Source organism: Streptomyces sp. NPDC033131 (assembly GCF_055578365.1).
The window spans coordinates 224925-282595 of the sequence record NZ_JBVIPA010000002.1 but is presented as its reverse complement, the minus strand read 5'-3'; the positions used below and the strand labels follow the sequence as shown (position 1 = coordinate 282595).

Here is a 57671-nt window from a genome sequence, read left to right as displayed (position 1 = left end):
GGCTCGACCGACAACACGGTCTGGGACCTGGTCATCGGCTACAACGGCTTCGGCCGGATCTTCGGGGCGAGCGCGTCGACGGGATCGCAGGGCAACGGGGCGAGCTTCGGCGGCGACGCCGGCGTCTACCGCATGTTCAACGAGATCATGGGCGGCCAGATCTCCTGGCTGATCCCCTTCGCGCTCGTCGCCCTGACCGGCGGCCTGGTGCTGCGCGGACGGGCCCCCCGGACCGACGCCAGGCGTGCGGCGCTGATGCTCTGGGGCGGCTGGTTCGTCCTGCACTACCTAACCTTCGCCCTCGCCGAGGGCACCTTCCACCCGTACTACGTCACCGCCATGGCCCCGGGAATCGCGGCCCTGGCCGGGATCGGCGCCGTGATGCTCCACCGGGCCTTCCGTGAGGGCTCGGCGGCGACGTGGGGCTGGGTGCTGCCGGCCGCGGTCGCGGGCAGCACGGTCTGGGCGGTCGTGCTGCTCCAGCGGGTCTCCGGCTCCGGGACGCTGTACACGGTCGCTCAGGTCGTGGCCGGGGTCGCGGGCGCGGCCGCGGTGATCGCCCTGCTGGTCGGCCGGTTCACCCAGCGGCAGCGGCTGACGGGGGTGCCGCCCTGGCCGCGGTGGTGGCCCTGCTCGCCGGTCCCGCCGCGTACTCGGTGTCGGCGGCCACCTCGAGCACCAACGGCACCAACCCGACGGCTGGTCCGAGCACCGGTGGCGGCATGGGCGGCGGCGGCAGCGCGGGCGGCGGTCAGCGGCCGAGCGGCAGTGCGCCCAGCGGGACCGGGACCGGGCAGTCGACGGGACAGGCGCCGTCCGGCAGCACCTCGTCCTCGGAGGCCGGCACCGGTCGGACCGGCGGAGGTGGCGGCATGGGCGGTGACACCCAGGTCTCGTCCGACATGATCGCGTACCTGAAGAAGAACCAGGACGGCGCCACCTGGCTGCTGGCGGTGGCCCCCGACCAGACCGCGTCCTCGGTCATCCTGGAGTCCGGTCAGCCGGTGATCTCCATGGGCGGCTGGTCCGGCAGCGACAACGCCATGACCCTCACCAAGCTCAAGAGCCTGGTGAAGTCCGGCCAGTTGCACTACATCGTCGTCAGCGACAGCGGGCAGGGCTCCTCGGACACCGAGGTCTCGACCTGGGTCGAGAAGAACGGCACGGCCGTGTCCGACTACACCCTGTACCGCCTGGACGCCTCCGACGTCGGCTGACCAGCTCCGTCGCCCGAAGGGGTGGGCCACTGGTTCTCACCGGGTGCCCACCCCCTGTGCTGTTGTCGGAACAGTCCCTCTCAGACCTGGCTGCGCCAGCTCGAAAGCCTCTATATTCCTAGAGGCTGAAGACTGGGGAGTGAGTATGGCTCAGGGAACAGTGAAGTTCTTCAACTCCGAGAAGGGCTTTGGTTTCATCACTCCGGACGATGGCAGTCCGGATGTTTTCGTGCACTTCAGTGCGATCAGAGTGAGCGGCTTTTTCAGCCTTGAGAAGAACCAGCGAGTGGAGTTCGAAATCTCTAAAGGCCGCAAGGGGCCGGAGGCGATGTACCTGACTCCCAATGCCCGTTCCTGGGACATCGTGTAGTCGCCGTCCTTGCTCAGGCTCGGAGTGCTCGCTCAATCCGGCTTTGGTGAGGGAAGGTTGCCTGTTCTGCTCGCGCGTCCGGGAGGGCCTCGAGGGGGACACCGAGGCTGGTCAGAAGCGCTTCAGCCCGTCGGAGGTCCCAGTGGTGGGTATGGCGGGGGCCATCTGCCCAGGCTCGTCGGCGCGCGAGGCGAGCGCTCTCGACCGCCTGCTCCTCGCTGCCGAGCAACGCAAGCGTCGCCCCCAGGAGGTAATGGGGCCGGTCGGCCTCGTGCAGGCGTGACATCGCCACGCGGCATTCCTCGATGGCGGCTTCCGCCTCTTGTCTCCGCCCAAGGTGGGCCAAGGCCAGTGCGTTCTCCGCGGGCACTACCTCCTGCCCACCGACTCTGCGCAGCCGGTCGATGTCATCGGCGATGTACTTGGCGCGGAGATGCTCACCTCGGTCCGTGAGCATCTCGAATTTCAGACCGGAAAGGCGCAATCTGTTGCGCCAGTTGGCAAACTCGCGTTCAGCCTCTTCGATCTCCGTGATCTCTACGCTCGCACCGAGCCGATGTTCGAGGACGAGTCGCCAAAAGCGGACGTCACTCCTGAACCACGGGTTGTTCGCGGAGCTTTGGTGGCTCGCGTCAAGAACGGCGAGCGTGTTCCGGGAAGCGACGGTGTCTCCGCTGACAGCCTCCAGAATTGCTTTGCGCAGACGCAGCGCGAACGCGTCGTCGTAGCGGTCCGCCTGATCGCCAGCTTCCAACAGAGTAAGCGCCTTCGCGTACATAGCCAACCGGCCCAAGGCCCGGTAGTGAGTTGCCGCGCGGCCTAGAGAAGTGCGTACCTCACGGATTTCACGAAGCTCAAGAAGGTCCTCAAGAAGGGCCAGCTCGACAGAGAGCCCGCGGCTGTGCCGACCGGCCAAGTGCAACGAGATGGACAGGTTGGCTCTCAGCTCGATCAGTCTGGTGGTCTCGTAGGGCTCCAGAAGTTCCGCAACCGTGGCATTCGCTCCCAGGTCGACCAGTAGGGGGCTCGCCAGTTGGCTGGTCCAGACGGATGAGGCCGCCACATGCTGCTCGGCTCCTGTGAGAGCCCGGAACAGTGCGATGGTCTGTTGCAGGTCCTCGACACTCGTCACTTTGTCGAGAACCTCTGGCGGATTGGCCTGGAAGTAGTCCCTAATGCGCTCGTTGGCGCCGATGCGTTCACTGTTGTCGAGCCGTTCATGGGCGTAGGCCCGCACCACGGGATGCATGTCGTAGGTGTTGGCTGTCCTGTTCCACCACAGCAGTCCGCGGTCTTCAAGGCTGCGCAGCGCCGTGGCCAAGAGCGCGTCGGCCCTTTCGGGCTGTCCTTCGACAAGCTCCCGGTACGGGTTGATGCCGCTGAGCAGGTCCCAGCCGACTGTCCCGGACAGTACGGACAGCCAGCCCAGCAGCCGGGACTCGGCGAGGTCGAGGCCGTCCAGAGCCGCAGCGAGGATGTGGTTCCGGCGGGCCGCGAGGTCCACCTTGTGAATCTCGAAGGGCTGATCCCTGCGCCACCTGCCGAAGTTCCCCGGTGCCTGTCGGTGATCCCGCACCAGCCCGGCCACTAGCGCGATGAGCAGAGGATGGTTGCCCAGCGGGCGGAAGAAGTCCCCGATGTCCTCCGCGGTTCCCATGACGCCGAGCCGGCCGAGGAGCTCTCGGACGTCGTAGTCACTCAGGCCGGGAAGCCTGGTGCGCCGGACGCCGGGCAGCAGTCCGCGGCCCGGTCCCTCCAGCGCGTCCGGGACCATCCTCGTACTGATGAGGATCTTCGACGGCGAAGCGTTGACGAGAAGGCGGACGAAGTTGAATCCGAGCCCCTCGATCATCGCGTGCTTGTGTGCCTGCCGGTCCGCGTCGACGTCGTCATCGGTCACCTTGGAGGGATCGGAACGGTGATAGGCCATGAGAAGCCGCTCGAACCCGTCGAGCACGACGAGGAACGGGCGCCGACTCAGCTCGTGGATGACAGAACTCGCGGCCTGGTCCCTCCGGACCCTGCTGGTGTCGAACGACGGTTTGATGTAGTCGAGGAGCTCATACATGAACCGCTTCATCGAAGCGGAACCGTCGTAGAAGCTCCACCAGAAGCTTCCCGCCAAGTCGTCCATCACGACGCCGGCCCGCTGCGTCGCCCACTCCCAGGCGAGAGCGCTCTTGCCGGTGCCGCCGATCGCGTCGACCACCATGACCGGGTCAGTGGAGCGGGCCCACGCGTCGAGGTCGTCGAGTTCTCGGGAGCGGCCGGTGAAGGGTGTGCCACCGACGTAGGCGGGAAGAGCGCACATGTCCGGCGGTGACGGCAATGTTCGGCGCCTCGCCCGCCATCGGTGGGAGTACTCCGGCTTCCGCCGACTCGGTCGAGGCGCCAAATGGCGGGCGATGGTCTGGAACAGCTCCAGCCGGAATTCCGCCGGTGCCGAGAACGTCCTGACCTCGTGCCGCGCCGCGAGTCGCTCCTTGAAAGCGGTGATGGCACGCAAGCCCGCCACGTACTGGCCCACATCGACCGAGTCCGAGGGCGGACCCGACCAAGGGAAGTCCGGGCCAGCCACGAAGGGGAGAACGACAATGCGGGCGTCGGCCGCCGCGACGTCGTATTCCAACTCGGTAACCGAACCCTCTTCGGGCGAACGTTCTACGTAATGGTCGGCGAGCAGCAACACGAACATCCGGCACTCGGCGATCCGCCGACCCCGCTCGCTCATCGTCGGCGCGGTCTCGGGCGAGAAGTCGCCCGAATACACGGGGACCAGCCCATGCCGTCGGCAGACCTCGGCCACCACCTCACGGTAGGGGTCGAGCAGGCCGGACGCGCACGAGATGTAGACCCTCGCCCCGGCTTGCAGACCGGCCGCGGCCGTGTTCGCCCCCGCGCGGCCAGGCTTGCAGACCCTGCTCCGGCGCACGGCCTCTTCGACCTCGGGGAACACCTCACGAAGGTCGCTGATGCGCCGGCAGATCACGGTGCCGCCGGTCGCGCCTTGGTCTCCTGCGGCCCGGGGGTACGCGGTGACGATGCCCACCACCCGTTCGACGTCGTCCGGAGACCGGCGCAACAAGGGGCCGCCCGACATGCCGTCAGGCCACTCCGCGAAGCGGGCGCCGAAAGCATGCACCGACACCCGGACCGCCGGTTTCTCCCCGATCAGCTGGTCAGCGGTCTGCACCTTTCCGACATACAGAGTCGCGTACTGTGCCGGGTTGCGCAGCGGGAATCCCCCGACCCGTACGGCATCGTGCGCGTGCACCTCCGACGCCAGAAGCAGGGCGATCCGTTCGAGGTGGGCCAGGAGGTCCGCGCCACCGTTGTCCGGAAGCCTGCTCTCGTCGACTGTCAGCAGCGCGGCGTCGAGTGCGGGGCTGTGGGCGTCGTATTTCACTGGAACGTCCATGAACTTCGCGGCGGAGCTCGGCGGCTGCAACCGGAGCCAGATACGTGCCGTCGTGCCTCCGAGGGTCCGGACACAGTGCCATGCGGTCAGCACGTGCCTTGTGCCGATCACGAAGGCAGTGCGCAGATCGCCATGCGGCCACGCGTCGCGTTCCGCCTCACTCAGCAGCCGCCCCACGGCGGCCTCGGTCGCCATCTCGATCAGGTCGTCGGTGCCACGGGCCGTTTCTGGAGCTTTAGGGTCACTTCGACCGTTGCCTCACCTGAGGCCGAGAGAAGGGCCTCCACGGCCTTGCCTGCTCCCAGCACGGCCTTGACCCCGAACTTCAGTTCCACGTCTCCGATTTCGAACGATCCCGCGTCGAGTGCGCCCATCCCTGAGTCGGCCGCGCGCGTGTCGATGCCCCCGACCACGCCCGCGACCACCAGCGCCACCTCGCGTCCGACGGCCTCGGCCGCGGCTCGCAAAACGTCCTCGCCCAACTCGACCATGCGAGTCCGAGTCCCGACGCCCTGCCGTCTCCGATGTCCCGCTGCGGGAGCATGCCCGGTGTCATCCAGTTCGTCCGTCGCGCCGTCGGAGTCGGGCACACCGCTCTCCTCCAGCAACACGCCCAGGGTGATGTCCACAAGGCCCCCACAGATCCTGAAAACGGCAGTGCATCACCTTAGGGCATCGGCGCCTCGCGCGCGGTTGAAACCTCGGGATTCACCGATGCCCCAATGCTCGGCAGCGCTGGCGTCCGCAGTACCCTCCGGCCCCTGTCCACCGCGAAGACCTCGCAGCCGGGGCGGGCGGCGGCCCACTCGACGCCCTCGGCGCCCATCGCGAAGGCCGCCGTGGCGACCGAGTCCGCCTCGGTGAGGGTCGGGGCGACGACGGTCAGGCTGAGCAGACCGGTCGCCGGGCGGCCGGTGCGGCCGTCGATGATGTGGTCGCCGCGCTCGTAGCGGGCGGAGGTGGCGACCGCGCCGTCGGTGACCTCCAGGACGGTGCACAGCTTGTCGGCGTGTTCGGGGTGCCGTACGCCCACGCGCCAGGGACCGCCGGCGGCGACCACGTCACCGCCGGCGTTGAGGCAGAAGCGCGTCGCCCCGGCCGCCGTCAGCAGTTCCGCCGCCCGCTGCACCGACCAGCCCTTGACCACAGCGCAGGGGTCGAGGCCGCGGCCGGGCAGCCGTACGTCGAAGGCGCCGCCGGTGGCGGCCCGGTAGTGCTCGCACAGGTCGAGGACCTCGCGCAGGTCCGCGCCGAGGTCACCCGGCGACAGCTCGCCGCGGTCGAGGCGTGACACCTCGCTGTCGGGCTTGAACGGGCTGAACCGGACGTCGACCTCGTGCAGCCACGCGAACACCGCGTCCCCGGCCGATTCGGGGATGTGCTCGTCGTCGACCCGCAGCGAGACCGGGAAGCCCATGACGTGTTCGACGCGGTGCATGACGGTCAGCCCTTCGCGTCGATCGCGGCCTGGAGGGACTCCCGGTAGCCGTCGCTCGTGATGGTCGCGCCCGACACCGTGTCGACGTCCGCGCTCTGCGCCTGAAGCGTCTGGGCGATCAGCTTCGGCACCGCCGCCGTGGTCTGCGGGTGGTTCGGCTGCTGAAGCATCCGCACGGAGCTGATCTCGTCACCCTCGAAGGTCACCTCCACCTGCACGGGGCCCTTCTCCGTCGTCACGGTCGGGCCCGCGACGGCCTGCGAAGCGGGGGCCGAAGAGGCGGCGGGCGAGGCGGACGCCGCCGACGCGTTCTCGTCGATCGCGGCCTGGAGGGACTCCCGGTAGCCGTCGCTCGTGATGGTCGCGCCCGACACCGTGTCGACGTCCGCGCTCTGCGCCTGAAGCGTCTGGGCGATCAGCTTCGGCACCGCCGCCGTGGTCTGCGGGTGGTTCGGCTGCTGAAGCATCCGCACGGAGCTGATCTCGTCACCCTCGAAGGTCACCTCCACCTGCACGGGGCCCTTCTCCGTCGTCACGGTCGGGCCCGCGACGACGTGGGAGGAGGATCCCGAGGTCCCGGACGAGGAGGACGGTGACGGCGCGGGCGTGATGACCTGGACGGTGGACGTGTCGGCCGACGGTTGGTAGAGCCAGACGGGGACCAGACCCGCGATGCTCAGAACCACGACAGGGATTGCTCGTTTCACGGTGTCTTCCTCATCCCGCCAGGCTGAAGCGCTCGAAGTGGATCTGCGGCTTGGGCACGTCCAGCTCGCGCAGGCTGCCCAGCACCGCGTTCATCATCGGCGGCGGCCCGCACAGGAAGACGTCCCGGTCGGCGATGTCCGGCACCAGCCGGGCCAGCTCGCCGGGCGCCAGCCTGTCCGGGACGGCGGGGCCGGTCACCAGGTGCAGTTCGCAGCCCTTGGCGTGGGCGAGGTCGCGCAGCTCGTCGTAGAGGACCGCGTCCCGGTCGGTGGCGACGCGGTAGATGACGACGGCGTGGCCCTGCAGTTCCTCCAGGAGGGCGCGGATGGGGGTGACGCCGACACCGCCGGCGATGAGCACGGACTCGGGGCGGGTGCGGTGCAGCGCGGTGAAGGCGCCGTAGGGGCCCTCGGCGAAGACGCGCGTGCCGACCTTCACGTGCCGCAGGGCGGCGCTGCCGGCGCCCGCGGCCTTGGCGGTCAGGCGCAGGGTGCGGCCGTCGGGCGCGGCCGACAGGGAGAAGGGGTTGGCCTGCCACCAGCGGTCCCGGGTCATGAAGCGCCACAGGAAGAACTGGCCGGCCCGGGCGGGCATGCGGTCGAGGTCGCGGCCGGTCATGTAGACCGAGACGACGTTGTCGGACTCGGGGACGACCGCGGTGACGCGCAGCTGGTGGCGCCAGTTGCGCCACAGCGGCAGCACCAGGCGGCCGAGGAACACCGAGGTGAGCGCGACGCCCCACACGCCGTACCAGTACGTCGTGGCGGCGGACGACGAGGTGAAGCTGGTGCCGACCGCGACCTGGTGAGTGAAGGCCAGCACCACGGCGACGTAGGTGTACAGGTGGATGAAGTGCCAGGTCTCGTACGCGAGGCGGCGCCGGGCGTAGCGGCCCGAGACGGCGCCCACCACGATGATGATCGCCAGCGCGACGACCGCGCGGAGCACTCCCTCGACGGTCTCGGCGAGGTCGACCAGCTGGCTGACCGGGTCCATGCCGGAGGACTCGGCGTAGCCGAAGCTGATGAAGACGACGTGCGCGAGCAGCGTGAAGAGGATGCCGAAGCCGGTCCAGCGGTGCCAGGAGGTGAGCCGGTCCATCCCGATGCGGCGGTCGAGCCAGGGCAGCCGGGCCACCAGCACCAGCTGGAAGGCCATGAGGAGCGCACCGTACAGGCCCGCCAGCCGGCCCAGCACGATGAGGGCGTTCGACGCGAAGCCGGCCTCGGTGAAGAAGTAGGTCACCACGGCCGCGTTCGCGGCCAGCACGGCGTACAGGCCCGTGCGGGCCACCACCCTGGGTCGTTTCATCACCGTGGGGGGCGCGGGGGGCGATTGGACGGCAGTCACTCGGCGAGCTCCTTGATCGGGGCTGGGGTACCGAGCTTCCCCGCAGGGAGCTGTCGGTTTACTGTCGTACGACTTTCAAGTGCTTATCGATGTGGCCACGGCGGACACCGGCGCTCCGGTGCGGGGGTCCGGTGACGCAGTATGGGCGGGTGGACAAAGTACGACTCCTCGTCGTGGACGACGACCCGCCGATCGCCGACCTCGTGGCGACGGTCGCCCGCTACGAGGGATGGGACGCGGTCACCGCGAACTCGGGTGAGGAGGCGCTGAGCCGCGCCGCCGAGTTCCATCCGGACATCGTGGTGCTCGACCTCATGCTGCCCGACATCGACGGCTTCGGCGTGCTGGACCGGCTGCGGCGCTCCGGGACGATGGTGCCGGTGGTGTTCCTCACCGCCCGGGACGCGGTCGCCGACCGGGTGGCCGGCCTGACCCGGGGCGGGGACGACTACCTGGTCAAGCCGTTCGCGGTGGAGGAGCTGATGGCCCGGCTGCGGACGGTGCTGCGGCGCAGTGCCGGGCCCGGGTTCCAGCGCTCCGTGCTGCGGGTGGCGGATCTGACGATGGACGAGGACACCCGTGAGGTGCGGCGCGACGAGCATCTGCTGACGCTCACGCCGACCGAGTACGAGGTGTTGCGCTATCTGATGCGCAAGTCGCCGACCGTGCTGACCAAGGCGCAGATCCTGGACCACGTGTGGGAGTACGGCTTCGGTGGCCGCTCGAACGTCGTGGAGCTGGTCGTCAGCCGGCTGCGCCGCAAGCTCGACGCGACGGGCGAGCCGCTGATCCACACCGTCCGGGGCTTCGGCTACGTGGTCCGGCAGGCCGCGGAGTGAAGGGTGTCCTCAGGCGCTTTCGCCACGTCTATCGCAGGCTGCGCCTGGGCACCCGGCTGGCGCTGGGCCTCGGCGCGCTGTCCCTGGTGGTCTTCGCCGTCGTGGGCTACGCCCTGACGATGTACATGCGGGACTACCTGGACAGCCAGCTGGGCTACCAGCTGAAGGTCGTCCAGACCGTGCAGTCCGAGGACGCCGCGGCCAACGGCACGGTGACGCAGAAGCCGTACTGGGGCTGGTTCACCGCGGTGTACGACGTGTCGGACGAGGCGGCGGTCCTGCGTCAGCCCGCCGACATCCCGCACGACACCCGCCCGCTCACCACGCTCGCCGAGAGCATGGCGCACTCCGACACCGAGCTGATGAGCACCGTGAACATCGACGGGGAGGGCCTGTACCGGCTGCGGGCCTGCGAGGTCGAGCCCGGGGTGGTGCTGGTCAGTGCCGCTCCCATGGCGGAGATCGAGGACACCGTGGACCGGCTGATCACCGTGCAGGTGATCGCGTTCGCGCTGGCGGTGCTGGCGCTGGTGGTGCTCGGGCGGAAGCTGCTGCGGCGCGGACTGCAGCCGCTGAGCGACATGGCCTCGACCGCGCACGGCATCACCTCGCACGACCTGACGGAGTCGGCGGCCCGGCTGCCGCTGCGCGCGGACGGCCGGGACGGCGGCCCGGAGGTGGACGAGCTGCGCACGGCGTTCAACACGATGCTGGAGCACATCGACGACTCCCTGGCGGTCCGTGCGGAGGCCGAGCAGCGGCTGCGCCGCTTCGTCGCGGACGCCTCGCACGAACTGCGGACCCCGCTGATGTCCGTACGGGGCTACGCGGACCTCTTCCAGTACGCCGCCGCCAACGCCCCCGGGGAACGCGACAAACACCTGGCCCGGCTGCGCGCCGAGGCCGCGCGGATGGGCTTTCTCCTCGACGACCTGCTGCTGCTGGCCCGCCTCGACGCGGCCGAGGTGGAGACCCCGCTGCGCCCCTTGGAGGCCGACCTGGTGGAGCTCGTCGACCACGCGGCCGACGCGTTCCAGGCGAGCCACCCCGACCATCCGCTGACGGTGACGGCCGACCCCGAGACCCTGATACTGCGCGTGGACCCGCAGCGCATCCGCCAGGTCCTGGACAACCTGCTCACCAACGCGGCCGTGCACACCCCGGCGGACACCGAGGTGTCCGTGACGGTCTCCGCCGAGCCCGGCCGGGCGCTGGTGCGGGTCGCGGACGCGGGCCCCGGCATCCCGCCCGACGACCGCGCCCGGGTCTTCGACCGCTTCTACCGCGTGGACAAGGCCCGCAGCCGCGACCGCGGCGGCAGTGGTCTGGGCCTCGCGGTCGCCCGCTCCCTGGTCGCGGCGCACGGCGGCACGATCGAGCTGAGCAGCGAGCCGGGGATGACGGTCTTCACGATGGCGCTCCCGCTGGGCCCTCCGGGTCTTACGAAGCCGTGACGTACCGGGCGCGCCGGGCCTTACCGGCCGCCCGCGGTCCTAGCGTTGCCGCATGCGTGTACTGGTCACCGGCGGTGCCGGGTTCATCGGGTCCCATGTCGTCGAGGCCCTGCGGGCTCGCGGGCACGAGCCCCTCGTCTACGACGTCCGCGCCGACCCGGCGTCGGACGTCCGCAACCCCGACACCGTCAGCCGCGCTCTGACCGGCGTCGACGCCGTCTGTCATCAGGCGGCGATGGTCGGTCTGGGCGCCGGCTTCTCCGACGCGGCGGAGTACGTCTCCCGCAACGACCTCGGTACGGCCGTGCTGCTCACCGCCATGGCCGACGCGGGCGTACGCCGGCTGGTGCTCGCCGGGTCGATGGTGGTGTACGGCGAGGGCCGCTACACCTGCGTCCGGCACGGGGTGGTCCGGCCCGGACCGCGTGCCGTCCCCGACCTGGACGCCGGGCGCTTCGAGCCCCGGTGCCCGGTGTGCGGGGCCGAGCTGTCGCCCGGACTGGTCGGCGAGGACGCCCCGGTCGACCCGCGCAACGTCTACGCGACGACGAAGCTCGCCCAGGAACACCTGGCGGCGGCGTGGGCGCGGGCCACGGGCGGCTCGGCGGTGTCGCTGCGCTACCACAACGTGTACGGCCCGGGCATGCCCCGCGACACCCCGTACGCCGGGGTCGCCTCCTTCTTCCGGTCGGCACTCGCCCGCGGTGAGGCCCCGCGGGTCTATGAGGACGGCCGCCAGCGGCGGGACTTCGTGCACGTACGGGATGTGGCCGCGGCCAATGTGGCGGCCCTGGAGGCGGGAGCGCTGGGGGGCGCGCTGACCGCGTACAACACCGGCAGCGGCGAGCCGCACACGGTCGGCGAGATGGCCCGGGCGCTGGCTTTGGCCTACGGCGGTCCGGAGCCGGTGGTGACCGGGGAGTACCGGCTGGGGGACGTACGGCACATCACGGCGGACTCGGCGCGGCTGCGGGCTGAGCTGGGCTGGAAGGCGGGGGTGGGCTTCGGGGAGGGGATGCGGGAGTTCGCGCGGGCGGGGATGCGCCAGGGCAGGTCCGGCTGATCAGTCCGGCTGATCAGGGTGCACGATCCGGACCGCCGGGCCCGGTCATCAACAAATGCTGACCATTCACCCTTTTCGGGCATTCGGATGAGTTCTAGGATCATGTACAGAGGGCGGGCGGATGGCCGGCCTGTCGACCACCGTCGCCTGTACCGAGCGGAGGCGGAGATGAAGGCGTCGATACGGCGGTCCGCGATCTTCACGAGCGCGGCCGCTCTGGTGATAGCTGTCTGCGGTACGACGGGCAGTGCCCGGTCCGCGGTCCCGGCCGAGCCGGGCGATGGTGAGCTCCAGTTCGGCTATGTCCTGCCCGAGACGGGGCAGCTGGCCTACCTCGGCCCGCCGCAGATCGAGTCGCTGAAGTTCGCGATACAGAAGATCAACGACGCCGGCGGGGTCCTGGGCAAGCCCGTGCCGACGGTGGTCTCCAGTGACGAGGCGGGCCAGGAGGCCGTTGCCGCGCAGTCGGCCGACCGGGTCCTGGCGGCGGGCGTGGACGCGGTCATCGGTGCCGCGGCCTCCGGAATGTCGCTGGCGTTCATCGACCGGGTGACCGGAGCGGGCGTCGTGCAGTGTTCGGGGTCCAACACCGCGCCCACCTTCACGGACTACGAGGACGACGGGTTCTATTTCCGTACCGTCCCGAGCGACTCGCTGCAGGGGCCCATCCTGGCGGACGTCGTCCGCGAGGACGGCCACAACCGGGTGGCCCTGGTGGCACGGGCCGACGACTACGGGCGCGGCCTGCTGGAGGCCACCCGGAAGACGCTCGAGGAGCGCGGTGCGACGGTGACGCTCGCCGAGACCTACGACCCGAAGGCGAGCAACTTCGACCAGGTCGTCCAGAGGGTGGAGGACTCCAGGCCGGACGCGGCCGTGGTGATCGCGTTCGAGGAGGGCACGCAGATCCTTCAGGGCATGATCGAGTCCGGACTCGGGCCCGACCGGATCGGTGTCTACGGCGCCGACGGACTGCGCAGCGAGGAACTGGCCTCGCTGGTCTCCCCCGGCCAGCCCGGCAGGCTCTCCGGCATGAAGGGAACCGCACCGGCGTCGGCGGAGAACGAGCAGTACGTGAAGGACCTGAAGAAGTTCGCGCCGCAGCTGAAGGAGCTGCAGTTCGCACCACAGGTCTTCGACTGCACGACGACCATCGCGCTCGCCGCCGAGAAGGCGGAGTCCGACGACCCGGGCGACTACGTGAAGGAGATCAACGGGATCACCAAGGACGGCGAGAAGTGCAACTCGTTCGCCGCCTGCAAGGAACTGCTCGCCGACGGCAGGAACATCGACTACGACGGTGTGAGCGGTCCGCTCGACTTCACCGGCACGGGCGAACCCGGCCAGGCGACGATCGAGGTGTACGGCTACGACGACCAGGGACAGTTGCAGACCCTGCGGACCGAGACCAGCAAGGCCGAGGAGTGACCGGGAGGAGCGAGGGGGACGGGAGTCAACGGACGCGGGCGAGCGTGCCGAGGTAGAGCTCGATCACCTTCTCGTCGTGCAGCAGGGCCGTACCCGTGCCGGTGTACGCGTTGCGGCCCTGGTCGAGGACGTAGCCGCGGTCGCAGATCTGCAGGCACCTGCGGGCGTTCTGCTCGACCATGAGGATGGCGACGCCCGCGCGGTTGATCAGTCCGCACCGGTCGAAGACGTGGTCCTGGTGGAGCGGCGACAGACCGGCCGACGGCTCGTCGAGCAGCAGCAGTTGCGGCTCCATCATCAGCGCGCGCGCCATCGCGAGCATCTGGCGTTCGCCGCCGGACATCGCGCCGGCCTTCTGCCTGCGGCGGTCGGCCAGCACGGGGAAGAGCTCCTCCACCGCGGTGGCGCGCCGTGCGTAGTCCTTGGGCCGCAGATAGACGCCCATCCGCAGATTCTCCTCGACGGTCAGCGAGGGGAAGACGTTCTGCAGCTGCGGTACGTAGCCCACGCCCCGCCGGACCAGCTCGTGCGCCGGCCGGTCGGTGACCTCCTCACCGTGCAGCCGCACGGTCCCGCCGCGCACTCTCAGCAGCCCGAAGACCGCCTTGACGAGGGTCGACTTGCCGGCGCCGTTGGGGCCGATCACGCCGACCACCTCGCCCGGGCGCACCTCGATGCTGCAGCCGCGCAGCACGTCGACACCGGGGACGTATCCGGCGACGAGGTCGTCGGCGGCCAGTACAGGTTCCTGCTCCTCGGCGGACATGGCTATTCCTCCTCCTCGGTCGCCGTCCCCGGTTCGTCGTGCCGCTTGCCGAGGTAGGCGTCCACGACCGCGGCGTTCCGGCCGATCGTGTGCGGCGGGCCCTCGGCCACCAGGCGGCCGTCGGCCATGACGGCCACCCAGTCGCTGATGCCCATCACCACGTCCATGTCGTGCTCGACGAAACACACCGTCAGTCCCTCGTCCCGCAGTCGGGTGATGTGCCCGAGCAAGGACTGGGTCAGCGCGGGGTTCACCCCGGCCATCGGCTCGTCAAGCATGACCATGACCGGCTGGGCCATCAGCACCCGGGCCAGTTCCAGCAGTTTGCGCTGACCGCCGGAGAGCGTGCCGGCGTGGTCGTCGCGCAGGGGCCCGAGCCGGAACCGGTCCAGCAGTTCACCGGCCCGCCGCTCGAACTCCCGCTCCTGGCCGCGCCACAGCGGCCGCAGCAGCGCGGGCAGCGCCCCCTCCCCGCGCTGCCCGGGCGCGGCGAGCAGCATGTTCTCCATCACGGTGAGCCGGGCGAGCGTCCTGGTGAGCTGGAACGTACGGACCAGTCCCCGCCGCGCCACCCGGTGCGCGGGGGAGCCGGCCAGGGGCTGTCCGTCGAACGACCAACGGCCGCCGTCGGCCCGGTCGAACCCGCTCACCACGTTGAACAGCGTGGTCTTCCCGGCTCCGTTGGGTCCGATGAGCGCCGTGATGATCCCGCGCTGCAGCTCCAGGTGCTCGACCCGCACGGCGACGAGGCCGCCGAAGGTACGGGTCACCCCGTCCACGACCAGCAGAGGATCCGGTTTGCGCACCCCCGGCTCGGCGGCGATCCCGGAGAGCCGGCCGGCCCCTGTGCCCCCATGGGCCCCGGGACCACCGGATCCGAACGTGTCAGCGGCCACTGAGCAGCATCTCCTTCCGGCTGCCGAGAATGCCCTGCGGCCGGAACGCGACCAGCAGGATCAGGGCGACCCCGACCAGGGCGAAGCGCACCGCGCCGACCTCGGAGGTACTGATGAGGTCCGGCGATATGTACCCGGCGTCGATCGCCTGCCTCAGCGCGCTGTCGAGGAAGCTGAGGACGAACCAGAACAGGATCGAGCCGACGACCGGCCCGAGGATCCGCCCGGCGCCGCCGAGTACGAGCAGCGTGTACAGGAAGAACGTGACGCCCGGGTCGTAGTTGTCGGGATTCACGGACTGCACCTGGATCGCCTGCATCATGCCCGCGACCGCTCCGATGACGCCGCCCAGCACGAGGCTCTGCATCTTGTACGCGTAGACGTTCTTGCCGAGGCTGCGGGCGGCGACCTCGTCCTCCCGGACCGACCGGACGACCCGGCCCCACGGACTGTGGATCAGCAGGGCGAGCAGTACCGCGGCCGCCACCACCAGCGCCCAGCCGACGATCATCACCCACAGGTCGCGGGAGCTGAACCTCACCAGCCACACGCCGTAGGTGCCGGGATCGATGGGGTTGAGCGAGTAGAAGTCCTTCGCGAACCTCTGCAGTCCGAACACCCCGCCGGTGACCGGCTCGGCCCAGCTGGACCGGTAGAACAGCCGGAGCGTCTCCCCCGCCGCGATCGTGGTGATCGCGAGATAGTCGGCGCGCAGCCGCAGGGTCGGCAGGCCGAGCAGCAGGGCCAGCACGATCGCGCAGGCGACTCCGGCCAGGACGCCGAGCCACATCGGGCCATCGTAGGTCGACACCGTGATGGCGAGCCCGTAGCCGCCGACCAGCATGAAGCCGACCTGGCCGAAGTTCAGCAGTCCCGTGTAGCCGAAGTGCAGGTTCAGGCCGATCGCGGCGAGTGCGTAGACGGCCGCGATGGGGCCGATGCCGGAGCGGAGGGCGTCGGAGAAGATGACCGAGAAGTCCATGGCGCGCCCTCACCCGACCCGCTCCGCACGGCCGAGGATGCCCTGCGGCCGGACGAGCAGGACGACGATCAGGACGAGCAGCGCCCACGCGTACTGCAGGTCGACCGGGAACCACAGGGTGGACACCTGGGCGACGACGCCGACGACGAGGCTGCCGACCATCGCGCCGTAGGCGGAGCCGAGCCCGCCCAGGATGACCCCCGCGAACATGAGCAGCAGCAGCTTGAAGCCCATGTCCCAGGTGATGATTTCGACGAGGCCGAAGAAGACCCCGCCGAGTGCGGCCAGCCCGCCGCCGAGCATCCACACGTACAGCACCACGCGCTGAACGTCGATGCCCGTGGCCTCGGCGAGATCACGGTTGGCGGAGACGGCCCGGACAGCCGTGCCGATGCGCGTCTTCTGCAGGAGCGCGGCGACGCCGAGCAGCACGAGCACGGCGAGCAGGGTGACCGTGAGGTCCCGGGGGGTGATGCTGGCCGGCCCCACGCCGATCGTGCTCTGGATGTCGTACTGCGCGAAGGAGGCGGGCCGGGTTCCGTACAGCACGAGAACCACGTGCCGCAGCACCAGCGAGAGACCGATGGTGACGATGAACATGTTGATCAGGCCGGTGCCCCGAGCCCGCAGCGGGCGCCACAGGCCCCGGTCGACGGCCCCGCCCAGCAGGGCACCGAAGACCACCGCGGCGAGGGCGGCGGGGATCAGGTGCCAGCCCGGGCCGGCCGCGGAGGCGTTGAGGAAGAACGCGAAGGTGGCGCCGATCGTGACGAACTCGCCGTGCGCGAAGTTGATCAGGTGGATGGTGCCGAAGATCAGCGAGAGTCCGACCGAGGTGATCGCGATGATGACGCCGAACTGGACACCGTCGATCAGCGCCTGCGCGGCGCGCGCGCCGAACGTGGGGCCGCGCGCGGGTTCCTCGCCCTGTGCCCGCACGGCGACCGCGGACACCGACACGAGGACCAGGGCGAGGCTCAGTACGAACATCCGCTGGTAGCGCACGGGCGGTTCCGATATGAAACGAACGTCCCTTGTTGGCTCAGTGTAAGGCGAGCCGGCCGACGGCACGAGGGGCATGCCTCGGCCACCGGGTCGTACGCCGACAGGACGGCGGGGGGTCGCGCGGGCTCACGCCTCGCCCTCGAAGCGATAACCCACGCCCCACACGGTCTGGATCAGACGGGGCCTGGCCGGATCGTCCTCGACCTTCCCCCGCAGCCGCCGGACGTGGACGGTCACGGTCGACAGGTCACCGAAGTCCCAGCCCCACACCTCCCGCATCAGGTCCTCACGGCTGAAGACCCGGCCGGGGTGCCGCAGGAAGAAGGCGAGGAGGTCGAACTCCCGGACGGTGAGGGCGAGTTCGGTGCCGTTCTTGGCGGCGCGGCGGGCCGCCGGGTCCAGGGCGAGCCCGGCCGCGCGGAGGGTGCCGGACGGCTGGGCCGGGCGGGCGCGGCGCAGCACGGACTCCACGCGCAGGACGAGTTCACGAGGGCTGAAGGGCTTGGTGACGTAGTCGTCCGCGCCGACCTCCAGGCCGAGGATGCGGTCGTCCTCGTCACCGCGGGCGGTGAGCATGATGACCGGGACGGGTCCGCGCCCGCGCATCCGCCGGCACACTTCGAGACCGTCCATCCCCGGCAGCATCAGGTCGAGGACGACGAGGTCCGGCCAGTGCGCGGCGGCCAGAGCGAGCGCGTCGGGCCCGTCCCCGGCGCGGTCGACGACATATCCGGCCCGGTCGAGATACCCGGAGACGACCTCGGCGACCGTCGGGTCGTCGTCCACGACGAGGACCCGGGCCCCGGCCCGTTCGTGCGGCTGCTGCTCCATGCCGCCAGCCTCGCACCGCCGGCGGTCCGCCGACGCCCCGGGCTGCCGACGTCCGCGTTTCGTAAGAAGCCGAGGCCCGATATGCGAGTTTTGCGCTCGTAGGGTGAGAGCCGTGACCACCTCTTCCGATCCCGCCCGGGACCCCGTCTCCGTGGACGTCGTCCTCCCCTGCCTCGACGAGGCCGAGGCACTGCCGTGGGTGCTGGAACGCATCCCGCCCGGCTGGCGGGCGCTGGTCGTGGACAACGGGTCCACGGACGGCTCGGCCCGTATCGCCCACGCCCTCGGCGCGAAGGTCGTGCACGAGGAGCGGCGCGGGTTCGGCGCCGCCTGCCACGCGGGCCTGACGGCCGCCACGGCCGACATCGTCTGCTTCTGCGACTGCGACGCCTCCCTCGACCCGGCCGGCCTGGAGCCGTTCGTCCGCGAGGTGCAGGCCGGTGAGGCGGACCTGGTCCTCGGCCGGCGCCGCCCGCAGACCCGTGGCGCCTGGCCGGCGCACGCCCGGGCCGGCAACCTCGCCCTGACCCGGCTGCTCCGCCGCCGCACCGGACTGCGCCTGCACGACCTCGGCCCGCTGCGCGCCGCCCGGCGCGAGCCGCTGCTCGCCCTCGGCCTCACGGACCGGCGCAGCGGCTATCCGCTGGAGATGGTCGTCCGCGCGGCCGACGCGGGCTGGCGCATCACCGAGCACGACGTCCCCTACCGCCCGCGCACCGGCGCCTCCAAGGTGACCGGCACCTGGCTCGGCACCTGGCAGGCGGTTCGGGACATGAGCCGCGTACTGACCGGGACCGGGACGGCCACCGAGAAGGGAATCCACGCGTGACCACACTGCTCGTCATCGCCAAGGAGCCTCGCCCGGGCCGGGTGAAGACCCGGCTGACCCCGCCGTTCACGCCCCGGGAGGCGGCCGCGCTCGCGGAGGCGTCCCTCGCGGACACCCTGGACGCGGTGGCGCGGACGCCCGCGCGGCGCCGGGTCCTCGTCCTGGAGGGCGAGCCCGGCCCGTGGCTGCCGCCCGGCTTCGGGGTCGTACAGCAGTGCGCGGGCGGCCTCGACGAACGGCTGGCCGCCGCCTTCGCGGGCTGCGACGGCCCGGCCCTTCTCATCGGCATGGACACCCCGCAGGTGACGCCGGCGCTGCTCACCGTGGACTTCGCGGACTGCGACGCGTACTTCGGGCCCGCCGAGGACGGCGGCTTCTGGGCGCTGGGCCTGGCCGCTCCGGACCCCGCCCTGCTGTTGGGGGTGCCGATGTCGACGCCCTCGACAGGCGCCGCCCAGCGGGCGCGGCTCGCCGGGCTGAGGGTGCGGGACCTACCACCCCTCAGGGACGTGGACACGGCCTACGACGCGGCCGTGGTCGCCCGCGCCGCCCCCGGCGGGCACTTCGCGACAGAACTGGCCCGGCTCAGCACGACCGGGGCCCGATGAGCACGGCGGGGGCTGTGGGCGCGATGAGTACATCGGGGGTTTCGGGGGCGATGAGCATGGCAGGGGCTTCGGGGGCGATGAGTACGTCGGGGGCTTCGAGCGTGATGAGCATGGCAGGCGCTTCGGGCACCACAAACACGACGCAGGCTTCCGGCCCCACGAACACCGCAGGCGCTTCGGGCACCACAAACACGACGCAGGCTTCCGGCCCCACGAACACCGCAGGCGCTTCGGGCACCACGAACACGACGCAGGCTTCCGGCCCCGTGAGCACGACGGAGGCCAGGGGGCCGATACGCACGGCAGGGGTCACGGACCCGACGCGCACCACCGAGGCCACGGACCCGACACGCACCACCGAGGCCAGGGGGCCGATGCTCACCACCGAGGTCACAGACCCGACGCGTGCGACCGGGATCGTGCGGCAGCGGGTGCCTGTCGCCGACGCCGGGCCCTGGTCCGCCGACCCCTACGCGGACGCCCTGCGCACCGGTCGCGGCCCGCTCTTCCTGCGCCGGGACGACGGCTGGCTGCTCCCGCTGGAGGTGGAGCGCTGGTGCGCCGACGCCGACGCGGCGGACCTGAGGGTGCTGCGGCACTGCGAGGGCGCTGTCCTCGACGTCGGCTGCGGGCCGGGGCGTCTGGTCGCGGCCCTGGGCGCGCGGGGGCGGCGGGTGCTCGGCATCGACGTCAGCGAGGCGGCCGTCTCCCGGACGGGGGCGCTCGGCGGACCGGCGCTGCGTCGCTCGGTCTTCGAGTCGCTGCCCGGCGAGGGCCGTTGGGGCACGGCGCTCCTGATCGACGGGAACGTGGGTATCGGCGGTGATCCGGCGGCCCTTCTGGACCGGATGGCCCAACTGCTGAGTCCTGGTGGACTGTTGATCGTCGAGACCGTGCCGGGGCTGGACCTCGACGAACGCGTACTGGTTCACGTGACCGACGCCCGGGGCGCGACCGGCAGCCCGTTCCCCTGGGCACGGCTCGGCACACCGGCCCTGCTGCGGTATGCCGAGCGCGCGGGGTGGTGTGCCGACGGTCAGTGGGCGGCCGACGGGCGTTCCTTCGTCGCCCTGCGCAGCCGCAGCCGCAGCAGGAACAGCAGCGCCGAGCCGCCGAACAGTGCGGCCGTCAGGAGCAGCCAGCGGGCCAGGAAGCCGTCCGGGGACAGGCCGGTGGCGGAGGCGTAACGCCCCGCCACCCGCCCGCTGATCAGCGGGAACCACACGAGCAGCAGCAGCCCGGAGAGGGCGGCCGGCACGCGGACGTACGCCACCTGCGCCCGCCTGCGGCCCGCCGCCTTCACGAGGGCGCGGTCGAGCACGGCGTACAGCGGCAGCAGCACCAGGTCGTGCAGGAGGGCCGCGCCCACGATCCACAGTGCGACCCCGAACCAGTCCCCCGCGAGCAGCCGTACGCCCGCGTACGCGGCGAGGGCGAACGAGCAGGCCAGGAGCAGGAGCTGCAGCGGGCTGCCGACGACGAGCCGGGGGCGGGGCCGCCTCACAGGTCTCCTCCGAACGTCATCCGGGCCACCCACTTGGTGTTGACCACCCCGGGCGCGGCGGGCACGATGACCCGCGCCGGGTGGCCGTGATCCGGGGTCAGGTCCTCGCCGTTGACGAACAGGGCGAGCAGGGACCGGGGGTCGGCGACCTGGTTGGCGCGCAGGGCGGCCCGCCGGAAGGCGCCACGGCGTTGCAGTGACTCCACGAGGACGTCGGGCGGATCGTCGTGTCCGACGAGGCCGGCGAGGTCGCGCAGCCGCACGCCGCGCCACCACTGGTCGGAGGTCGACCAGCCCTCCACGCAGGCGATGGGCAACGCGGCGCTGTGCAGAGGCAGTTGGAGCAGGTCGGCGCGGCTGAGCCGTACGGTCCGGTCACGTCCGACGACGACCAGCCGCCACACCTCCTCGCCCGTCTCGGCCGCGTCGATCCCGGCGTACGCGGCGGTCTTGTTGATCTGGAAGCCGCCGGGCCCGCCGCCCGGTTCGGCACCCCCGTGCGGGGCGAGCAGGGCGGTCCTGCGCAGCGGCCCGTCGAAGTTCTGCCCGGCCGTGGTGGCGAACAGCAGCAGTGAGCCGCCGCCGACCAGCCCGAGGGCGCCGCGCCGGGTCACGGTGGGCTCGACGGGGTCCGGGGACACCAACTCGCTCTTCTCTTCCCGTAGTTGACGCAGGTTGCGCAGAGCCATCGGCGTCTTGAGTACGGCGTGCACGACGAAGGCGGCGAAGAACACCCAGGCGCCGTAGAAGTGCAGGGGGTAGAAGGAGCCGGGGAAGACGTAGTCCAACTGGACGTTGAGCACGCCGGTCACGAACTCGAAGAGGCCGCCGCCGACCAGGAGCACCAGCGACAGCCGCTCCAGCGCGTGTGCCGGCGACCGGGCGGGCGGCAGCGTGAACAGCTTCGGTACGACGGACCACAGCTTGGCCAGGAGCACGGGGATCAGGGTGATCCCGAGAGTGACGTGGACGCCCTGGACGAGGCGGTACAGCCAGTGCGGGTCGGTCGGCCAGGAGAAGAGGTAGAAGCCGAGGAGCCCCTTGTCCGGCGTCTTGTCGTTCACCCGTGACAGGTCGGGGTTGTAGGCGGCGTACGACAGCAGCCCGGTCACGAAGAGCACGGTGATCCCGCCGAGCAGCACGACTCCGAGCACCGAGGTGAACCAGGGGCCGCGCAGCGGGCTGCGCCAGAACGCGGGCGAGAAGGGGGTACGTGGTGACGAAAGGGGGTGTGGCGATGAGGAGGTGCGTGCCATGCCCCGACCGTAGGCCCGCCTCCGCCCGGGAACGGGCCCGCGAACCATGACGAATCTCTGACGTCCGCGCCTGTCAGCCGTCCGGGCGAGTCCTCGCGACCTAGCGTTTCCGCGTGAACCGCGATCTGAGACGTGACCTGTACGCGGCCCTGGCCGCCGCGCTGCTCGTGGCGACGGCCGTCCTGGTCGGCACCGCGGTCCAGGCGCGGGACGGCACCCTCCGCGTCGGATGGCCGCCCCTGCTGGCGACCTGGGATCCGCACGTCGGCCCCGGGACCCCGGCCGCCCTGGCGGTCGGGATCGCGGTCGTGGCGTACGGCCCCTCCCTGGCCGGTCGGCTGCCCTGGCGCGCGCTGCTCCTGGCAGTCTGGGGCGCCGGCCTGGCCTGGACCTGGTCACTCGCCCTCGTCGACGGCTGGCACCGGGGCGTCGCCGAGCAGCTGACGACCAGGAACGAGTACCTCCGGGTCGTCGACCGCTTCCCCGACATCCCGGCGGCCCTCGCGGACTTCAACCACCACATCCTGATCGACTCGCCCGACAACTGGCCCGCCCACGTCGCCGGCCATCCCCCGGGAGCCACCCTCACCTTCGTCCTCCTGGACCGCCTCGGGCTGGGCGGCGGGGGCTGGGCGGGCACCTGGTGCATCACCGTCGGCACGACGGCGGCGGTCGCGGTCCTGGTCACCGTACGGACCCTCGCCGACGAGTCGCTCGCCCGCCGCGCCGCGCCCTTCGTCGTCCTGGCCCCGGCCGCCGTGTGGGTCGGCACGTCCGCCGACGGCTACTTCGCGGCGGTCGCGGCCTGGGCGGTCGCGTTCCTCGCCCTGGCGGTGACGGGACGCCGGCCGGGGCGGACCGGGGTGGCTTCGGGCCTCCTGTTCGGCCTGACCCTCTACCTGTCGTACGGCCTGACGCTCTTCGCCCTGATCGCCGGAGCCGCCCTTCTCCTGGGCACGCACCGCATCCGCCCGCTCCCGTTCCTGATGGCCGGGTTCCTGGTCGTCCCGGTCGCGTTCACCGCCGCCGGATTCGACTGGTGGGAGGCGTACCGGCTGCTGGTCCGCCGCTACTACCAGGGCTCGGGCGGCATCCGGCCGTACGGCTACTGGGTGTGGGCGAACCTGGCGTGCACGGCGCTGATCGTGGGACCGGCGACGGTGGCGGGGCTGCGGCGCACCGCCGTCACGCTCGCCCGCCGGCGCCGGCGACCGGACACCCGCCTGGGTGTGCTCGTGCTGGCCGCGCTCACCGCGCTGCTCGTCGCGGACCTGTCCGGCATGAGCAAGGCGGAGACGGAACGCATCTGGCTGCCGTTCGCGGTGTGGCTGCTGCCGGCGTGTGCGTGGCTGACAGGGGTGCGGGGATGGCTGGCGGCACAGGCGGTGCTGGCACTGCTGATCAACCACCTGCTGCTGACCGGTTGGTGACGGTCGAGCCGTCTCCCGGCTCCCCATGTCCCGTCGTCTCCATGAGGGAGACCGTGAAGGGGTGTTGAGGGCGCGTGAGGATCTGTTCGGCCGACCCCTGTTCGACGAGTTCGCCCGCGTCCAGTACGGCGATGCGGTGGGCCAGGCGCGCGGTGTCCAGGTCGTGCGTGACAAGGACGAGGGACAGGTCGCCGTGGTCGCCCACCAGGCCGGCGAGGAGGTCGAGAAGGGCACGCCGGGTGACGGTGTCGAGGCCGGAGGTGATCTCGTCGCAGATCAGGACCCGGGGGCGGGCGAGCAGGGCGCGGGCGAGAGCGGCGCGCTGGAGTTCGCCGCCGGAGAGTTCCCCGGGAAGGCGGTGGGCGAGCTCGGTGGAGAGGCCGAGACGGCCCAGGGTGGCCGACGCCTCCTCGGTGGCCGTACGGGCGTCCGCGCCGCGCAGCCGGACCGCGGTGCGGGCCACCTGGCCGAGGATCGCGCGGTGTTCGTCGAAGGCCGCTCGGGCATCCTGGAAGACGTACTGCACGGCGGCGAGTCGGGCACGGTCGCGGTGGCGCAGGCTGCGCGGCAGGGCGACGCCGTCGAGCAGGATCTCACCGTCGTGATCGCGGTGCAGCCCTGCCAGACATCGGGCGAGGGTGGTCTTGCCGCTGCCCGACCTGCCGACGACGGCCAGGCACTCGGAGGCGCGCAGGACGAGCTGCGGGACGCGCAGGACGGTGGTGCGGCCGTGTACGGCGGTCAGGTCCCGTACCCGCAGTACTGCTGCCTGGCCGTTGTCGACGTTCGTCCCTTCCTGCGGGACCGGCCGCTGCCCGTCGAGCAGACGACGGGTCCACTCGTGCCGGGGAGCCCGCCACAGCCGCTCCGCCGGCCCCGACTCCACGACCCGGCCCGCGCGCATCACCAGTACCTCGTCCGCGAGCGCCCGTACGACGTCCAGGTCGTGGCTGAGCAGGACGACCGCGATGCCGCGCGCCGCGACCGCCGCCAGCTGCTCGACGATGCGGCTCTTGGTCAACGCGTCCTGGCCGGTGGTCGGTTCGTCGGCGACGACGACGCGGGCGCCGAGCAGCAGGGCCTGGGCGAGGACGACACGCTGCTGCTGGCCGCCGGAGAGCTGGTGGGGGTGGCGGCGCAACATGGCGGCCGGATCGGAGAGTTGGGCGTCGGACAGGGCACGCAGAACCAGCGCGCGGGCCGCCGTACGGCGTTCGGCGCGGGGCAGGTGACGGACCCGGGGGCGGGCGAGGTCCTGGAGCAGGGCGCTGACGCGGCGGGCCGGGTTGAGGACGGCCGCGGGGTGCTGCGGCACGTATCCGACCAGGTCGCCGGTGCCGGCTCGGCGGATCTCTCCCGTGACCCGGGCGCCGGGCGGGTACTCCCCCAGCAGGGCGAGCCCGGTCGTGGTCTTGCCGCTGCCGGAGGCGCCGACGACGGCCGTCACCTTCCCGGGCGGCACCCGCAGGTTCACTCCGTCGACGATCGCGCGGCCGTCGATCTCGACACGCAGGTCGCGGAGCTCCACGACGGGGTCCCTCTCGTGGTTCACGGACGTCGTCCCTTCTTCGCCGGGGTCTTTTCGAGTGCCGCGTCGAAGAGCAGGTTCGTGCCCGTCGTCAGCGCCACGATCAGCAGCGCGGGCACCACCACGGCCCAGGGCTGGACGAACAGGCCGGTGCGGTTGCGGTCGACCATGACCGCCCAGTCGGCGGCGTCCGGAGCGACGCCCACGCCGAGGAACGCGGCCGTGGACACCAGGTAGAGCACACCGGTCAGGCGGATACCGGCGTCGGCGGCGAGGGTGCGCAGGGCCGAGCGGCCGACGTAACCGACGGCGATGCGCCACCACGTCTCGCCCTGCATGCGCAGCGCCTCCACCGCCGGCCGGGCGGCGGCCTCGCCCGCGGCCGCCCGTACGATCCGGGCCGCGTCGGGCACGTTCACCAGCGCGACGAGCAGCGCGAGTCCGGTCGCGCCCGGCGAGAACACGGACGCCACGAGCAGGATCAGCAGCAGCGACGGGACGGCGAGCAGCACGTCCAGCGGCCGCATCAGCAGCTCCTCCAGCGGCCGTACGTGGGTGAGCGCGCTGACCAGCCCGACGGGCAGCGCGACGAGGTAGGCCAGGGCGGTCGCGGCCAGGGCGGTGAGGACGACCGTACGGCCGCCGTGCAGGACCTGCCGCCAGACGTCCCGGCCGACGAAGTCGGTGCCGAGCCAGTGGCCGCCGCCCAGGGTGAAGGACGCGGAACGGGGGCCGGGGGCTCCGGTGAGCAGGGGGCCGAGGAGGGCGAGGACGAGAGGGACCGCGACGACGGCGAGGCCGAGGGCGAAGCGACGCCGGGTCATGCCGCCACCCCCGCCCTCGGCGTCAGCCGGTGCGCCACCACGTCCGCACCGAGGTTGAGGGCCACGGTCAGCACCCCGAACACCACCGCCAGCCCCTGCACCACGGGTACGTCCCGCTCGGCGACGGCGTTGAGGAGGACCGTCCCGAGACCGGGGATCACGAACAGCGCCTCCACGACGATGACACCGCACAGCAGCCAGTCGAGGGTGCGGGCGAGTTGCTGGGCCGCCGGGGCGAGGGCGTTCGGCAGGGCGTGGGCGTAGCGGACGCGGGCGCCGGGGACGCCGTAGCGGCGGGCGTGGGCCGCGTACGGCGAGGCGAGGGCGTCGACCATGCCCGCCCGCACCAGCCGGGACAGGGAGCAGACGGGGCGGGACAGGAGGACGAGCACCGGCAGGACGAGCGCGGCCGGGTGGGCGAGCAGGTCGGTGCCGTAGCCCACGGCGGTCGGCGGCAGCCAGGCCAGTTTCAGCGCGAAGACGGTGACCAGGAGCACGCCGAGGGCGAACTCGGGGACCGCGTACACGGCCAGGGTCACGCCGCTGACCAGCCGGTCGGCGAGCCGCCCCTCGTGGCGGGCGGCGAGGACGCCGAGCCCGAAGCCGAGCGGCACGAGCAGGGCGAGGGTGAGCGCGGCCAGCAGCAGGCTCGGGCCGAACCCGTCGGCGATGTACCGGGCCACCGGGCGGCCGGAGACCAGGGAGGTGCCGAAGTCGCCGTGCAGCAGCCCTGCCGCCCAGTCAGCCAGCCGCTCGTACGCCGGCCGGTCCAGGTCCATCGCCTCGCGGATCGCGGCGATGCGCGCGGGGTCGGGCTGGTCGCCCGCGAGGGCCACCGCGGCGTCGCCCGGCAGTGCCTCGGTGAGCGCGAAGACCAGCAGCACGACGGCCACGGTCTGCGCGACGCCGAGGAGCAGCCGCCGGGCGACGAAGGAGCGCAGGCCGCTCGTCCGCGGGCGCTTGCTCACGCCAGCCAGACCTTGTCGAAGCGGGCCCAGTCGAGCGTGTTGGCGGGCGCCTTCGCCTCGACTCCCTTCACCGTGCGGGCCGTTCCGATGATCCAGTCGGCGAAGCCCCAGACGAGGAAGCCGCCCTCGCTGTACAGGCGGCGCTGCATCCGCTCGTAGACGGCGGCCCGTTCGGTCTTGTCGCGGGTGGACTGCGCCTGCCGGTACAGCGCGTCGAAGTCCTTGTGGCGCCATTTGGTGGCGTTGGTGGTGGAGTCGGTGAGCAGACGCTGGGAGATGTGGGCCTCGATGGGCATGGCGCCGGAGCGGTAGCAGCACAGGGTGCCGTTGTCGAGGATGTCGCTCCAGTAGGAGTCCTTGCTGCCCATCTTCACGTCGACGGTGACGCCGGCCTTGGCCGCCTGGTCGCGGAAGATGCCGGCGGCCTCGGTGAATCCGGCGGCGACGGCGGAGGTGTCCAGGGTGACCTTGAGCTTTTCGGCGCCGGCCTGCCTGAGCAGCGCGCGGGCCTTGTCGAGGTCCTGTGCGCGCTGCGGGAGGCTGTCGGCGTAGTACTCGTAGCCCTTGCCGAACAGGTCGTTGCCGACGACGCCCGCGCCGGACAGGGCGCCGTCGACGAGTTCCTGCCGGTCGGCGATGAGGAAGAACGCCTCCCGGACCCGCTTGTCGTCGAAGGGAGCGCGGTCGGTCTTCATGCAGAACGCCTGCATGGCGCTGCCCCGCAGCCGGACGATCTCGATCTGGCCCTTGCCCTCGTGGGCGCGGGCGGTGGTGGGGTTCAGTTCGTGGGCGTACTCGACCTGGCCGCCGAGGAGGGCGCCCACACGGGCGGACTCCTCGTTGGCGACGACGAACTCCAGCTCGTCCAGGTGCGGGGCGCCCTCCCAGTAGTCGTCGTTGCGGCGGAAGACGGCGGAGCGGCCGGGCGCGAAGGAGACGAAGCGGAAGGGCCCGGAGCCGACGGGCTTCGTGTCGAAGCCGGATGCCTCACCGGCGCCCTCGGGGACGATGTACGCGCCGAACGCGGCCAGGATGTTGGGGAATTCGGCCGTCGGCCGCTTCAGCACGAACTCGATGCCGTTGTCGCCGGTGGCGCGGCTCGCGTCGAGGTCGATGGGCTCCAGGGACGCCTTGGCCCGGAAGGCCTGCTGGGGGTCGGCGATCCGGCGGTAGCTGTACAGGACGTCCTTCGCGGTGACCGGCTTTCCGTCGTGGAAGGTGGCCTTGCGCAGAGTGACCTGCCAGCGGTCGAGCGTCTTGTCGGACTCCCAGGAGGCGGCGAGCCGGGGCTGGGCGGACAGGTCGGGGCCGTAGTCGGCGAGCTTGTCGTAGAGGGCCTTGGCGCGGGCCACGTCCGCGAACAGGTTGGCCAGGTGCGGGTCGAGGGTCTCGCCGGCACCGCCCCCGGCGAAGGCGGCGCGCAGCCGTCCGCCGCGTCTGGGTGTACTGCTTCCCTTCTCCGCCGTGTTCTCCGTGCCGCCCCCGCAGCCCACGAGGGTGAGGGCGGCGGCCCCGGTGGTAGCGGCGAGGAAGCCGCGGCGGCGCAGCCCGGAAAAGCGTTCGTCGTGCATGAGTGTCCCTTGTCCGTTGGAAGGTCGGGTGTGTCAGTGGGTGGTGTTCAGACGGCGTGCCACCAGGTGCAGCCGGTCCCCGTCGGTCGTCGCGCCGGGCAACCGGCCCTCCCGCCAGGCGGGGTCGGTGCGGGGTCCGGGGCCGTCGTGGAGCTCGAGGACTTCGAAGCCGTGCGCGCCGAGGAAGTGCCGTAGCTCCAGCGGGAACATCAGCCGCCAGGCGGAGTGCTGTTCGACGGGCGCGGCGGCGCCGTCGGACGTCCAGACCCGCTTGCGGCGCAGCAGTTGCGCGGTGCGGTCCACGAAGAGGTGCGTGGTGGAGCGGTAGCTGACGCCCTGCCACTCGAAGTCGCTGACGGCCGGGGTGTCGAGCAGGTCGGTACGCCCGAGGAAGTAGGCCCCGTTGCGCATCTCAGCGACGATCAGCCCGCCCGGCGCGAGCGCCCGGCGACAGGACGCGAGGAACCCGTCCAGCTGGGCGTTGGTGTGGCAGTACAGCAGCGAGCTGTCCAGGCAGACGACCGCGTCGGACACGGACGCACCGAAGTCGAAGCCGTGCAGGTCGGCCCGGACGTAGCGGGGCCCCGGATGGTGGACGCGGGCGTACTCGAGCATCGCCTCGGACACGTCGGCACCCGTCACGCTGCGGCCGGCCTCCTGCAGACGAGCGGCGTCACGGCCGACTCCGCAGCCCATGTCGAGCACGCGCCCCCCGGCACCGTGACGGTCGAGGCAGTCCGCGGCCCAGCGCCCCGCCAGCCGGCCGGGGTCGGGGAAACGAGCCTCGTACAGGGCGGGGTTGTCGGTGAGCAGGTTGCGGCCGGCCGCTGCGACGCCTGTCGCTCCGCTCCGGACGGCGGTCGCGCGGCCACGTGCCCCTTCGGGCCGGCCGGCGCTCATTCGGGGGCTCGGCCCTTCGGCCCGTGCGGCGGTCACCCGAGAGCTCGACGCCCCGCCCTCAGCGGCGCTCACGCCGGATCCGGCCCCTTCGCCCCGAGCGGCAGCCACGCCGGGCCCTGCCCGCTCGGCCCGGACGGCAGCCACCCCGGGCCCCGCCCGCTCGGGCCGAGCGGCAGCCACGCCGAGCCCCGCCCGCTCCGCCCGGACGGCAGCCACCCCGGGCCCCGCCCGCTCCGCCCGGACGGCAGCCACCCCGGGCCCCGCCCGCTCGGGCCGAGCGGCAGCCACGCCGAGCCCTGCCTGCTCGGCCTGGACGGTAACCCCGGGCCCCGCCCGCTCCGCCCGGACGGCAGCCACCCCGGGCCCCGCCCGCTCGGGCCGAGCGGCAGCCACGCCGGGCCCCGCCCGCTCGGGCCGAGCGGCAGCCACGCCGAGCCCCGCCCGCTCGGGCCGAGCGGCAGCCACCCCGGGCCCCGCCGCTCCGGCCCCGGAGCCGGCCGCCCCGGAGCCTGCTCCCCCGTTCCGGGCGGCGGCGGTGTCGGCACTCGCCTCCTCGGTCTCCGCGGCGGTCAAGCCCGCACTCGCCCTTCCACCCTCCGTGCCGGTCACGCCTTGCTCCTCTCTCCCGTAGGGGCAGCCGTCGTCGCCGGGACCCGGCTCGCCGGCAGCGACCCGCCCCGGTGCAGCCACGCCACTCCGGCCGCCGAGGTCAGGCCGAACAGGGCGCAGCAGATCCACGGCAGCCAGTCGGTGCCGTTGGCCTTGCCGGTGTCCATGGCCCAGCCGACGACCGTGTTGCCGAGGGCGGCGGCGATGCCGGAGACGACGTAGAAGATGCCGAAGTACGTGCCGGTGAGTCCGGGGCGGCCGAAGCCCGGGATCAGGTCCATGACGAACGGTGAGGCGATCATGATGCCGACGTAGAGCAGGAGGGTGCCGAGAAGGACGGGGACGGCTTCGAGCCGGCCGTCGGATGCCGAGCCCGCCACCCAGGCCGGTGGCAGGAACGCCAGGCCCATCACCGCGAGCCCCACGGCGATCCAACGCGGCTTGTCGCCACGGGACTTGAGGGTGCGGGTGATCCGCAGCTGGAGGGCGAGGTTGGCGAGGGTGCCGACGAGGAAGACGAGGCCGGCCGCGCCGTCCCAGCCGGTGGCCTGCCGGGCGCCCTCGGGCAGCAGCAGGTAGAGCTGGTTCTCCAGGGTGAACATGCCGACCATGGCGAGGGCGAACGCCAGGAAGGCGCGGTTGCCGAGGACTTCACGCCAGTCCGAGAGGACTCCGCCGTTGCTCGCCTCGGCCTCCCGCGCGGGCAGCACGAGTGCCTGTGCCACCGTGAGGACGGCGAAGATTCCGGCGGCGGTCAGCGCGGACGTACGGAAGTCGACCAGGAGCAGCGCGCTGCCGAGGAGCGGGCCGATCAGCGCGCCGATCGTGGCGAACACGTTGAACAGCGCGAACGCCTCCGCCCTGCGCTCCCCGGCCTCCTGGGAGAGATACGCCCGTACCGCCGGGTTGAACAGCGCCCCGGCGAGTCCGCTGAGCACGGACGCGCCGAGCAGCACCGGCAGCCCGTCGCCGAGCGCGAACAGTGCGAACCCGACCGTCCGCAGCGCGCATCCGGCGATGATGACGCCCCGCGCGCCCAGCCGGTCGGCCGCGGAGCCGCCGATGATGAACAGGCCCTGCTGGCTGAGGTTGCGCACGCCGAGGACGACTCCGACGACGGCCGCGGACATGCCCAGGTTGTCGGTGAGGTGGGTGGCGAGGTAGGGGATGAGGAGGTAGAAGCCGGTGTTGACGCCGAGCTGGTTGACCAGGAGCAGTTGGACGGCGAGCGGGAAGCCGCGCATCTCACGCCACGTCTTCATGCGCCACCCTCACCTCCTCGACTCCCAGCCCGGGCAGGCCGCTGGTGCGTACGACACCGTCGGCGCCGCCGATCCCCGACCAGGGGTCGTGGGCGAGCAGCAGGTGTCCGTCGAGGTCGGTCCAGCGGGCGCGGTCGGCGAGGTGGACGGCGGGGGCGAGGCCGAGGGTGCTGGCGGTGAGGCATCCCAGCATCAGTTCGGTGCCGCTGCCCTCGATCAGTTCGGCGATGCGCAGGGCCGCGTGGACGCCGCCGCACTTGGCGAGCTTGACGTTGACGCCGTGCACCCGTCCGGCGAGGCGGCGCGCGTCCTCGAGGTCCACCGCGTCCTCGTCGGCGATGACGGGCAGGGGCGAGCGTTCGGCGAGGGCGGCCAGCGCCTCGGGGTCGCCGGGGGCGAGGGGCTGCTCGACGGCTTCGACGCCGAGGCCGGCGAACCGGGGCAGCAGGGCCGTCGCCTGCGCCGTGGTCCAGGCCCCGTTGGGGTCCAGGAGCAGCCGGACGCCGGGCGCCGCGTCACGGATGACGCGGACGCGCTCCACGTCGTCCTCGGGGTCGGGTGTGCCCGCCTTGACCTTGATCAGCTGGAAGCCGCTCGCGGCCAGGCTGCGGGCCTGGGCGGCCGCGTGCAGGGGTGAGGTGATGCCGATGGTGCGGGCGGTGGCGGCCACGGGCGGCGCGGCGGCACCCAGCAGGCGGTGCACGGGTGTGCCGGCGCGCTTTCCGGCCAGGTCGAGGAGGGCGGACTCCACGGCGGCGGTGACCGCGGGCGGCACGGCACGGGGCGAGGCCAGCTCCCCTGCCCGCAGCGCTTCCAGGGCGCTCTCCGGCTCGGCGAAGCGGCTCAGGTCGACGGCCGTCAGGAGCCGTACGAGCGTGTCGGCGTCGAGGCCGTAGTACACGCTGCTGACGGCCTCCCCGTGGCCGTGCAGCCCGTCGTGTCCGACGCTCAGCCACACCGCCTCGCGTGCGGACATCGTGGAGCGGGAGATGCGCAACGGCTCGGCGAGTCGGAGGCGTTCGACGCGCAGGCGGGCTTTCACGGGGTGCCTTTCAGAGGCTGGAGGCTGCCGAGCGGATCGGTGACCCGCGTGCACCGCGCCCATCCGGCCGCCTCGGCCGCGCAGGGGTGCGGTATCTCCACGGGCCGGGTGGCGGCGGTGGCCGGGTCGAGGCCGTGGGTGGTGGTGAAGCCGTCGTCGAAGACGGTGCCGAGGTAGCGGTGCGGGCCGTCGGGGAAGACGGTGGCGACGACCGCGCCGGGGTGGACGCGGGCCGCCCAGGCGGCGACGCGGGCGGCGGCCCCCGTGCTCCAGCCGCCGCTGACGAAGCTGCCGCGGGCCAGCCGGCGGCAGCTGTCCACGGCTTCGGCGGGGCCGACCCAGTGGACCTCGTCGAAGGCGTCGTAGGCGACGTTGCGGGGGTGGATGCTGCTGCCGAGGCCGCGCATCAGGCGGGGGCGGGCGGGCTGGCCGAAGATGGTGGAGCCGGTGGCGTCGACGCCGATGAGGCGCAGGGCGGGCCAGTGGCGGCGCAGCGGGCCGATGACGCCCGCGCTGTGCCCGCCGGTGCCGACGCTGCACACGAGGATGTCCAGGTGGTCGATCTGGGCGGTGAGTTCGGCGGCGAGGGAGGCGTATCCGGCGGTGTTGTCGGGGTTGTTGTACTGGTCGGGCCAGTAGGCGCCGGGGAGTTCCGCGAGCAGCTCGCGCAGCCTTGCGAGGCGGGCGGCCTGCCAGCCGCCCTGCACGGCCGGATGCTCGACGAGTTCCAGGCGGACGCCGTAGGAGCGCAGCAACTGCCGCATCGACGGCTCCAGTTCACGGTCGCCGACCAGCACGACCGGGTGGCCGAGGGCCTGGCCCGCGAAGGCGAGGCCGATGCCGAGCGTGCCGGAGGTGGACTCGACCACGGGCGCGCCGGGGCGCAGTTCACCGCGCTCGCGGGCCCCGAGCAGCATGGCCACGGCGGCCCGCGCCTTCATCCCGCCGGCCGCGAGGCCTTCGAGCTTGGCCCAGAAGCCGGGGTGGGCGCCGGGCAGGTCGGTGGTGACGTGCACGACCGGCGTCCGGCCGAGCAGGGCGAGCAGTTCGGGGCGGGCGGTGGGGCGTAGGACGGTGGCGGTCATCGCTCGCCTCCCGGGTAGCAGTGCACGGCCCCGGGTCCGCCGTCGAGCCAGAAGAAGGGATACGGCTCCGCGCAGACCGCGCTCACCCCGTGGCCGAGGAGGCGCGGCAGCACGGCGCTGCCGGTCTGGGCGAACATCACCAGCCGCTTGTGGTGCGCGAGCGCGTGCCGCCGCAGGGGTTCGAAGGTGCCGTTGCCGAGGGTCATGCCGGAGACGAGCAGGGCGTCGCAGCGGCCGGCCGCGGCGAGCGCGTCGGTGACGACCGGCTCGTCCCACTCCGTCACGCCGCCCTTGAGGTCGCAGGGGACGTATCGCAGGCCGCGTGAACGCAGCGCCTCCAGCAGGGAGTTGACGACGCCGACGACGAGGACGGTGGCCCCGGCCGGCAGGTCGAGCAGCTCGACGACGGTCTTCGCACGGACCCGGGACTTCTCCAGGGACGACCCTGCGGGCAGCGGGGCGGCGAGCGCCCCGTGGGCCGGGGTGTGCGGGGTGACGTGCATCAGGTAGGCGTCGAGGGCGGCCACCCGCACCGGCAGCAGCGGATGCTCCAGGAGCCGGGCCACGTCCGCGCCGACGCAGTCGTCGAGCGCCCCGTCGGGCAGGCTCCCGGGCTCGACCGCGCAGGAGCCGACGGCCTCCGCGAGGCGGAGGCTGAGGACCTCGTTGCGGTAGCCGGTGCCGCGCCCGTCGTGCCGTACGGCCTGCCGGGTGGTGAAGGCGACGGCGATCCGCTGCGTGGCCGGGTCGGGGCCGAGGGCGCCCGCGCGGACTCGGGCCACGAGATCGTCGTACGAGTCGTACCCGTCGAAGGACTGACCGGGCGGCGCGCTGACGGTGGTCATCGGATCACCAGCCCGGCCCGTACCCCGGTCAGCAGGGACTCGACCCGGTCGCGGGCGCCGAGGCCGTCGGAGTCGCCGGCCATGACGTGACCGAGGTACTCGTTGTTGCTGCCGGCCGCCTTCACCTCCCTGCCGGGCTCGGCGAACTGGGCCTCCAACACGCCATCGGCGTCCTGGAGTTCTCCGCCGTCGAGCGCTTCGAGGGTGCCCGCGCGGTCCGGTACGAGGAAGCCGATGGCGGCGCTGCGCAGGCCGGTGTCCGTGCGCCGCAGGTCCGGTGCGCGGCCGAGGGCCACGTCCACGAAGGCGGCGGCGAGGTCGATGCCGGTGACGTGCCGGACGAGTTCGGTGATGCGGTTGCCGGCGGGGCGCGGGTTGACCTCGACGACGCGCGGGCCGGCCGAGGTCAGCTTGATCTCGGTGTGCGCCACCACGCCGTCGACCAGGCCGAGCGCCTTGAGCGCGGCGAGGGCGGTCTGCTCCGCGGCCTCGGTGTCGGCGGACATCAGGGCGGCGGGGAACATGTGGCCGGTCTCGATGAAGGCGGGCGCTCCGCCGATGCTCTTGTCGGTCACACCGACGACCTGGACCGCGCCCGCGTGGGACACCGTCTCGACGCTCACCTCGGGGCCGTCGAGCAGCTCCTCGACCAGGACGGCCGGCGTGCGACGCTGACCGCGGGCGTTGACCGGGAAGTGCGCCAAAGCCCTTACGGCGTCGGCGAGTTGGGACTCATCGTCCACGCGGCGGACGTACATGCCCGCGCACAGGTCGACGGGCTTGACGACCAGCGGGTAGCCGATCTCGCGGGCGGCCCGCGCCAGGTCGGCCCACTCCTCGTGCACGGCGAAGCGCGGTCCGGGCACACCGGCGTCGGCGAGGACGCGGCGGGTGGCGTCCTTGCGGCAGGCGTCCGCCACCGCTTCGGGCCCCGGTCCCGGCAGGCCGAGCCGGCCGGCGATGCGGGCCGCCGTCGGCAGGTAGTAGTCGCAGGAGGTGAGCACGCCGTCGAATTCCAGCACCGCGTGCAGCCGCTCCACCTCGGGCAGCAGGGTTTCGACGTCGTTGGTGTCGGCGGTGATCACGTTGCGGGCACCGAGCAGCGGGTGGGCCACGCCCTCCTGGGCCGAGCGCAGGTAGTGGTGCAGGTCGCGGGTGAGGAACGTGAAGTCGTGCCCGCTCTCCCGGACCGCCCGTGGCAGCAGCCTGCTCATTGATCCGACCCAGCTCTCGACCAGCAGCAGATGAGCCACAACTCCCCTTTTCGTGCCATGAGTTCAGACGGCAGGGCAGCCCGGCGGGCCCCTCGCCGGGAGGGGGCGGGCTTTGCGCATCGACAAGCTATCGATAATCATTTTCATTTACTAGTCCGTTTGCGACGTCGCTTGTCGGCCGGGCCGAATGAGAGTGGTGCTCGACGGCGGCACGCTGTGGATCCCCGACCGCACAGACGGCACGGTCATGCCCCTGAACACCGCCGCGTTGCGGGCGGGCGCGGCCCGTGCCGGTCGGCTCCGGGCCGCGCACATGACGGACGTAGGCGGCGGGGTCGGCCGACCCGCCTTCGATGCGGGCCCGGACCGGAACGGCAGGGTGGCGCAGTCCGTGGAGCAGTGGTTCAGCTCGCGGTGCGCCGGATCCGTCCGGCGTACCGCTTCTCCAGCTCCAGGTTGCCCTCGAAGCCGCCGGGCACGTTGGCCGAGACGTACACCGGGGGCCGCTCACCGGCGGCGAGCAACCGGGCGGAGGCTTCCGCGACCGCCATCTGCACCAGCATCACACCGGTGAGCGTGGACAGCGCGCACACCGCGCCACCGCCGGGGAGTTCGAGGAGGGCGTCGCCGCGCGGGGCCGCGTTGTCGAGGACGACGTCGGCGAGGTCGGCGAGCTTCTTGCCGCTGGGGTGGCCGGCGGGGACGGCGCGGGTGTGGCTGAGGGAGGTGACGGCCAGGATCCTGTGGCCCTGCTCCTTGGCGTGCAGGGCCATCTCGACGATGACGTTGTTGACGCCGGAGTTGGAGATGATGACGAAGAGGTCCTCGCGGTGCGGGGCGGCGAGAGCGTAGAGGCGCGCGGCCACGCCTGCCCGGCGTTCCAGGAGCGGGTCGTCGAGGACGCTCGGGTCGTCGCCGCCGTACAGGACGAGGTCGGCGATGCTCAGGCGGTTGGTGGGCACCAGCCCCCCGGCACGGCCGGCGACTTCGAGGACCATCGCCTGGGAGTGGCCGGTGCCGAAGGCCTGGAGGACGCCGTCGGTGCGGACACAGTGCGCGATCAGTTCGGCGGCGCGGGCCACGTCCCCCCGGGCGGACTCGGTGATGTGCCGGAGGACGGCCAGGCTCTCGCGCGCGAACCCCTCGGCGCTGACGTTCTCGACGGACACGCGACACTCCCCGCTCACTGATGGCTTGAACCACCCTATATATCTCCAACGGTGAATCAATAAATCATAGGAGGGTCCTGGTATTCAATCAGACCCCTGAACGGTGGCTGATACATTCTTTGCATGCCCCCGACGGACGTCACCACTCTCATCCGGACCGAGCTGCCGCGGCTGGCCGGCTCCCTGCGGAAGGTCGGCGAGCTGATCCTGGAGGATCCGGCCGCCGTCACACACTGCTCGGCCGCCGAACTGGGCCGCCGCACCGGCACCTCCCAGGCGACGGTGACCCGGTTCTGCCGGGCCATCGGCCTCGACTCCTACCAGCACCTGCTGATCGAACTGGCCCAGGAGCGCGGCCGCGGCGAGGTCTCCGACTGGGGCAGCGCCGAGATCGGGCCGGAAATCTCCCCCGAGGACACCCTCGAACGCGTCGTGCAGGTCGTCGGCACCACGGACCTGCGGGCCATCCAGCAGACCATCGACCGGATCGACCTCGACGCGATCGAGCGCGCGGCCCAGGCCCTGGCCCGCGCCCGGCGCATCGACATCTACGGGGTCGGCGGCAGCGGCGCGGTGGCGCAAGAGACGGAGACGCGGCTGTTCCGCATCGGCTGCTCGGTCCGCGGCTGGACCGAGGTGCACGGGGCGGCCACCTCCGCGGCCCTGCTCACCCCGGCGGACGTGGCCGTCGGCATCTCCTACTCCGGCGCGACCCGCGAGACCCTCGAACCGCTGGAGATGGCCAAGGAGCGCGGCGCCACCACCGTCGCCATCACCACGGACCCGCGCTCGGCACTCGCCAAGGCCGCCGACATCCGGCTCATCTCGTCCTCCTCGGAGACCATCTTCCCCGGCCGCACCGGCAGCATCGGCGGCCGGCACTCCGTCCTCGTCCTCATCGACTGCCTCTACGTCCGGGTCGCCCAGCTCTCCTACCAGCGCGCCAGCGCCTCGCTGGCGCTCACCGACCACATCACCCCGCAGCACGCGGTGAAGAGCCGCCGGGCTCGCTGACCCGATCATGCATGGATGAACCACCGAGGAAACGTAAGGATGGTTGTTTGAATCATCTCCTCGGTGCCACGATGGGGCTCCCCCGAGCATCCTCGTAGGAGCCCCATGCGCGTGACCTCTGTCGAGTCGACCGAGCTCTTCACCGGAACCACCGAGCAGCCCCGCCAGGTGGTGGCCGTCGAGCTGAGCCACCTTCCCGGCCGGACCGTCCGTCTCACCGTCGAGGGCCCGCAGATCACCGGCGAAGCCCTCGTGGAGACGGGCGAGGACGGCACCGGGCGCGCCGAGATACCCGTGCACAGCGATCTGGCCGTCGGCGAGCGTCGCGAGATCACCGTCATGGCCGCCGACGGCGACCGACTCGCCCGGCACACCGGCGAGTTCACCGCCGCCGAGCCCGGCTGGACGATGTTCATGGTCAGCCACTTCCACTACGACCCCGTCTGGTGGAACACCCAGGCCGCCTACACCGAGACCTGGGACGTCGCCGACGACCCGGCGCTCACCGGCCTGCCCGCCCGCACCTTCGACTCGCGCGGCCAGTCCGGGATGAGCCTGGTGCGGGCCCACTGCGATCTGGCGCGGCGCGATCCGGCGTACACCTTCGTCCTCGCGGAGGTGGACTACCTCAAGCCGTACTGGGACTCCTTCCCGGAGGAGCGCGCCTTCCTGCGCGAGCTGATCCGCACCGGCCGCGTCGAGGTCATGGGCGGCACCTACAACGAGCCGAACACCAATCTCACCGGTGCCGAGGCGACCGTGCGCAACGCCCTGTACGGCGACGGTTTCCAGCGCGCGATCATCGGGGCGTCCCCGGAGACCGCCTGGCAGCTGGACGCGTTCGGGCACGATCCGCAGTTCCCGGGGCTGATGGCGGACGCGGGGGTGACGTCCAGTTCCTGGGCGCGCGGACCGTTCCACCAGTGGGGGCCGACGCTGTCCGTGTTCGGCGAGGAACCCCGCGATCCCGGACGGATGCAGTTCCCGGCCGAGTTCGAGTGGATCGCCCCCTCGGGACGCGGACTGCTGACCGCGTACATGGTCAACCACTACGCCGCCGGCTGGGCGATCGACAACGCGCCGGCGCTGCCCGAGGCGGAGGCGGCCGCCCTCAAGCTGTTCAAGGGGCTCAAGAAGGTCGCCCTGACCCGCAACGTGCTGCTCCCGGTCGGCGGGGACTACGCGCCGCCGTGCCGCTGGGTGATGGGCATCCACCGGGACTGGAACGCCCGGTACGTGTGGCCGCGGTTCGTCAGCGCGATCCCGCGGGACTTCTTCGCCACCGTGCGCGCGCAACTGGAGGCGGAAGGGCGCAGGGCCTCGCCGCAGACCCGGGACATGAACCCGGTCTACACCGGCAAGGACGTCTCCTACATCGACACCAAGCAGGCCCAGCGGTACGGCGAGACCCTTCTCGCCGACGCCGAGGCCTGGGCGACGCTCGCCTCCCTCGTCGCCGGGCACCCCTATCCGGACGCGGCCCTCGACAAGGCCTGGCGGCAGCTGGTCTACGGCGCCCATCACGACGCCATCACCGGCTCGGAGTCCGACCAGGTCTACATCGACCTGCTCACCGGCTGGCGGGAGCTGTACGACCTCGCCGAGACCGTGCACGCCGACGCGACCCAGGCGCTGGCAGACCTGGTCACGCCGGGCAGCGGAGACGACCTGGTCGTCTTCAACTCCGCGACCTGGCAGCGGCGGGACGTGCTGACCGTCGACGATCCGGGCCTGGTGCCCCTGGGCGACGACTTCCGGCCGCTGCCCGCCGTACGCGAGGAGGACGGCCGGCTCCGGGTCGTCGTACCGGAGGTGCCGGGCATGGGCCTCAAGGCGCTCCCCCTCGCCGCGGGTTCGGTGCCCGAGTGGACCCGCGGCGAGGGCGTGAGCATCCGCAACGAGTTCTACGAGGTGACCGTGGACCCCGCGCGCGGCGGCGGCGTCAGCGGCCTGCGGGCGCTCGCGGAAGGGGGCGGCCGGGAGCTGCTGCGCCCCGGGGACATCGGCAACGAACTCGTCGTACAGGAGGAGTACCCGAGGCACCCGCGTTTCGGCGAGGGGCCGTGGCACCTCACGCCGACCGGGACCACCGCGGCCCGCAGCCGGGACGTGATGGCCGACATCGATGTCGAGCACTCCCCCGCCGGGTCGCGCATCACCGTCCGCGCCGACCTCGGCCTGTTCCGGTACACGCAGCGGCTGACGCTGTGGACGGGCGTCGACCGGCTCGACGTCGCGACGACCGTCGACGGCTACGACGGCGCCGACCGGCTGATCCGCGTGCGCTGGCCCTCCGACGTGCGGGGCGGGCTGCCGGTGCACGAGGTGGCGGACGCCGTCGTCGGGCGCGGGTTCGGGTTCGTGGAGGTGGACAGCGAGCGGTTCCCGTGGACGCTGGACAACCCCGCCCACACCTGGTTCGGGCTGGGGTCCACCGCCCGGGTCGCGGTGCGGGACGACTCCGGGACGCTCCTCGGGCACCGCTCCGTCGGGGTCGCCGAGCTGGTCTACGCCGACTGGGACGCGGCCGGCGCGCTGGGCACGCCCCTCGCGGCGGCCCTCGTCCGCGCCGGGGTCACCGCCACCTCGACCATCGCCGGCGGTCCCCGCTACGGCGACCTGGAGGTCGACTCCAACCTTCCCGACATCCGCGTCGCCGTCGGCGGCCCCGAACGCAACTCCGTGGTCGCCGAGGCACTCGGCTGGGACCCGGCCGCCGGACGCGAACTGAGACGGCAGCTGGCCGAGCGGGGCGTGGCCGCCGTGTGGGTGGCGCCGCGCGCCGGACTGCGGGAGGAATGGGTACCCGGGGCCGACCTGCGCGACCTGGAGCGGCTGCCGCTGCTCGTGGTGGCGGGGGCCGGGCCCGAGGACGACGCCCAGGCGGTCGACGCGCTGGTCGCCGACCTGGACGACTTCACCGTCACGGCGACCGCGGCGGGCGGCGGCGAGGCGCTGCCGCCGGGCGACGCCTGGGACGGGCGCGGCTTCGCCGTCCTCAACCGGGGCACGCCCGGCTGCGTGGTCACCGCCTCCGGCGATCTCTACATGTCCCTGATGCGCTCCTGCACGGGCTGGCCCTCCGGGATCTGGGTCGACCCGCCGCGCCGCACGGCTCCCGACGGGTCCGCCTTCCAGCTCCAGCGCTGGTCGCACACCTTCGAGTACGCCGTCGTGGCGGGCGAGGGCGACTGGCGGGAGCAGCGACTGCCCGCGCGAGGACACGAGTTCAACCATCCGCTCACCGCCCGGCGGCGGGCCGGGGAGGGAACCGGGCAACTGCCCGGGAGTGCCTGCCTGTTCACCCTGGAGCCCGCCGGCGAGGTGCTGCTCGACGCCCTCAAGCCCCTCGGCTCCCCGCTCGCCCGGGGCAGTGTGGCGCCCGCCGACCCGGGGCGCGGGATCGTCGTACGGACGCACGAGGTGAACGGGCGGCCGGTGCGGGCGCGCGTGCACGGGCCCACCAAGTGGGCGCAGGGCATCCGTGCGGACGTGCTGGAACGGCCGGGGGAACGGCTGGCGCCGGACCGGGAAGGGGGCCTGGACGTCGGTCTGACCGGCTTCGAGGTGGCGACCGTCCTGGCCACGCCGACACCGGGCGTGCGGTCGGAGCCCGGCCCGGGCGTCGCCGCCCACGAGCCCGCCCAGCCGGTCCACACCCGCTACTGGCTGCACAACTCGGGCCCGGCCCCGCGCGGCAACCTGCCCGTGGCGGTCTACCTCTCGCCCGGCGCGCTCACCGCCTCCGGTCCCGTCACCGCGACCGTCCGGGTCGGTTCGGAGCTGACCGACGCGCCCGTCGCGGGCACGGTGGCCTTCGAGGTGCCGGCCGGCTGGTCCGCCGAGCCCGCCGAACTGCCGTACACGCTGGGCCCCGGCGGGTTCACCCTCGCCGAGGTCACCGTGACGCCGCCGGCCGGTGCCGAGCCCGGGAGGCACTGGCTCGCGGCCCGGCTCTCGTACGGCGGGCAGACGTACGAGGACGTCGTGGCGCTCGACGTGCCGGGTGGGCGGGGCGGTCCGAGTCTGGTGTCGGAGCTGGGAGTCGAGCGGGTCACCGTACGCCGGGGCGAGCGGGCCCGGGTGCCGGTGAGCCTGCGCAACACCACCCTCGGGCCGGTGAGCGGGCAGCTGTGGGCCGTGTCGTCCTGGGGAACCTGGCCGGGGGTCGGGCCGGGCGTCCAGGGGTTCACCCTGGCCGGCGGGGAGCGGCGGGACTGCGTGGTCGAGGTGGACGGCTCGGCGGTGCCGCCGGGGTCGTACTGGCTGATGGCGAAGGCCGGCTGGCACGGGTGCGTCGCCTACACGGAGGCGGTCGAGCTGGAGGTGACTCCATGACCGGGCACGCGGCTGTGGTGGACGGCGAGGCGGTCGCGAAGGGGCGGGTGGACGCCCTGCTGGCGGCCGTCCCGGCGCGCGAGGGCGAGACCCGGCCCGAGGCCCTGGCCCGGGCCGAACGGCAGCGCAGGCGCTGGGCGACCCAGGTGGTGGTCACGGACGAGCTGGCCCGCCGGGCCTGCGCGGACCGGGGGCTGAAGCCGCCGGCGGAGGTGTCGCCGGCGCGGGTGCTCGCCGTGGCCGAGACCGACGTGGCCGACCTCGGCAGCATCGTCGCGACGGCGCTCGCGCACTCCCCGGCGGCACGGGTCCTGCTCGACCACCTGGAGCGCGAGCAGGACGTGCCCGAGGCGGCCGCACGGGACTACTACGAGCGCAACCGGGACCGCTTCCTCACCCCGGAGGCGCTCCGGCGCGGGACCGACCCCTTCGGCGGAGCGGTCGCCGAGGACTTCCTGCCGTACGAGGACGTCCGCGAGGGCGTCGTAGGGGAGTTGCGGCGGGCGGCGGGCCGACGGGCCTTCTTCGACTGGCTGGACCGGGCGCGGGCGGGCGTGGTGTACACGCACGGGTACGAGCATCCGGGCGATCCCTCGCACCCGGACCACGAGCACCGGCACTGAGCTCCCCAAAACCTAAACGCAACACGGCAACCCATTGACCTCCGATGAATTCTGGTCCACATTTTCATCAATCGGAGTCGAAGTTGGTTGATTGAACCAGCCCGCATCCCTGGCTGACCGGTCTGCTGGAGGACACACGCCATGCGCGCAAGACGACTGACCCGCACCTTCACCTGTATCGCCGCCCTCTCCCTGGCCGCCGCCGGCTGCGGCCTGTCCGGCGGTTCCGACAGCGGCGACGCCACCGCCGGCGGCTGCAAGGTCGACAAGGGCAACGTGGGGTCGGGAAAGCTCACCGGCGACGTCAAGGGCGACATCACCTTCCAGACCACCAACCTGAAGAAGGACTTCGGGGGCTACTTCAACGGGGTCATCGCCGCCTTCGAGAAGGCGCACCCCGGCACCAAGGTCAAGTGGATCGACGACCCGGGCGACGCCACCTTCACCCAGCGCCTGGTCGCGGACGCGCAGGGCTGCACGCTGCCCGACGTGGTGAACATCAACGTCAACACGGCGATCGCGCTCACCAAGAACGGCTACCTGCTCGACCTGGACAAGAAGGCCCCCGACGCGGGCAAGCCGTTCGTCCCCGCGCTGTGGAAGTCGAGCATGTACGCGGGCGCCTCCGGCACCAAGGTGCACAGCGTGCTGCCCTGGTACTCCGGCGGCATCGTGCAGACCTTCAACACGGACCTGATGAAGGAGGCCGGCCTGGACCCGGCCAAACCTCCGACGACCGTCCTCGGCCTGTTCGCCGACGCCCAGAAGGTGGCCGAGGCCTCGGACGGCAAGTACTACGCCTTCCTCGCCAATCCGCAGCTGCGCATCCCCGCCGACTGGCAGCAGATGGGCATCAAGATCTTCTCCGCCGACGGCAAGAAGTTCACCTTCGCCGACGACCCGAAGACCGTGCAGTGGGTCGAGGCCATGACGAAGCTCTACAAGGCCGGCGGGATGCCCAGGGACTCCCTCTCCTCCACCCAGGACCCGGCCAACGTCTTCGGCCAGGGCAAGCTGGTCTACGGCCCCACGAACCCCAACTTCCTGCGCTTCATCCAGCAGAACAACCCGAGCGTCTACGAGAAGACCGGCGTCGCCCGCTTCATGCTGGACGACCTGGGCCACACCGTCGGCGCCCCGCAGTACATAGGCACCGCCGCCACCAGCAAGAACGCGCCGACCGCGCTCGCCTTCGCGCAGTTCCTGACCAACGCGCAGAACCAGCTGGGGTGGGCGAAGGACCCGAACGTGGTCATCTTCCCGTCCACCACCGCCTCGCTCGACGACCCGTTCTTCCAGTCGGTCGAGGGCGGCGACCCCTTCGCCGAGGCCCGCAAGATCGTCGCCAGTGACCGCAAGACCGCGACGGCCGACGAAGTCGCCTTCACCCCGGGCGAGCTGAACGCCTTCTCGGCCCAGATCCAGCTCGCCATGCAGGGCAAGAAGAGCGCCGAGGACGCCCTCAAGGAGGCGCAGTCCAAGGGCAACGAGCTGATCGAGCAGGGCAGCTGACGATGGCTCAGCACACCCTCGACCAGGCGCCCGTTCCCGCCTCCCCGGGGGCGGGCGCCCCGAGCCCCGGCACTTCCTCGCACCGCCCGCCGGGGCGCGTGCGCCGCGCCCTCCGCTCCGTGGTTCCTGGCCCGACCGCGGACGCGGGGGGCGCGGCCCTCTACCGCCGGTGGTGGCTGCCCTGGCTGTGGATGGCCCCGGCGGTCGTCGGCACGACGGTCTTCGGGGTCTTCCCCTTCCTCAACACGCTCCTGGTGTCCTTCACCGACGCCAAGCCGCTCGGCGGCACCTACAACCTCGTGGGACTGGACAACTACACCCGGATGTTCGGCGACTCGGACTTCTGGCTGGCGACCCGCAACAGCGTCCTGTACGCGGTGATCGTCGTCCCCCTGATGATCCTGCTGCCGCTGCTGCTGGCGATCCTCGTGGAGAAGAACCTCCCGGGCATCGGCTTCTTCCGCTCCGCCTTCTACACGCCCGTCCTCGCCTCCAGCGTGGTCGTCGGCCTGAGCTGGCAGTGGCTGCTGAGCGACCAGGGGCTGGTCAACACCTGGCTGGTGAAGGCCCACATCATCCGGGAGGCCATCCCCTTCCTGTCCGACTCGTGGCTGATCCTGCTGTCGGCGATGGGCCTGACGATCTGGAAGGGCCTCGGCTGGTACATGATCTTCTACCTGGCCGCGCTGGGGAACGTCCCGAAGGAGCTCCACGAGGCGGCCGCCGTGGACGGCGCGGGCGCGATCCGCCGCTTCTGGCACATCACGGTGCCGGGCGTCCGCCAGTCGATGATGCTGGTCGGCACCCTCACCGGCATCGGCTCCCTGCGGGTCTTCACCGAGATCTACATGCTCGGCGGCTCCACCGGCGGCCCCGGCGGCGCCGACCGCACGCTCCCCTTCTACATCCGGGACGTCGGCCTCGACCCGCTCACCGGCAACGCCGGCTACGGCGCCGCGGTCAGCGTCGCCCTGTTCGCCCTGACCCTGGGCCTCACGCTGCTCGCCCAGCGGCTGACCAAGGAGGACGAGTCATGACCACGGCCGTGGACAAACCCCGGCGCCTCGTGCCGCGCCGGCGCGACTACGGCCGCCCCCGCGAACTCGTCGTCCGCTACCTGCTGTTGGTCTTCGTCCTGTTCATCACCGTCGGCCCGCTGCTGTGGCAGCTCCTGTCGTCGCTCAAGGGCCCCACCGAGGACGTCTTCGGCTCCGGCGCCTCACTGTTCCCGCACCACCCGAGCCTGCGCGCCTACCGGCAGGTCTTCGATCAGGTCCCGGTGTGGACGTACGTCAGGAACAGCTTCTTCGTCGCCGTCATCTCCATCGCCAGCCAGCTCGTCTTCTCCACCATGGCCGGCTACATGCTCTCCAAGCCCGGCTGGAAGGGCCGCAAGCTGGTCTGGGTCGTGCTGATGGCGTCCATGATGTTCCCCTTCGAGTCGATCATGGTGTCGCTGTTCCTCAGCATCCGCGACCTGGGCCTGGTCGACAACCTGGTCGGCGTCTGGCTGCCCGGCTTCGTCGCCGCGATCAACGTCCTGATCATGCGGGCCGCGTTCCTCGCCGTGCCGCGCGAGATCGAGGACGCGGCGATGCTCGACGGGGCGGGCGAGTGGAAGCGGTTCCGGTACCTGTACCTGCCGTCCGCGTACGGCGCGATTTTGGTCGTCACCATCAACACGTTCATCAGCGCCTGGGACGACTTCCTGTGGCCGCTGATCGTGCTGCGCACGGAGGACAACTTCACGCTGACGCTGGGGCTGTCCCGCCTCCAGTCGTCGTCGTTCGGCTACGACCAGCGGCTGGTGATGGCCGGTTCGGTGATCTCGGTGATTCCGGTGCTGGTGCTGTTCATCATCACGCAGCGGTGGTTCTACAAGGGCGTGTCGTCGGGGGCCGTGAAGCTCTGACGTCTCAGACGAGGGGGACGCGCAGGGTCGCCGGTACGGCGGTCAGCGCGTCCCCCGCCGACTGCGCGATCCGGATCTCCAGCGTCCCCGGCAGTACGGCCGTCTCCAAGCCGGCGCCGATCTGCGCGAGTTGGTCGTCACCGAGCGAGAAGGCGACGGTGCGGGACTCGCCCGCCTGTAGGTCGACAGCCCGGAACGCGCGCAGTTCGAGCGTGCGCGGCCACACGGGGGTGACCAGCCGCCGGATGTAGAGCTGGACGACCGTACGCCCCTGCCGCTCCCCCGTGTTGGTGACGTCGACCTCGACGGCGTGCCCGGACAGCCGCGGCGGTCCGTACGCGAAGCTCGTGTACGCCAGCCCGTGCCCGAAGGAGTAGAGCGGTGCGGCGCTGTCGTCCACATAGGCGCCGTACTCGTTGTCCTTGTGGTTGTAGTACACGGGGAGCTGGGCCGCCGAGCGCGGGACGGAGACGGGGAGGCGGCCGGTCGGTTCCCGGAGCCCGAGGAGGATCTCGGCGATCGCCTCGCCGCCCCACGGGCCCGGGTACCAGGCGGTGAGCAGCGCCGCCGCCCGCTCGGCCGCCTCGGGGACGGCGTGCGGGCGGCCCTGGATCAAGGCGACGACCGTGGGCGTGCCGGTCGCGGTGACGGCGTCGAGCAGGGCGTGCTGGGCTTTCCCGAGCCGCAGTCCGGCGAGGTCGACGCCCTCGCCGCAGGTCATCTCGGAGACGGCTCCCCGGGCCGCCCCGTTGGCCGCGAAGTCGGTGCCCCGGGTACGCGCGCTGCTGCCGCCCAGCACCAGCACGGCCAGGTCGGAGGCGGCGGCCGCGGCGACCGCCTCGGGGATGCCGGAGAGGTCGTCGCCGGTGAGGGCGCAGCCGTGGGCGTGGCGGATGTCGACGCCGGGCGGGGCGAGTTGCCGCAGTCCGTCGAGGACGGCGGTGCCCGTGCCGGGACGTTGCGGGGCGGTGTAGTCGCCCAGTTGGTGGGCGACCGTGGCGGAGTGGGGTCCGAGGACGGCCATACGGGAGACGTCCGCCGCGACGGGCAGGACACCGGCGTCGTTGTGGAGGAGGGTGACCGCGGCCGCGGCGAGCGTCGTGCTCATCTCCCTGCCGCGGGCCGGGAAGCCGGTGGCCGTGCCGTCCGGTTCGAAGAGCCCCAGACGGAACTTGAGCCGAAGGACGCGCGCGACGGCGCAGTCCAGGACGTCCTCACTCACCAGCCCTCGCTCGACCGCCTCCTCCAGGTGCGTGAACCCGTCGTCCCACAGGCTCAGGTCGACACCGGAGTTGAGGGCGAGCGCGCCCGCGGACGTCTTGTCGCCGGTGATGCGTGCCAGCCGGTCCACGGCCAGTCCGTCCGCCATGACCAGCCCGTCGAAGCCCCAGTCCTCGCGCAACAGCCCGGTGAGCAGGGCCCTGTTGCCGGAGCAGGGCATCCCGTCGACCTCGTTGTACGCGGCCATGACGGCGGCGGCCCCGGCTCGGATGCCGGCCCGGGCGGCGGGGAGGTGGATCTCGTGAAGCTCGCGGGGCCCGAGCTCGGACTCGGCGGAGTTGCGGCCGCCTACGGTGGCGCCCTGTCCGGCGAAGTGCTTGAGGACGACGGGGGCCTTGTCGGCCGCGAATCCCGCCGCGTGCTCCCCCTGCATGCCCCGCACCAGCGCCTCGGTGAGCCGCGCCGCCAGGTACGGATCCTCGGTGAAGCACTCCTCCGTACGGCCCCAGCGCGGGTCGCGGGCGATGTCCAGCGCGGACACGAGGGCGACATGGCCGCCGCGGGCCCGCAGTTCGGCGGCGGCGTGGGCGGCGGCGTACTCGTACAGGCCCGGGTCCCAGGTGGCGCCGACGGCGAGGTTCACGGGCAGGACCGTGCCGTCGAGCGCCATGTGGCCGTGCGGCATCTCCTCGACGAACAGTGCGGGGATGCCGAGCCGGCTGCGCTCGACGACGTGCCGCTGCACGAGATCGGCGAGGGCGGCGCCGTCCCCGGCACCGGGCCCGTCGGTGTGATCGACGCCGGACCAGGCGTCGGCGCGCTGGAGCCCGTACAGGGCGCCGAGTCCCGCGAAGCGCTCGGTCTCGGCGTACAGGGCGTCGGTCAGTTCGAAGCCGCCGCCGGGGGTGCGGCGGTAGGCGTCCCAGCCGTACATCCGCTGGTTGAGCTGGCCGGCCTTCTCGCGCAGGGTCATCCGGGAGATCAGGTCGCGGACGCGGGCGTCGACGGGGGCGGTGGGATCGCGGTAGACCATGTCGTTCATCCGGCGGCGCCGTGTGCGAGCCGGGCGAGGGCCACGGCGCCCCGGCAGCCGTCGGCCACCCAGTCGAGCGTCAGGCCGAGGGGCGCGAGGCGGCCCGCGAGGAGGGGGGTCAGCGGGCCGTCGGGGCCGAGCAGGCCCCCGGTGGCGACGAGGGGTTCGCCCGGCTGCGGATGCAACGCGCTTACCGTCACGGTCAGTTGGTCGGCCGCCTCGCCGAGGATCGCCTCGGCGACCGCGTCCTTGTCCCGCGCCGCCTCGGCCACCAGCGGGGCCAGCCGGGCGAGCCGGATCGGGGCTTCGGCCATGACGGCCGGAAGCAGATGCATGCGGTAGGCCTCACGCTGCGGGCGACTCCAGCCGGGCTCGCCACCGAAGGGCAGCGGGCCGCCCGGCCCGCCGTCGTGGGGCGGGACACCGCCCGGCCCACCACCGTGAGGCAGGACACCGCCCGGCCCGCCGCCCTGAGGCAGGACGTCGCCCGGCCCGGCAGCATGAGGCAGAACGCGGCCCGCCGCGCTGCCGTACGGCAGGACGCTGTCCGGCAGTCCCAGCCTCCGCCCCACCAACCCGGCCAGGGCCGTCGCGGGCCCCCGCCCGTCCGCCATGCGCAGCGCGGCCCGTACCGCGGTGCGCCCGATCCAGAAGCCGCTGCCGTCGTCGCCGAGCAGCCAGCCGTCACCGTCCACGGTGACCGCGCACCGGCGGCCGGTGATGCGCATCGCGACCGCGCCCGTGCCGGCCACCAGGGCGAGACCGTCGGCCGGGGTGCCGGGGGCGGCGGCGAAGGCGGCCTCGATGTCGCTGCAGATGGTGACCGATGCGGCGGGGATGCCGAGCCGTCGCAGGGCCGCGGTGAGGGCGGTCCGGGCGTTGACGTGGCCGGGGTCGTCCGGCGAAGCCGCGGTGGCGCCGGCGAAGCCGCCGGCGACGGAGACGACCCGGCCGCGCGTCTCCTCCGGCACCGCCCGGGCGACGGCCTCGGCCAGGTGCTCGGTGAGCCGCGGCACCGGGACGGTCAGGGCGTTGCCCGGACCGGCGGCGCCCTCGCCCAGCGGGCGGCCGTCGGCCGCAGCGGCGAGCACGACACGGGTACGCGTGCCGCCCGCGTCGAGGCCGACGACGAGTTCGCCGTCCCACTTCTGGTTCAAATCATTGCCCATCACTGACTATGGTGGTTGATACATTCGCGCAGGACAAGCCCCGGACCCGAGGAGGATCCCATCCGTACACTCCGCTTCGGCGTCAACTACACGCCCCGCCGCGGCTGGTTCCACTCGTGGCACGACTTCGACGCCGTGCACACCCGCGAGGACCTGGACCAGATAGCCGGGCTCGGCCTCGACCACGTTCGCGTCTTCCACCTCTGGCCGCTCCTGCAGCCCAACCGCACGCTCATCCGCGGCGCCGCCGTCGACCAGCTGGCGCTCCTCGTCGACCTGGCGGCCGAGGCGGGCCTCGACGTCCTCGTGGACGGCGTCCAGGGCCACCTGTCCAGCTTCGACTTCTACCCGGAGTGGACCCGCGGCTGGCACCACCGCAACGTGTTCACGGACCCGGAGACCATCGAGGCACAGGCCGCACTCCTGCGCACCCTGGGCAGCGCCCTGGCCGACCGCCCCAACCTGATCGGCCTCCAGCTGGGCAACGAGCTCAACAACCTGGTCGAGCACAACCCGGTGACGGTGGCGGAGGTCGACCACTACCTCGACACCCTGCTGGCCGCCGCCCGCGAGAGCGTGCGCCCCGGCCACCTCGTCACCCACTCCGCGTACGACGCCGCCTGGTACGGCGACGGCCACCCCTTCACCCCCGAGGCCTCGGCCCACAAGGGCGACCTCACCACCGTCCACCCCTGGGTGTTCTCCGGCGACTGCGCCCGCCGCTACGGCGCCCGCTCCCCCCAGGTCCACCACCTCGCCGAGTACGGCACCGAACTCGCCACGGCCTACGCCGAGGACCCGGCCCGGCCCGTCTGGGTCCAGGAGACCGGCGCGCCCGAGCCGCACATCCCGGCCGCCGACGCCCCGGAGTTCGCGCGGGCGACCGTACGGAACGCGGCCGAGTGCGCGACCCTGTGGGGCGTGACGTGGTGGTGCTCCCACGACGTGGACCGCTCACTGGCCGACTATCCGGAGCTCGAGTACACCCTGGGCCTGTTCGACTCGGCCGGGCGCCCCAAGCCGATCGCGGACGCCCTCGCCGCCACGGTCGCCGACCTGCGTGCGCAGCCGCCGTCACCCCGGCCGCGTGAGACGGCCCTGGTCCTGGACTGCACACCGGCCACCCGTTCCGTGTCCGGTCCGGGAGGCACGTACTTCGAGGCGTGGATGCGGCTGCGCGCCGAGGGCGCGCGCCCGGCGGTCGTCCTGGCCTCGCGGGCGGACGACGAGGGATACCTGGCGGCGCGCGGCATCAAGAAGGTCGTACGGCTGCCGTGAGGCGAGGCGTCGCTCCCGTCACACTCCGGACAGCGCCTCGGCGACCGCCCGCAGGTTCACCTTCCCACGCCCGTACGAGCACAGGGCGCCGTCCTCCGGCAGTCCGGTGGCCACGCGCACCGCGTCCGGCCGCCGGGCCAGCAGGGCGTCCCGCAGGGCCGCCTGCCAGGGGTGCAGCCCGGCGTCGCAGGTGGCGACGGCCAGGGGCAGGTCCCGGGCCAGACGCAGGATCCCGTCGGCGAGGGCGGCCGGGTCCGCGGGCTCCCCGGTGACGCACGTGCCCGTGGCGGTCGGATCGACGGCACGCAGCTCGGTCAGCAGGTCCTCGCCGCCCCAGTTGAGCGCCGGATGCGGCGGCGGGAACAGGTCGACGACATGGGCGCCGCGCACGGGCGCCGGCCCGCTCCGGCTCCGTACGGCCCGGCGCGCCGCCTCCAGTCCCGCTCCCGTGTCCCACGCGGCGGTCCCGGTCGCGGGGGCGGCGTACCGCTCGGCGAGCCGGCGCACCCGCCCCGCGGCCTCCCCGATCCGCTCCTCCGCCAGGGTCGCGTCGCCCAGCGCTGCGAGCACGGCGTCCCGGCAGCCCAGCGTGACCTCCAGGTCCGGTACGGCGACGATGACCTGGTCCGCCCCCGCCGCGAGCGCGATCCGCGCCCCGGCCGCCTCGCCGTAGCGGTCGGCTATCGCCTTCATCTCCAGCGCGTCGCTGACCAGGACGCCGTCGAAGACGAGTTCGTGCCGCAGCAGATCGCCCAGGATGCGCCGGCTGAGGGTGGCGGGGCGGTCGGCGTCCAGCTCCGGGAAGACGACGTGCGCGCTCATCAGCATCGGCACCCCGGCGGCGATGGCGGCCCGGAAGGGCGCGAGGTCGAGTTCCTCGTACGGCCGCGGGTCCACGGCCAGGTCGTGGTGGCTGTCGGTCACGGTGCCGCCGTGTCCGGGGAAGTGCTTCGCGCAGGAGGCGATGCCGCGCGCCTCGGTGGCGGCGATCCAGGCCGCCGTGTGGCGGGACACCAGCTCCGGGTCGGTGCCGAAGGCGCGGGTGCGCACGATCGGGTTGTCCGGGAGGTGCTGGACGTCGGCGACGGGCGCGTAGGACGCGGTGATGCCCAGGGTCGACAGATGCCCGGCGAGCGCGTCGGCGCACCGGGCGGTCAGATCGAGGTCGTCGGCGACACCGAGGGCGAAGGAGCCGGGGACCTCGGGGGCGCCCGCGCCGACCAGGTGGCCGATGCCGCCGCCCTCGTTGTCGATGCCCACGAGGAGGTCGGGGCGCAGGGCGCGCAGGGTGTCGGTGAGCCGCCGCACCTGCTCCGCGTCACGCACGTTGCGGGTGAACAGGATGACGCCGCCGAGGCCGCGGTCGACCAGCCGTTTCAGGGTGTCGGGGACGGCGGTGGTGCCGTCGAATCCGGCGACCAGACAGCGGTGGGCCGCTTCGTCCAGGTCGACGGGGAGCGCGGTACTGAGGGTCGTGCCTTCGGTGGGGCTCACCTCCGAAATTTTCTGGCTCACTCATCCAAAAGTCAACAGTAATCTGGATTTGTGATTCATGCCGCCGTGAACAGGACTACCGACGCAGACTCCGGCAGCACTCTGGCGGAGTAGCTCCGTGTGCACACCGCACGCTCGGGTTTGAGCCTGGACGCATGAGCATCCCTCCATGGGTCGTCGTCGACGCACCGAACAGCCGTGGACTGCGTCGGATCACCATGGGCGGCGAAACGGTGGGCAGCGCCTGGTCGCCGGGTGAGCTGCGGAGACTTCTCGGGCGGCTCGGCTGTCCGCAGGACATGGATCTGGAGGATCCGACGTCCATATGCTGGCGCGGCGGTGACAGCAGGACGTGGCCCGACCGTGCTTGGCGAAGGCGCGCGATCATCGTGCTGATGATGGCCGGACTGCTTGCGTCCATGGCCCTCAACACGGTCGTCGGATGGCCGGACGCGTCTGGTGCTTCGACCTTCGCGCAACGGATCAGCGGGGCTCTGTTCGTTCTGTCGGGCGCGGTGCAGGGTGCGACAGCGATCGCGGTACTCGACTACTGGGGGAGACAGCAGTTCCGGGCCTCCGGGGCGATCGTCCTGCTGGGCGTGCTCATCGCGCTGGCCACCGACAGTCTCCTGCTGTTCATGTGGCTCGAAGAAAGGGAGTACACCTACTACCTGTTCGTGTTCCTGCCTCTCTGGTGCTGGTCACTGTGGGCCGTCTCCCTTCTCGTTCGGGAGAAGTCATGGAAGGGGGTTCCGCAGCCCAAGAGTTTTGCTGCGGGGGTGGTTGCCACAGCGCTCCTGACCGGTACCAGCCTGGCGTATTCGACCATGTACCAGCCTGCCGCAGCCCCGATGCACTTCGCCCTGAAGGCGGAATTCGGGAAGTCGCGGGCGGACCGCAACCTCCCGTTCGTCCATGTCCCGCTGACGCTTTACATGAAGAACACCGGCGGGATTCCGGTGTACATCATGAACGATACCTACACGGTACGGGGAAGAGGCGCCGAGTACTCCGATGGTGGGGACCTGGTGACGGAATGGAGGGAGAGTTCGGGCAGACGGGGTGAGCGCGAGGGTGAGGCGGAACTCCACGTCGACCATATCAGGTACCACGCAATAAGCAGCGGGCATTTCTACGGCCCGGGCAACTGGCTCGAAGTCGGGCAGGAATACACATTGAAACGGGTGTTCCAGCTCCCCGAGAACACCAAGTACGACACCGTGAGCGTCGACCTGCAGATTTCATACATGCGGAAGGACCGCGGAAGGCTCGACGTGGAGGAGTTCGCAACTCCGCACTACACGTGGAACAAAAAGGACAGGGAATACTACTGCCCCCCGGATTTGTGCGGGGAACATCTCGTCTACAGCGGAAGGCTGTGGCACAACAACAATCTCGTCAATGTGACACGCAGGCCGCGCTATGTGACAGCCATCTGGTCTCCGGGGCGTCGGACCATCATTTCCTCCATCTCCTCGGTCGGTTCTTTCCCCGAAACGGGGTTGGCCAACTATGCGGAGGTGAAAAGGGAGATGGACAGATATGGAGCCGCGAAGGTCGAGGCCAACGCGGAGGTGCCGGTCGCGGAGTTGCTGAGACGCTCCGGCATCTGAGGAGTTGCCGAGACCTGTCGGCGTCTGACTGCGGTGTGCTACGCCGCGTCGAGCCAGGTCCCGGCCGTGATCCCTTCTTCGTCAAGGTACGAAGCCGTCTTCTGGCAGTAGAGAGCCGACTTGCCGAGGGTCACGAACAGTTCGCTTCTCGGCACCAGGTCGGCGAGTTCGGTGATGAGCGGGGCGACCTCGAACGGGGCCTGACTGTGCTCGTCGTTCCGCAGCTGGGCCACGACGTCGAGCAGGTCGTCGTTCTTTTCCTCGGCCTTCCAGAAGTCCTTGACCCCTTCGGTGTCCCACCTCTCGGGAAGCAGATCGTTCAGGCTCTGGCTGAGATCGTTCTCTTCGACGGACTCGAATACGGCATTGGTGCAGAGTGCGGCCGCCTTGCCGAGGGGGGAATCCGGCCGGTCCTGAGCCGAGGCGGCCTCCTCCTGCTGCTCCTTCATTCGAGCGGTCTGTTCCTCCAGATCCCTGCCGGCTTCGGCTCGGTCCTCCTGCGACGTCCTGGGGTCGCTGATCTTCTTCATGGTCGCACTGACCTCATGCGTGCTTTTCGTGAGCTTTTCCTGCTGCTCCGGGGGTGTCTTCGTGTACTGGATCCAGTCCGCCGAGGAGCTCACCGGCACGGCGGCCGGACGTATCCAGTTCGCGACCCGGCCGTTCTCGGCCTGGATCCTTCCCGTGGAATAGTTCGCCTGTCCCACGATGCCGATCAGCTGGGCTCGCAGTTCCTGTGACGTCCCGGGGGCACGGATCATGTTCATGAGGGATGTCGTCCGTTTCGACACCAAAACGACCATGGACCGTTCCTCGGGCGGCACATCCGGGTCATGCCCCACCTCCAGCGTGGAGGTCACCTGCGTCACCAGCTCGATCAACCGCCCCCGCAGCTCGCCGGGTGTCCCGGGGTCTTCGATGGTGGTCAGCGTGGAGGTCAGCTCCTCCGCGCTCTCGATGACTCCTTGCCTGTCTTGCGGTGAGGTCTCCGGGTCCGTGACCGCCTGGAGGGTGGTGGTCAATTGCGCCACGGTCGGCGCGAGTTCCTCGGGAAGGTCTTCCTTCTTCTCGTTCAGGCTTGTCGTCAGGTCTTCGATGTCCGTCTGTTGTTCCACGGGGAGTTCGGTCGTCGATTCGCCCGTGCCGTCGGGATCCGACGCCTCACTCGGTGTGGAGGGGGGAGGCGTTGTAGCCGTCGGCGAAGGAGGTGGGCCGGTCGGCGTGGGCGACGGGGGTGGGTCCGTCGGCGGAGGCGTGGGTGTGGGTGTGGGCGAAGGAGGTGGGGCGGTCGGCGGAGGCGGAGGAGGTGTCGTCTGCGCGGGTGCTTCAGCCATGCTCTCGCCGTGCGTCCGGGACGCTGCCACAGCACTGACAGGGGCTGCCGGCAACGCGAGCGCCGCAGCCAAGAGAGATGCGTTGACCGTGCGGAATGCGTATCGCCGGGCGGTTCTGGCCATGATGGTTCCAGAGGCGCTGTGCGTGTGCTGCTTCGTCTGTCGCGGACTCGGCCCCTTGAGGGCGGCCAGCAGAGAAGATCTGGAGCTCAGACAATGCAGAGCCGATATACCCCACTCTTCACCCGCCCGACGCATTCCGCAACGCGAACGGCACTCCCCCGGATCGGTCCACCCTCCGGCGCGTCACGGCCTTTTCGGAGGCGAACAGACCTCGCGGTCGGCCACCGGCCCAGCCTCAACGGCCGTCAGTGGCTGATTCGTTGGCCGCTACGTGCTCAAGACGAAGGCGTCGAAAGCGACTTGCCGGCGTAAGCGTGAAGTCGGTGAGCCGGTTCCTGAGCGCCACGTACGGTACAGCGGCCTGTTGCGCCTGCGGCGCGACCATGCGGCGCACCGCCTCGCCGACGCCCGGCGGACCCCGTCGCGGCAGCAACGGGCGGGCGAGCGTGGGCCGGTCGGGTTCGCGGACGGTCATCCGCACGGCGGGATCGTGCCGCACTCCTCGGTCAGCGGCAGACGGCCCCCGCGTCAGTGCCGCGGGGGTCGTCAACGGCAGGGCCGCCCGGTCAGGGCTGCTTGACGGCCGTACCGCGGCCCCAGGCCCAGGCGAGCCGGTCGGCGCCGGACTGGTTGGTGGTGGCCAGCCAGGGGCGCGCGGGGTCGCCGGTCAGGGTCTGCAGCGAATAGGTGTCGTCGGTGCGCAGGCCCGGCCAGTAGACGGAGCCCATCTTGAGTTCGCGGAAGGTGTCGGTGACGGCCTGGAGGAAGTTGACGAAGTTGTTGTCCGGGGTCGGCACGTTGTAGTTCAGGCCGGTGGTCATCGGGGATCCGAACTCGTCCGCGACGGTCCGGTTCGCGCAGTCGCCGATGCGCACCTTGAGGTCGGCGACCCACTGGTCGTAGGTCGCGTACTCCTTCCAGAACCCGTAGTGGTGCAGCGACAGGTAGGTGCCCTTCAGGCGCGGGTCGGCGCACACAGAGGTGACGTGGTCGTTGTAGCCGGCGCCGCTGACGAAGATCCGGTTGCGCGGGACCGACGGGTAGGCCGACAGCCACTGCGCGGCCTTGTCGGCCCACTCGGTGTCGGTGTAGCCGTGCGGCTCGTTCATCGGCTCGAAGTAGACGCGGCTGTCGTTCTTGTAGGCCTTGACGACGGTCTTCCACATGGGCCAGTAGGTGGCCTCGTCGTCGATGAAGCCGTCCTTCCGGTCGCCCGTGCCCTCCCAGTAGGAGACGATGACCTTGAAGCCCTTGTCCGACGCCGCGTCGATGACCCCGCGATACGACTTCCAGTAGGAGCCGTTGACCGTGTACGGGTTGATGGGCAGCCGCACGGTGTTCGCGCCGAGGTTCGCCCGGAACGCGGAGATGATCCGGCTCGCCTTGGTGTAGGTCTGGGCGTAGGTGTCGGAGAGCGACAGGCCGGACAGCACGACCGGGTCGTCGGCGAAGTTGTCGCGGGGGTCGGCCCAGTTCACGCCCTTGAACTGGGTCGTGTCGGTCTTCGGCGCGGCGGCGGAGGCCGGACTGCCGGCGAGGGTCGTGCCACTGATCGCGGCGATCGCGACCGCGGCGAAGGCGGTACGCAGCCGGGGCGTGAAGCGGGCTCGGGTGGGGGTCTTGCGCATCGACGTGCCCTTTCAGGAGCGCGGATGTTTACGTGAACACGCACGGCGACAAGTGGGGGCCGGTTCTCGGGCGGGGGGACCCGGGGGCGATGTTTACGTAAACTTGGCGGCGCCGGAATCGTGACATCCACCCCAGCGGCCGTCAAGGTTTCCCCCGCGTAACATCCGGTGCGTCGGGCAACAGGCGGATTCGCGTCGAAGGAGGCACCAGTGGTGGAACGGGGCGGCTCGGGCGTGCCCGGCGGGCGCCGCAAGCAGCGCGTCTCCATGGCCGATGTCGCCAAGGCCGCGGGCGTCTCATCCCAGACGGTCTCGCGGGTCTCCAACGGCCATCCCGGAGTGATCAGTTCGACCCGGGAGCAGGTGCTCGCCGCGATGCGCGAGCTGGGCTACCGGCCCAACAGCGCGGCACGCGCCCTGCGCTACGGCCAGTTCAACACCATCGGCGTGATCCTGTTCAGCCTCTCCTCGACGGGCAACAGCCGCACCGTGGAGGCGATCGCCACGCACGCCGCGGCCGAGGGCTACGCGATCACCCTGATCCCCATCGACGTGCCGACCCAGGACAACGTGCTGGGCGCCTTCACGCGCATGGGCGAGCTGGCCGTCGACGCCGTCGTCGTCATCATGGAGATCCATCTGCTCGACGCCGCGACGGTCCAGCTCCCGCCCGGCGTCCACGTCGTGGTCGTGGACTCCGACGCCGGGGACCGCTACGGCGTGGTCGACACCGACCAGGCCGACGGTGCGCGGAAAGCCGTACGGCACCTGCTCGACCTCGGGCACCGGACCGTATGGCACGTGACGGGCCCCGAGGCCTCGTTCGCGGGCCAGCGCCGGACCCAGGCCTGGCGCGCCGTCCTGGAGGAGGCCGGGCGCCCGGTGCCGCCGCCGCTGCACGGCGACTGGACGGCCGAGTCCGGCTACGCGGCCGGCCTCGCGCTCGCCGACGACCCCGGCTGCACCGCGG

47 protein-coding genes and 1 pseudogene (2 of these 48 cut by a window edge) are annotated in these 57671 nt (G+C 71.8%); 20 read left to right on the top strand and 28 right to left on the bottom strand.

What is annotated here, in order from left to right; translation table 11 throughout:
- From ACZ5XS_RS04630 to ACZ5XS_RS04620, 3 genes are all read left to right on the top strand, one after another.
- Window positions 1-906 carry the 3' portion of a hypothetical protein gene (locus ACZ5XS_RS04630; RefSeq protein ID WP_468647735.1) on the top strand. The gene continues 48 nt to the left of window position 1, outside the view, so only the last 906 of its 954 coding nucleotides appear in the window; the start codon falls outside the window, past its left edge; its stop codon occupies window positions 904-906.
- Window positions 873-1217, top strand: coding sequence for a mannosyltransferase YkcB-related protein (locus ACZ5XS_RS04625; protein WP_468647734.1), 345 nt, complete (start codon window positions 873-875; stop codon window positions 1215-1217). The genes ACZ5XS_RS04630 and ACZ5XS_RS04625 overlap by 34 nt, the downstream gene beginning before the upstream one ends.
- A 145-nt stretch (window positions 1218-1362) precedes the next feature.
- Window positions 1363-1587: a cold-shock protein gene (locus ACZ5XS_RS04620; RefSeq protein ID WP_468647733.1), complete on the top strand. Its 225-nt coding sequence runs from the start codon at window positions 1363-1365 to the stop codon at window positions 1585-1587.
- 13 nt (window positions 1588-1600) lie between these two features.
- Here the strand turns inward: ACZ5XS_RS04620 and ACZ5XS_RS04615 are convergent, their stop codons facing one another.
- The 5 genes from ACZ5XS_RS04615 to ACZ5XS_RS04595 are packed head-to-tail and all read right to left on the bottom strand — an operon-like array spanning window position 1601 to window position 8462.
- Window positions 1601-5200 (bottom strand): DUF4062 domain-containing protein, encoded by a 3600-nt coding sequence (locus tag ACZ5XS_RS04615; RefSeq protein WP_468647732.1) that lies wholly within the window; start codon window positions 5198-5200, stop codon window positions 1601-1603.
- Window positions 5201-5205: 5 nt separating this feature from the next.
- The gene (locus ACZ5XS_RS04610; RefSeq protein ID WP_468647731.1) at window positions 5206-5634 is read right to left on the bottom strand and encodes a hypothetical protein; all 429 of its coding nucleotides are present in this window, start codon (window positions 5632-5634) and stop codon (window positions 5206-5208) included.
- A 38-nt stretch (window positions 5635-5672) separates the two neighbouring features.
- Window positions 5673-6443, bottom strand: a complete 771-nt coding sequence (locus ACZ5XS_RS04605) for an FAD:protein FMN transferase (protein ID WP_468647730.1) — start codon at window positions 6441-6443, stop codon at window positions 5673-5675.
- A gap of 5 nt (window positions 6444-6448) precedes the next feature.
- Window positions 6449-7150 carry an FMN-binding protein gene (locus ACZ5XS_RS04600; RefSeq protein WP_468647729.1) on the bottom strand — a complete coding sequence of 234 codons (702 nt, stop codon included), beginning with the start codon at window positions 7148-7150 and terminating at the stop codon, window positions 6449-6451.
- Window positions 7151-7160: 10 nt separating this feature from the next.
- Window positions 7161-8462: a ferredoxin reductase family protein gene (locus ACZ5XS_RS04595; RefSeq protein WP_468647728.1), complete on the bottom strand. Its 1302-nt coding sequence runs from the start codon at window positions 8460-8462 to the stop codon at window positions 7161-7163.
- 188 nt (window positions 8463-8650) lie between these two features.
- Here ACZ5XS_RS04595 and ACZ5XS_RS04590 point away from each other — a divergent pair, with 188 nt between their 5' ends.
- The 4 genes from ACZ5XS_RS04590 (at window position 8651) to ACZ5XS_RS04575 (ending at window position 13285) form a co-directional block, all read left to right on the top strand.
- On the top strand, window positions 8651-9340 hold the full coding sequence (locus ACZ5XS_RS04590) for a response regulator transcription factor (protein WP_468647727.1): 690 nt from the start codon (window positions 8651-8653) through the stop codon (window positions 9338-9340).
- Window positions 9337-10794, top strand: a complete 1458-nt coding sequence (locus tag ACZ5XS_RS04585; protein WP_468647726.1) for a sensor histidine kinase — start codon at window positions 9337-9339, stop codon at window positions 10792-10794. Before ACZ5XS_RS04590 ends, ACZ5XS_RS04585 begins: the two co-directional genes overlap by 4 nt.
- A gap of 52 nt (window positions 10795-10846) precedes the next feature.
- On the top strand, window positions 10847-11857 hold the full coding sequence (locus ACZ5XS_RS04580) for an NAD-dependent epimerase/dehydratase family protein (protein ID WP_468647725.1): 1011 nt from the start codon (window positions 10847-10849) through the stop codon (window positions 11855-11857).
- A gap of 168 nt (window positions 11858-12025) precedes the next feature.
- Window positions 12026-13285, top strand: coding sequence for an ABC transporter substrate-binding protein (locus ACZ5XS_RS04575; protein ID WP_468647724.1), 1260 nt, complete (start codon window positions 12026-12028; stop codon window positions 13283-13285).
- Between the two features lie 25 nt (window positions 13286-13310).
- Here the strand turns inward: ACZ5XS_RS04575 and ACZ5XS_RS04570 are convergent, their stop codons facing one another.
- The 5 genes from ACZ5XS_RS04570 to ACZ5XS_RS04550 form a co-directional block, all read right to left on the bottom strand.
- A complete protein-coding gene (locus ACZ5XS_RS04570) occupies window positions 13311-14051 on the bottom strand; it encodes an ABC transporter ATP-binding protein (protein ID WP_468647723.1) in 741 nt (246 codons plus the stop codon).
- Window positions 14052-14053: 2 nt separating this feature from the next.
- Window positions 14054-14947, bottom strand: a complete 894-nt coding sequence (locus tag ACZ5XS_RS04565; protein ID WP_468647722.1) for an ABC transporter ATP-binding protein — start codon at window positions 14945-14947, stop codon at window positions 14054-14056.
- Window positions 14937-15929 (bottom strand): branched-chain amino acid ABC transporter permease, encoded by a 993-nt coding sequence (locus ACZ5XS_RS04560; RefSeq protein WP_468647721.1) that lies wholly within the window; start codon window positions 15927-15929, stop codon window positions 14937-14939. The genes ACZ5XS_RS04565 and ACZ5XS_RS04560 overlap by 11 nt, the downstream gene beginning before the upstream one ends.
- 9 nt (window positions 15930-15938) lie before the next feature.
- The gene (locus ACZ5XS_RS04555; RefSeq protein ID WP_468647720.1) at window positions 15939-16934 is read right to left on the bottom strand and encodes a branched-chain amino acid ABC transporter permease; all 996 of its coding nucleotides are present in this window, start codon (window positions 16932-16934) and stop codon (window positions 15939-15941) included.
- A gap of 126 nt (window positions 16935-17060) precedes the next feature.
- Entirely contained in the window at window positions 17061-17765 is a 705-nt protein-coding gene (locus tag ACZ5XS_RS04550; protein ID WP_468647719.1) for a response regulator transcription factor, read from the bottom strand.
- A 103-nt stretch (window positions 17766-17868) separates the two neighbouring features.
- Here ACZ5XS_RS04550 and ACZ5XS_RS04545 point away from each other — a divergent pair, with 103 nt between their 5' ends.
- Complete coding sequence (locus ACZ5XS_RS04545; protein ID WP_468647718.1) at window positions 17869-18594, top strand: glycosyltransferase family 2 protein; 726 nt, start codon at window positions 17869-17871, stop codon at window positions 18592-18594.
- Entirely contained in the window at window positions 18591-19202 is a 612-nt protein-coding gene (locus ACZ5XS_RS04540) for a TIGR04282 family arsenosugar biosynthesis glycosyltransferase (protein ID WP_468647717.1), read from the top strand. The genes ACZ5XS_RS04545 and ACZ5XS_RS04540 overlap by 4 nt, the downstream gene beginning before the upstream one ends.
- On the opposite strand, the gene ACZ5XS_RS04535 is transcribed toward ACZ5XS_RS04540, so the two are convergent.
- The gene (locus ACZ5XS_RS04535; RefSeq protein ID WP_468647716.1) at window positions 19180-19596 is read right to left on the bottom strand and encodes a hypothetical protein; all 417 of its coding nucleotides are present in this window, start codon (window positions 19594-19596) and stop codon (window positions 19180-19182) included. The genes ACZ5XS_RS04540 and ACZ5XS_RS04535 overlap by 23 nt on opposite strands.
- Between ACZ5XS_RS04535 and ACZ5XS_RS04530 the strand changes: the two genes are divergently transcribed.
- Window positions 19577-20389 (top strand): class I SAM-dependent methyltransferase, encoded by an 813-nt coding sequence (locus tag ACZ5XS_RS04530; RefSeq protein ID WP_468647715.1) that lies wholly within the window; start codon window positions 19577-19579, stop codon window positions 20387-20389. The genes ACZ5XS_RS04535 and ACZ5XS_RS04530 overlap by 20 nt on opposite strands.
- A 313-nt stretch (window positions 20390-20702) precedes the next feature.
- On the opposite strand, the gene ACZ5XS_RS04525 is transcribed toward ACZ5XS_RS04530, so the two are convergent.
- On the bottom strand, window positions 20703-21962 hold the full coding sequence (locus ACZ5XS_RS04525; protein ID WP_468647714.1) for a molybdopterin-dependent oxidoreductase: 1260 nt from the start codon (window positions 21960-21962) through the stop codon (window positions 20703-20705).
- A gap of 113 nt (window positions 21963-22075) precedes the next feature.
- Between ACZ5XS_RS04525 and ACZ5XS_RS04520 the strand changes: the two genes are divergently transcribed.
- Window positions 22076-23392 carry a hypothetical protein gene (locus tag ACZ5XS_RS04520; protein ID WP_468647713.1) on the top strand — a complete coding sequence of 439 codons (1317 nt, stop codon included), beginning with the start codon at window positions 22076-22078 and terminating at the stop codon, window positions 23390-23392.
- Here the strand turns inward: ACZ5XS_RS04520 and ACZ5XS_RS04515 are convergent.
- The 11 genes from ACZ5XS_RS04515 to ACZ5XS_RS04465 all read right to left on the bottom strand — a co-directional run bounded on the left by ACZ5XS_RS04515 (window position 23364) and on the right by ACZ5XS_RS04465 (window position 36409).
- Window positions 23364-24944: an ABC transporter ATP-binding protein gene (locus tag ACZ5XS_RS04515; protein ID WP_468647712.1), complete on the bottom strand. Its 1581-nt coding sequence runs from the start codon at window positions 24942-24944 to the stop codon at window positions 23364-23366. The genes ACZ5XS_RS04520 and ACZ5XS_RS04515 overlap by 29 nt on opposite strands.
- Entirely contained in the window at window positions 24941-25744 is an 804-nt protein-coding gene (locus tag ACZ5XS_RS04510; RefSeq protein WP_468647711.1) for an ABC transporter permease, read from the bottom strand. The genes ACZ5XS_RS04515 and ACZ5XS_RS04510 overlap by 4 nt, the downstream gene beginning before the upstream one ends.
- On the bottom strand, window positions 25741-26712 hold the full coding sequence (locus tag ACZ5XS_RS04505) for an ABC transporter permease (RefSeq protein WP_468647710.1): 972 nt from the start codon (window positions 26710-26712) through the stop codon (window positions 25741-25743). Before ACZ5XS_RS04505 ends, ACZ5XS_RS04510 begins: the two co-directional genes overlap by 4 nt.
- Window positions 26709-28283 carry an ABC transporter substrate-binding protein gene (locus ACZ5XS_RS04500; protein WP_468647709.1) on the bottom strand — a complete coding sequence of 525 codons (1575 nt, stop codon included), beginning with the start codon at window positions 28281-28283 and terminating at the stop codon, window positions 26709-26711. Before ACZ5XS_RS04500 ends, ACZ5XS_RS04505 begins: the two co-directional genes overlap by 4 nt.
- A 33-nt stretch (window positions 28284-28316) precedes the next feature.
- On the bottom strand, window positions 28317-29183 hold the full coding sequence (locus ACZ5XS_RS04495) for a class I SAM-dependent methyltransferase (RefSeq protein ID WP_468647708.1): 867 nt from the start codon (window positions 29181-29183) through the stop codon (window positions 28317-28319).
- A gap of 605 nt (window positions 29184-29788) precedes the next feature.
- Window positions 29789-31054 (bottom strand): MFS transporter, encoded by a 1266-nt coding sequence (locus tag ACZ5XS_RS04490; RefSeq protein WP_468647707.1) that lies wholly within the window; start codon window positions 31052-31054, stop codon window positions 29789-29791.
- On the bottom strand, window positions 31038-32096 hold the full coding sequence (locus tag ACZ5XS_RS04485) for a dipeptide epimerase (protein WP_468647706.1): 1059 nt from the start codon (window positions 32094-32096) through the stop codon (window positions 31038-31040). Before ACZ5XS_RS04485 ends, ACZ5XS_RS04490 begins: the two co-directional genes overlap by 17 nt.
- Complete coding sequence (locus ACZ5XS_RS04480; RefSeq protein WP_468647705.1) at window positions 32093-33181, bottom strand: PLP-dependent cysteine synthase family protein; 1089 nt, start codon at window positions 33179-33181, stop codon at window positions 32093-32095. Before ACZ5XS_RS04480 ends, ACZ5XS_RS04485 begins: the two co-directional genes overlap by 4 nt.
- Window positions 33178-34026 (bottom strand): Rossmann-like domain-containing protein, encoded by an 849-nt coding sequence (locus ACZ5XS_RS04475; protein ID WP_468647704.1) that lies wholly within the window; start codon window positions 34024-34026, stop codon window positions 33178-33180. Before ACZ5XS_RS04475 ends, ACZ5XS_RS04480 begins: the two co-directional genes overlap by 4 nt.
- Window positions 34023-35279: an ATP-grasp domain-containing protein gene (locus ACZ5XS_RS04470; protein WP_468647703.1), complete on the bottom strand. Its 1257-nt coding sequence runs from the start codon at window positions 35277-35279 to the stop codon at window positions 34023-34025. Before ACZ5XS_RS04470 ends, ACZ5XS_RS04475 begins: the two co-directional genes overlap by 4 nt.
- A gap of 365 nt (window positions 35280-35644) precedes the next feature.
- A complete protein-coding gene (locus tag ACZ5XS_RS04465) occupies window positions 35645-36409 on the bottom strand; it encodes a sugar isomerase domain-containing protein (protein ID WP_468647702.1) in 765 nt (254 codons plus the stop codon).
- Between the two features lie 123 nt (window positions 36410-36532).
- On the opposite strand from ACZ5XS_RS04465, the gene ACZ5XS_RS04460 reads away from it, so the two are divergent.
- From ACZ5XS_RS04460 to ACZ5XS_RS04435, 6 genes are all read left to right on the top strand, one after another.
- Complete coding sequence (locus ACZ5XS_RS04460; RefSeq protein WP_468647701.1) at window positions 36533-37423, top strand: MurR/RpiR family transcriptional regulator; 891 nt, start codon at window positions 36533-36535, stop codon at window positions 37421-37423.
- 105 nt (window positions 37424-37528) lie between these two features.
- Window positions 37529-41761, top strand: a complete 4233-nt coding sequence (locus tag ACZ5XS_RS04455) for a glycoside hydrolase family 38 N-terminal domain-containing protein (RefSeq protein WP_468647700.1) — start codon at window positions 37529-37531, stop codon at window positions 41759-41761.
- Window positions 41758-42384, top strand: coding sequence for a peptidyl-prolyl cis-trans isomerase (locus tag ACZ5XS_RS04450; protein ID WP_468647699.1), 627 nt, complete (start codon window positions 41758-41760; stop codon window positions 42382-42384). The genes ACZ5XS_RS04455 and ACZ5XS_RS04450 overlap by 4 nt, the downstream gene beginning before the upstream one ends.
- A gap of 141 nt (window positions 42385-42525) precedes the next feature.
- Window positions 42526-43896: an extracellular solute-binding protein gene (locus ACZ5XS_RS04445; protein ID WP_468647698.1), complete on the top strand. Its 1371-nt coding sequence runs from the start codon at window positions 42526-42528 to the stop codon at window positions 43894-43896.
- Between the two features lie 2 nt (window positions 43897-43898).
- Window positions 43899-44933: a carbohydrate ABC transporter permease gene (locus tag ACZ5XS_RS04440; RefSeq protein WP_468647697.1), complete on the top strand. Its 1035-nt coding sequence runs from the start codon at window positions 43899-43901 to the stop codon at window positions 44931-44933.
- On the top strand, window positions 44930-45808 hold the full coding sequence (locus ACZ5XS_RS04435) for a carbohydrate ABC transporter permease (RefSeq protein ID WP_468647696.1): 879 nt from the start codon (window positions 44930-44932) through the stop codon (window positions 45806-45808). Before ACZ5XS_RS04440 ends, ACZ5XS_RS04435 begins: the two co-directional genes overlap by 4 nt.
- A 4-nt stretch (window positions 45809-45812) precedes the next feature.
- On the opposite strand, the gene ACZ5XS_RS04430 is transcribed toward ACZ5XS_RS04435, so the two are convergent.
- The gene (locus ACZ5XS_RS04430; protein ID WP_468647950.1) at window positions 45813-48062 is read right to left on the bottom strand and encodes a glycoside hydrolase family 3 N-terminal domain-containing protein; all 2250 of its coding nucleotides are present in this window, start codon (window positions 48060-48062) and stop codon (window positions 45813-45815) included.
- Window positions 48063-48067: 5 nt separating this feature from the next.
- Complete coding sequence (locus tag ACZ5XS_RS04425; protein WP_468647695.1) at window positions 48068-49231, bottom strand: N-acetylglucosamine kinase; 1164 nt, start codon at window positions 49229-49231, stop codon at window positions 48068-48070.
- Window positions 49232-49239: 8 nt separating this feature from the next.
- Between ACZ5XS_RS04425 and ACZ5XS_RS04420 the strand changes: the two are divergent.
- Window positions 49240-50509 (top strand): annotated as a pseudogene (locus tag ACZ5XS_RS04420) (glycoside hydrolase 5 family protein).
- Window positions 50510-50527: 18 nt separating this feature from the next.
- Here ACZ5XS_RS04420 and ACZ5XS_RS04415 read toward each other — a convergent pair.
- Window positions 50528-52003: a glycoside hydrolase family 3 N-terminal domain-containing protein gene (locus tag ACZ5XS_RS04415; protein ID WP_468647694.1), complete on the bottom strand. Its 1476-nt coding sequence runs from the start codon at window positions 52001-52003 to the stop codon at window positions 50528-50530.
- Window positions 52004-52158: 155 nt separating this feature from the next.
- On the opposite strand from ACZ5XS_RS04415, the gene ACZ5XS_RS04410 reads away from it, so the two are divergent.
- Window positions 52159-53616 carry a hypothetical protein gene (locus tag ACZ5XS_RS04410; protein ID WP_468647693.1) on the top strand — a complete coding sequence of 486 codons (1458 nt, stop codon included), beginning with the start codon at window positions 52159-52161 and terminating at the stop codon, window positions 53614-53616.
- Window positions 53617-53654: 38 nt separating this feature from the next.
- On the opposite strand, the gene ACZ5XS_RS04405 is transcribed toward ACZ5XS_RS04410, so the two are convergent.
- A complete protein-coding gene (locus ACZ5XS_RS04405) occupies window positions 53655-54731 on the bottom strand; it encodes a hypothetical protein (protein WP_468647692.1) in 1077 nt (358 codons plus the stop codon).
- Window positions 54732-55639: 908 nt separating this feature from the next.
- Window positions 55640-56701, bottom strand: coding sequence for a glycoside hydrolase family 5 protein (locus ACZ5XS_RS04400; protein ID WP_468647691.1), 1062 nt, complete (start codon window positions 56699-56701; stop codon window positions 55640-55642).
- Window positions 56702-56911: 210 nt separating this feature from the next.
- Here ACZ5XS_RS04400 and ACZ5XS_RS04395 point away from each other — a divergent pair, with 210 nt between their 5' ends.
- On the top strand, window positions 56912-57671 hold the 5' portion of the coding sequence (locus tag ACZ5XS_RS04395) for a LacI family DNA-binding transcriptional regulator (protein ID WP_468647690.1). It continues 284 nt past the right edge of the window; only the first 760 of its 1044 coding nucleotides appear in the window; the start codon lies at window positions 56912-56914; its stop codon lies beyond the right edge, outside the window.

Coding starts and splice junctions, on each gene's coding strand:
- ACZ5XS_RS04440 (WP_468647697.1), top strand. CDS start 43,899: ATGGCTCAGCACACCCTCGACCAGGCGCCCGTTCCCGCCTCCCCGGGG.
- ACZ5XS_RS04430 (WP_468647950.1), bottom strand. CDS start 48,062: ATGGTCTACCGCGATCCCACCGCCCCCGTCGACGCCCGCGTCCGCGAC.
- ACZ5XS_RS04570 (WP_468647723.1), bottom strand. CDS start 14,051: ATGTCCGCCGAGGAGCAGGAACCTGTACTGGCCGCCGACGACCTCGTC.
- ACZ5XS_RS04605 (WP_468647730.1), bottom strand. CDS start 6,443: ATGCACCGCGTCGAACACGTCATGGGCTTCCCGGTCTCGCTGCGGGTC.
- ACZ5XS_RS04495 (WP_468647708.1), bottom strand. CDS start 29,183: ATGAGCGCCGGCCGGCCCGAAGGGGCACGTGGCCGCGCGACCGCCGTC.
- ACZ5XS_RS04490 (WP_468647707.1), bottom strand. CDS start 31,054: ATGAAGACGTGGCGTGAGATGCGCGGCTTCCCGCTCGCCGTCCAACTG.
- ACZ5XS_RS04530 (WP_468647715.1), top strand. CDS start 19,577: ATGCTCACCACCGAGGTCACAGACCCGACGCGTGCGACCGGGATCGTG.
- ACZ5XS_RS04460 (WP_468647701.1), top strand. CDS start 36,533: ATGCCCCCGACGGACGTCACCACTCTCATCCGGACCGAGCTGCCGCGG.
- ACZ5XS_RS04550 (WP_468647719.1), bottom strand. CDS start 17,765: ATGGAGCAGCAGCCGCACGAACGGGCCGGGGCCCGGGTCCTCGTCGTG.
- ACZ5XS_RS04560 (WP_468647721.1), bottom strand. CDS start 15,929: ATGGACTTCTCGGTCATCTTCTCCGACGCCCTCCGCTCCGGCATCGGC.
- ACZ5XS_RS04595 (WP_468647728.1), bottom strand. CDS start 8,462: ATGAAACGACCCAGGGTGGTGGCCCGCACGGGCCTGTACGCCGTGCTG.
- ACZ5XS_RS04425 (WP_468647695.1), bottom strand. CDS start 49,231: ATGGGCAATGATTTGAACCAGAAGTGGGACGGCGAACTCGTCGTCGGC.
- ACZ5XS_RS04575 (WP_468647724.1), top strand. CDS start 12,026: ATGAAGGCGTCGATACGGCGGTCCGCGATCTTCACGAGCGCGGCCGCT.
- ACZ5XS_RS04410 (WP_468647693.1), top strand. CDS start 52,159: ATGAGCATCCCTCCATGGGTCGTCGTCGACGCACCGAACAGCCGTGGA.
- ACZ5XS_RS04450 (WP_468647699.1), top strand. CDS start 41,758: ATGACCGGGCACGCGGCTGTGGTGGACGGCGAGGCGGTCGCGAAGGGG.
- ACZ5XS_RS04580 (WP_468647725.1), top strand. CDS start 10,847: ATGCGTGTACTGGTCACCGGCGGTGCCGGGTTCATCGGGTCCCATGTC.
- ACZ5XS_RS04500 (WP_468647709.1), bottom strand. CDS start 28,283: ATGCACGACGAACGCTTTTCCGGGCTGCGCCGCCGCGGCTTCCTCGCC.
- ACZ5XS_RS04615 (WP_468647732.1), bottom strand. CDS start 5,200: ATGGCGACCGAGGCCGCCGTGGGGCGGCTGCTGAGTGAGGCGGAACGC.
- ACZ5XS_RS04455 (WP_468647700.1), top strand. CDS start 37,529: ATGCGCGTGACCTCTGTCGAGTCGACCGAGCTCTTCACCGGAACCACC.
- ACZ5XS_RS04400 (WP_468647691.1), bottom strand. CDS start 56,701: ATGCGCAAGACCCCCACCCGAGCCCGCTTCACGCCCCGGCTGCGTACC.
- ACZ5XS_RS04475 (WP_468647704.1), bottom strand. CDS start 34,026: ATGACCACCGTCAGCGCGCCGCCCGGTCAGTCCTTCGACGGGTACGAC.
- ACZ5XS_RS04435 (WP_468647696.1), top strand. CDS start 44,930: ATGACCACGGCCGTGGACAAACCCCGGCGCCTCGTGCCGCGCCGGCGC.
- ACZ5XS_RS04445 (WP_468647698.1), top strand. CDS start 42,526: ATGCGCGCAAGACGACTGACCCGCACCTTCACCTGTATCGCCGCCCTC.
- ACZ5XS_RS04510 (WP_468647711.1), bottom strand. CDS start 25,744: ATGACCCGGCGTCGCTTCGCCCTCGGCCTCGCCGTCGTCGCGGTCCCT.
- ACZ5XS_RS04525 (WP_468647714.1), bottom strand. CDS start 21,962: ATGGCACGCACCTCCTCATCGCCACACCCCCTTTCGTCACCACGTACC.
- ACZ5XS_RS04625 (WP_468647734.1), top strand. CDS start 873: ATGGGCGGTGACACCCAGGTCTCGTCCGACATGATCGCGTACCTGAAG.
- ACZ5XS_RS04480 (WP_468647705.1), bottom strand. CDS start 33,181: ATGACCGCCACCGTCCTACGCCCCACCGCCCGCCCCGAACTGCTCGCC.
- ACZ5XS_RS04620 (WP_468647733.1), top strand. CDS start 1,363: ATGGCTCAGGGAACAGTGAAGTTCTTCAACTCCGAGAAGGGCTTTGGT.